General features: G+C 46.7%; 53 protein-coding genes and 1 other annotated feature (1 of these 54 cut by a window edge). Of the genes, 21 read left to right on the forward strand and 32 right to left on the reverse strand.

What is annotated here, in order from left to right:
- Positions 1–269 precede the first annotated feature (269 nt).
- Together JNUCC31_RS01630 and JNUCC31_RS01635 are read left to right on the forward strand one after the other, a co-directional pair.
- Positions 270–941, forward strand: coding sequence for an SOS response-associated peptidase (locus tag JNUCC31_RS01630; RefSeq protein ID WP_192267959.1), 672 nt, complete (start codon positions 270–272; stop codon positions 939–941).
- A 994-nt stretch (positions 942–1,935) separates the two neighbouring features.
- Positions 1,936–2,403, forward strand: a complete 468-nt coding sequence (locus JNUCC31_RS01635) for a hypothetical protein (RefSeq protein WP_192267961.1) — start codon at positions 1,936–1,938, stop codon at positions 2,401–2,403.
- Between the two features lie 420 nt (positions 2,404–2,823).
- Here JNUCC31_RS01635 and glnA read toward each other — a convergent pair whose 3' ends face one another.
- From glnA to JNUCC31_RS01730, 19 genes are all read right to left on the reverse strand, one after another.
- Complete coding sequence (glnA, locus tag JNUCC31_RS01640; RefSeq protein ID WP_192267962.1) at positions 2,824–4,152, reverse strand: type I glutamate--ammonia ligase; 1,329 nt, start codon at positions 4,150–4,152, stop codon at positions 2,824–2,826.
- A 128-nt stretch (positions 4,153–4,280) separates the two neighbouring features.
- Entirely contained in the window at positions 4,281–4,694 is a 414-nt protein-coding gene (locus tag JNUCC31_RS01645; RefSeq protein ID WP_063563200.1) for a MerR family transcriptional regulator, read from the reverse strand.
- Positions 4,695–4,775: 81 nt separating this feature from the next.
- The gene (locus JNUCC31_RS01650; protein ID WP_192267964.1) at positions 4,776–6,029 is read right to left on the reverse strand and encodes a methionine gamma-lyase family protein; all 1,254 of its coding nucleotides are present in this window, start codon (positions 6,027–6,029) and stop codon (positions 4,776–4,778) included.
- Positions 6,030–6,113: 84 nt separating this feature from the next.
- Positions 6,114–7,400: a GTPase HflX gene (gene hflX / locus JNUCC31_RS01655; protein ID WP_192267966.1), complete on the reverse strand. Its 1,287-nt coding sequence runs from the start codon at positions 7,398–7,400 to the stop codon at positions 6,114–6,116.
- A gap of 120 nt (positions 7,401–7,520) precedes the next feature.
- A complete protein-coding gene (locus tag JNUCC31_RS01660) occupies positions 7,521–8,492 on the reverse strand; it encodes an AAA family ATPase (protein ID WP_192267968.1) in 972 nt (323 codons plus the stop codon).
- 112 nt (positions 8,493–8,604) lie between these two features.
- Entirely contained in the window at positions 8,605–9,168 is a 564-nt protein-coding gene (locus JNUCC31_RS01665) for a ribonuclease FAU-1 family protein (protein ID WP_062328169.1), read from the reverse strand.
- A gap of 276 nt (positions 9,169–9,444) precedes the next feature.
- Complete coding sequence (locus JNUCC31_RS01670) at positions 9,445–12,114, reverse strand: penicillin-binding protein 1A (RefSeq protein ID WP_192267970.1); 2,670 nt, start codon at positions 12,112–12,114, stop codon at positions 9,445–9,447.
- A 166-nt stretch (positions 12,115–12,280) separates the two neighbouring features.
- On the reverse strand, positions 12,281–12,523 hold the full coding sequence (gene hfq, locus JNUCC31_RS01675) for an RNA chaperone Hfq (RefSeq protein WP_017687918.1): 243 nt from the start codon (positions 12,521–12,523) through the stop codon (positions 12,281–12,283).
- Between the two features lie 530 nt (positions 12,524–13,053).
- Positions 13,054–14,004, reverse strand: coding sequence for a tRNA (adenosine(37)-N6)-dimethylallyltransferase MiaA (gene miaA / locus JNUCC31_RS01680; protein ID WP_192267972.1), 951 nt, complete (start codon positions 14,002–14,004; stop codon positions 13,054–13,056).
- On the reverse strand, positions 13,985–14,770 hold the full coding sequence (locus tag JNUCC31_RS01685) for a class I SAM-dependent methyltransferase (RefSeq protein WP_192267975.1): 786 nt from the start codon (positions 14,768–14,770) through the stop codon (positions 13,985–13,987). The genes miaA and JNUCC31_RS01685 overlap by 20 nt, the downstream gene beginning before the upstream one ends.
- Positions 14,771–14,787: 17 nt before the next feature.
- Positions 14,788–16,998, reverse strand: coding sequence for a DNA mismatch repair endonuclease MutL (mutL, locus tag JNUCC31_RS01690; RefSeq protein WP_192267977.1), 2,211 nt, complete (start codon positions 16,996–16,998; stop codon positions 14,788–14,790).
- A gap of 21 nt (positions 16,999–17,019) precedes the next feature.
- Positions 17,020–19,821: a DNA mismatch repair protein MutS gene (mutS, locus tag JNUCC31_RS01695; protein WP_192267979.1), complete on the reverse strand. Its 2,802-nt coding sequence runs from the start codon at positions 19,819–19,821 to the stop codon at positions 17,020–17,022.
- Positions 19,822–20,021: 200 nt separating this feature from the next.
- Positions 20,022–21,272 (reverse strand): putative amidoligase domain-containing protein, encoded by a 1,251-nt coding sequence (locus JNUCC31_RS01700; RefSeq protein ID WP_192267981.1) that lies wholly within the window; start codon positions 21,270–21,272, stop codon positions 20,022–20,024.
- A gap of 198 nt (positions 21,273–21,470) precedes the next feature.
- A complete protein-coding gene (locus JNUCC31_RS01705) occupies positions 21,471–22,031 on the reverse strand; it encodes an outer spore coat protein CotE (RefSeq protein ID WP_192267983.1) in 561 nt (186 codons plus the stop codon).
- Between the two features lie 75 nt (positions 22,032–22,106).
- Positions 22,107–23,084: an aromatic acid exporter family protein gene (locus JNUCC31_RS01710; protein ID WP_062328193.1), complete on the reverse strand. Its 978-nt coding sequence runs from the start codon at positions 23,082–23,084 to the stop codon at positions 22,107–22,109.
- Between the two features lie 451 nt (positions 23,085–23,535).
- Positions 23,536–24,327 (reverse strand): ABC transporter permease, encoded by a 792-nt coding sequence (locus tag JNUCC31_RS01715; protein WP_379383089.1) that lies wholly within the window; start codon positions 24,325–24,327, stop codon positions 23,536–23,538.
- A gap of 41 nt (positions 24,328–24,368) precedes the next feature.
- Positions 24,369–25,163, reverse strand: a complete 795-nt coding sequence (locus tag JNUCC31_RS01720) for an ABC transporter ATP-binding protein (protein ID WP_192267985.1) — start codon at positions 25,161–25,163, stop codon at positions 24,369–24,371.
- Between the two features lie 30 nt (positions 25,164–25,193).
- Positions 25,194–26,198 (reverse strand): ABC transporter substrate-binding protein, encoded by a 1,005-nt coding sequence (locus JNUCC31_RS01725; protein WP_192267988.1) that lies wholly within the window; start codon positions 26,196–26,198, stop codon positions 25,194–25,196.
- A gap of 146 nt (positions 26,199–26,344) precedes the next feature.
- Positions 26,345–27,859: a carboxypeptidase M32 gene (locus JNUCC31_RS01730; protein WP_192267990.1), complete on the reverse strand. Its 1,515-nt coding sequence runs from the start codon at positions 27,857–27,859 to the stop codon at positions 26,345–26,347.
- Between the two features lie 228 nt (positions 27,860–28,087).
- Here JNUCC31_RS01730 and JNUCC31_RS01735 point away from each other — a divergent pair, with 228 nt between their 5' ends.
- The 4 genes from JNUCC31_RS01735 to JNUCC31_RS01750 all read left to right on the forward strand — a co-directional run bounded on the left by JNUCC31_RS01735 (position 28,088) and on the right by JNUCC31_RS01750 (position 30,286).
- The gene (locus JNUCC31_RS01735) at positions 28,088–28,663 is read left to right on the forward strand and encodes a beta-class carbonic anhydrase (RefSeq protein ID WP_192267992.1); all 576 of its coding nucleotides are present in this window, start codon (positions 28,088–28,090) and stop codon (positions 28,661–28,663) included.
- Between the two features lie 175 nt (positions 28,664–28,838).
- Positions 28,839–29,405: a PadR family transcriptional regulator gene (locus JNUCC31_RS01740; protein ID WP_192267994.1), complete on the forward strand. Its 567-nt coding sequence runs from the start codon at positions 28,839–28,841 to the stop codon at positions 29,403–29,405.
- A gap of 99 nt (positions 29,406–29,504) precedes the next feature.
- A complete protein-coding gene (locus JNUCC31_RS01745; RefSeq protein ID WP_192267996.1) occupies positions 29,505–30,002 on the forward strand; it encodes a hypothetical protein in 498 nt (165 codons plus the stop codon).
- Positions 30,003–30,007: 5 nt separating this feature from the next.
- On the forward strand, positions 30,008–30,286 hold the full coding sequence (locus JNUCC31_RS01750; RefSeq protein ID WP_024630486.1) for a YxcD family protein: 279 nt from the start codon (positions 30,008–30,010) through the stop codon (positions 30,284–30,286).
- 144 nt (positions 30,287–30,430) lie between these two features.
- Here the strand turns inward: JNUCC31_RS01750 and tyrS are convergent, their stop codons facing one another.
- From tyrS to JNUCC31_RS01770, 4 genes are all read right to left on the reverse strand, one after another.
- Positions 30,431–31,693, reverse strand: a complete 1,263-nt coding sequence (gene tyrS, locus JNUCC31_RS01755) for a tyrosine--tRNA ligase (RefSeq protein ID WP_192267998.1) — start codon at positions 31,691–31,693, stop codon at positions 30,431–30,433.
- Positions 31,694–31,813: 120 nt separating this feature from the next.
- Positions 31,814–32,035, reverse strand: a binding site (T-box leader).
- A gap of 100 nt (positions 32,036–32,135) precedes the next feature.
- Positions 32,136–32,594: a DMP19 family protein gene (locus JNUCC31_RS01760; protein ID WP_192268000.1), complete on the reverse strand. Its 459-nt coding sequence runs from the start codon at positions 32,592–32,594 to the stop codon at positions 32,136–32,138.
- Positions 32,595–32,599: 5 nt separating this feature from the next.
- The gene (locus JNUCC31_RS01765; RefSeq protein WP_192268002.1) at positions 32,600–33,058 is read right to left on the reverse strand and encodes an Imm63 family immunity protein; all 459 of its coding nucleotides are present in this window, start codon (positions 33,056–33,058) and stop codon (positions 32,600–32,602) included.
- Positions 33,059–33,332: 274 nt separating this feature from the next.
- Positions 33,333–34,802 carry a protein adenylyltransferase SelO gene (locus JNUCC31_RS01770; RefSeq protein ID WP_192268004.1) on the reverse strand — a complete coding sequence of 490 codons (1,470 nt, stop codon included), beginning with the start codon at positions 34,800–34,802 and terminating at the stop codon, positions 33,333–33,335.
- 469 nt (positions 34,803–35,271) lie between these two features.
- On the opposite strand from JNUCC31_RS01770, the gene JNUCC31_RS01775 reads away from it, so the two are divergent.
- The 6 genes from JNUCC31_RS01775 (at position 35,272) to JNUCC31_RS01800 (ending at position 42,108) form a co-directional block, all read left to right on the forward strand.
- On the forward strand, positions 35,272–36,165 hold the full coding sequence (locus JNUCC31_RS01775; protein WP_192268006.1) for a carbohydrate ABC transporter permease: 894 nt from the start codon (positions 35,272–35,274) through the stop codon (positions 36,163–36,165).
- Complete coding sequence (locus JNUCC31_RS01780) at positions 36,162–37,046, forward strand: carbohydrate ABC transporter permease (protein WP_192268008.1); 885 nt, start codon at positions 36,162–36,164, stop codon at positions 37,044–37,046. The genes JNUCC31_RS01775 and JNUCC31_RS01780 overlap by 4 nt, the downstream gene beginning before the upstream one ends.
- 53 nt (positions 37,047–37,099) lie before the next feature.
- The gene (locus JNUCC31_RS01785) at positions 37,100–38,491 is read left to right on the forward strand and encodes an ABC transporter substrate-binding protein (protein WP_192268009.1); all 1,392 of its coding nucleotides are present in this window, start codon (positions 37,100–37,102) and stop codon (positions 38,489–38,491) included.
- Positions 38,492–38,622: 131 nt separating this feature from the next.
- Positions 38,623–39,630 (forward strand): LacI family DNA-binding transcriptional regulator, encoded by a 1,008-nt coding sequence (locus JNUCC31_RS01790; protein WP_192268012.1) that lies wholly within the window; start codon positions 38,623–38,625, stop codon positions 39,628–39,630.
- Positions 39,631–39,663: 33 nt separating this feature from the next.
- Positions 39,664–40,656 (forward strand): N-acetylglucosamine kinase, encoded by a 993-nt coding sequence (locus tag JNUCC31_RS01795; RefSeq protein WP_192268014.1) that lies wholly within the window; start codon positions 39,664–39,666, stop codon positions 40,654–40,656.
- A 126-nt stretch (positions 40,657–40,782) separates the two neighbouring features.
- On the forward strand, positions 40,783–42,108 hold the full coding sequence (locus tag JNUCC31_RS01800) for a 6-phospho-beta-glucosidase (RefSeq protein ID WP_192268016.1): 1,326 nt from the start codon (positions 40,783–40,785) through the stop codon (positions 42,106–42,108).
- Here the strand turns inward: JNUCC31_RS01800 and JNUCC31_RS01805 are convergent.
- From JNUCC31_RS01805 to JNUCC31_RS01815, 3 genes are all read right to left on the reverse strand, one after another.
- Positions 42,098–42,262: a hypothetical protein gene (locus tag JNUCC31_RS01805; protein WP_192268018.1), complete on the reverse strand. Its 165-nt coding sequence runs from the start codon at positions 42,260–42,262 to the stop codon at positions 42,098–42,100. The two genes, JNUCC31_RS01800 and JNUCC31_RS01805, sit on opposite strands and share 11 nt — an antisense overlap.
- A 90-nt stretch (positions 42,263–42,352) precedes the next feature.
- On the reverse strand, positions 42,353–43,582 hold the full coding sequence (locus JNUCC31_RS01810; protein ID WP_228469439.1) for a family 8 glycosyl hydrolase: 1,230 nt from the start codon (positions 43,580–43,582) through the stop codon (positions 42,353–42,355).
- A 423-nt stretch (positions 43,583–44,005) separates the two neighbouring features.
- Positions 44,006–45,322, reverse strand: a complete 1,317-nt coding sequence (locus JNUCC31_RS01815) for a nucleobase:cation symporter-2 family protein (protein ID WP_192268020.1) — start codon at positions 45,320–45,322, stop codon at positions 44,006–44,008.
- 290 nt (positions 45,323–45,612) lie between these two features.
- Here JNUCC31_RS01815 and JNUCC31_RS01820 point away from each other — a divergent pair, with 290 nt between their 5' ends.
- On the forward strand, positions 45,613–46,356 hold the full coding sequence (locus JNUCC31_RS01820) for an S-layer homology domain-containing protein (RefSeq protein ID WP_192268022.1): 744 nt from the start codon (positions 45,613–45,615) through the stop codon (positions 46,354–46,356).
- Between the two features lie 153 nt (positions 46,357–46,509).
- On the opposite strand, the gene JNUCC31_RS01825 is transcribed toward JNUCC31_RS01820, so the two are convergent.
- The 3 genes from JNUCC31_RS01825 to JNUCC31_RS01835 form a co-directional block, all read right to left on the reverse strand.
- Positions 46,510–46,821, reverse strand: a complete 312-nt coding sequence (locus JNUCC31_RS01825) for a Dabb family protein (protein ID WP_228469440.1) — start codon at positions 46,819–46,821, stop codon at positions 46,510–46,512.
- 200 nt (positions 46,822–47,021) lie between these two features.
- On the reverse strand, positions 47,022–47,567 hold the full coding sequence (locus JNUCC31_RS01830) for a PadR family transcriptional regulator (protein ID WP_192268024.1): 546 nt from the start codon (positions 47,565–47,567) through the stop codon (positions 47,022–47,024).
- A 71-nt stretch (positions 47,568–47,638) separates the two neighbouring features.
- Entirely contained in the window at positions 47,639–47,893 is a 255-nt protein-coding gene (locus JNUCC31_RS01835) for a hypothetical protein (protein WP_192268026.1), read from the reverse strand.
- Here JNUCC31_RS01835 and JNUCC31_RS01840 point away from each other — a divergent pair.
- Complete coding sequence (locus JNUCC31_RS01840; RefSeq protein WP_192268028.1) at positions 47,874–49,127, forward strand: cytochrome P450; 1,254 nt, start codon at positions 47,874–47,876, stop codon at positions 49,125–49,127. The genes JNUCC31_RS01835 and JNUCC31_RS01840 overlap by 20 nt on opposite strands.
- Positions 49,128–49,293: 166 nt before the next feature.
- Here JNUCC31_RS01840 and JNUCC31_RS01845 read toward each other — a convergent pair whose 3' ends face one another.
- The gene (locus tag JNUCC31_RS01845) at positions 49,294–49,536 is read right to left on the reverse strand and encodes a TetR-like C-terminal domain-containing protein (RefSeq protein WP_192272652.1); all 243 of its coding nucleotides are present in this window, start codon (positions 49,534–49,536) and stop codon (positions 49,294–49,296) included.
- Between the two features lie 153 nt (positions 49,537–49,689).
- On the opposite strand from JNUCC31_RS01845, the gene JNUCC31_RS01850 reads away from it, so the two are divergent.
- Complete coding sequence (locus tag JNUCC31_RS01850) at positions 49,690–50,541, forward strand: helix-turn-helix domain-containing protein (RefSeq protein ID WP_192268030.1); 852 nt, start codon at positions 49,690–49,692, stop codon at positions 50,539–50,541.
- The gene (locus tag JNUCC31_RS01855) at positions 50,538–51,479 is read left to right on the forward strand and encodes a DMT family transporter (RefSeq protein WP_192268032.1); all 942 of its coding nucleotides are present in this window, start codon (positions 50,538–50,540) and stop codon (positions 51,477–51,479) included. Before JNUCC31_RS01850 ends, JNUCC31_RS01855 begins: the two co-directional genes overlap by 4 nt.
- A gap of 67 nt (positions 51,480–51,546) precedes the next feature.
- On the opposite strand, the gene JNUCC31_RS01860 is transcribed toward JNUCC31_RS01855, so the two are convergent.
- The gene (locus JNUCC31_RS01860; RefSeq protein WP_192272654.1) at positions 51,547–52,245 is read right to left on the reverse strand and encodes a pseudouridine synthase; all 699 of its coding nucleotides are present in this window, start codon (positions 52,243–52,245) and stop codon (positions 51,547–51,549) included.
- 125 nt (positions 52,246–52,370) lie between these two features.
- On the opposite strand from JNUCC31_RS01860, the gene JNUCC31_RS01865 reads away from it, so the two are divergent.
- Positions 52,371–53,255: a hypothetical protein gene (locus tag JNUCC31_RS01865; RefSeq protein ID WP_192268034.1), complete on the forward strand. Its 885-nt coding sequence runs from the start codon at positions 52,371–52,373 to the stop codon at positions 53,253–53,255.
- A gap of 38 nt (positions 53,256–53,293) precedes the next feature.
- Here JNUCC31_RS01865 and JNUCC31_RS33750 read toward each other — a convergent pair whose 3' ends face one another.
- The gene (locus JNUCC31_RS33750; protein WP_267132496.1) at positions 53,294–53,422 is read right to left on the reverse strand and encodes a hypothetical protein; all 129 of its coding nucleotides are present in this window, start codon (positions 53,420–53,422) and stop codon (positions 53,294–53,296) included.
- 198 nt (positions 53,423–53,620) lie between these two features.
- On the opposite strand from JNUCC31_RS33750, the gene JNUCC31_RS01870 reads away from it, so the two are divergent.
- The 4 genes from JNUCC31_RS01870 to JNUCC31_RS01885 all read left to right on the forward strand — a co-directional run.
- On the forward strand, positions 53,621–54,829 hold the full coding sequence (locus JNUCC31_RS01870; protein ID WP_192268036.1) for an MFS transporter: 1,209 nt from the start codon (positions 53,621–53,623) through the stop codon (positions 54,827–54,829).
- An 87-nt stretch (positions 54,830–54,916) separates the two neighbouring features.
- The gene (locus tag JNUCC31_RS01875; protein ID WP_192268039.1) at positions 54,917–56,155 is read left to right on the forward strand and encodes an aspartate aminotransferase family protein; all 1,239 of its coding nucleotides are present in this window, start codon (positions 54,917–54,919) and stop codon (positions 56,153–56,155) included.
- Between the two features lie 33 nt (positions 56,156–56,188).
- Positions 56,189–57,238, forward strand: a complete 1,050-nt coding sequence (locus JNUCC31_RS01880; protein WP_192268042.1) for a zinc-dependent alcohol dehydrogenase — start codon at positions 56,189–56,191, stop codon at positions 57,236–57,238.
- Between the two features lie 69 nt (positions 57,239–57,307).
- Positions 57,308–57,671 carry the beginning of an HAD family hydrolase gene (locus tag JNUCC31_RS01885; RefSeq protein ID WP_192268044.1) on the forward strand. The gene runs 374 nt beyond the window's last position, so only the first 364 of its 738 coding nucleotides appear in the window; the start codon lies at positions 57,308–57,310; the stop codon falls past the right edge of the window.

Below are 57,671 nucleotides of genomic sequence, written 5' to 3' on the forward strand. Positions count from 1 at the left end.
AGTTGTTAATTCATAGTAAATATGATCCAAAGATCCCCGCCAATCCAGGTGTTCCCTTTTCTACTGTTATAAGTTGCTTCCCTTCTGGCAATCCCCCACTGTAATCCACTGCTCGTTTACAGATTGGTTAGAAGCTAAGCTGAATACCAACACAACTGCTCCAATTAATAGACTAAGCTTCTGGATGCGTATCTCCACAAATCCCCTGTTTCTATTCTAAGAGATTTGAGTAAAATTACATAGTATAGAGTCTCAAAGGAGGCATTATCATGTGCGGAAGATTTACAATCACTGACCCCATAGACGCTATCACGAACAGGTACTATGCTTCGATTGCAGATGGATTTGAGTACAAGCCGAATTACAACGCTGCACCTATGCAGTACATCCCAACCATTATTGGAAGCAAAGACGGAAATAGATTAGGCTCGCTCCGTTGGGGTCTGGTTCCTACTTGGGCCAAGGACGACAAGATTGGTAATAAGATGATTAACGCTCGTGCTGAAACGCTGTCCGAAAAACCAGCCTTTAAACGCCTGATCAGATCTAAGCGCTGCATTATCCCTGCGAACGGGTTTTACGAGTGGCGTAAAGAAGGATCAGCTAAGCAGCCGCTGCGGATTCTTATGAAAGACGACTCCATTTTTTCACTTGCTGGGTTATATGACACCTGGACAGATCCAGACGGGAATAAACTGAGTACTTGCACCATAATTACTACAGAGCCGAACAGTCTTATGGAAGACATTCATAATCGCATGCCGGTTATTCTACGACCCGAGGATGAAGCAAAATGGCTGGGAAGATATAATGACGATGTTCAGTCGTTGCTCAGCTTGCTCAAGCCATACAAGGCTGCTGAAATGAGAGCGTACAAGGTCCCCAAGGAAGTAGGCAATGTGCGAAATAATAATGAGGAACTACTGAAGGAAGTAAATTAGAAATCTAATCTAAGAGTGAGTGATCCCTAACCGGCAATCACTCTTTTTTGTTTTTTCATCTCAGAAATATATGGAAATATTCTCACAGGTCTGATAGAGTATTTTAGGTTAATTACATAAATGGAGGACTGCAATGATTGAAGACTTAAACAATATATTTGGTAACATATTTAGTGTGGGACGATTATTGGTCTGTTTGTACTTTCAATGCTAGCCTTTAAAGCAATGCTTAGAAATATAAAAAACAAATTTAAACCCTCTAGCAAATTAATGAATTGCGAATCTTGCAGAAGTGTAATATCTAAAGACGCCTTTGTATGTCCACATTGCGGACAACATTACGGGGGCTCAAGCGCTGGTAATTCTATATTTTTCTGTTTTATGGCCGGATGTGGATTGTTGTTTGTTTCATTTTATTGTCTTGAACTCTTCTTTGAAGAAGTAGAATATGAATTTATCCAAAAATACTTTAATTAAACGAATGCCCAGTAATAAAGGAGCCACTATATGGCTCCTATTTTTGTACCCTAAACTCAAATGTATCACGAAAGTATCTCTTCCCCATGATCTTAATGGATACTGGGCTATATTCTTATACTATCCCCCATAGTCAATAATGTGTTCACGATCACCCAGGACATGCCAGACGGATACGCGGACCTGGGTTAATGCTCCTGCAAGGAAATCATATCAGTGGATAATATCTTATATGTATTATTCATCTCATCACCAATCTATCACTTCGACAAAAGATTTGTTTTCCCTGCACAAACAACTAATTTCCATCAATTCTATACACATAACATTCCAGAATAATATTTATACAGCCAATATTTTACAATATTATCATTTACAAATATCCATTTTATATGGTATATTTATCCATGGTTGGCCAACTTAATTATGTGAGAGCTCTTCGATATCTTTAATTTCAAATAATAACTTAAAACAGAATCTTACTTTATTGGTTCTAGTATATTTGGGAGGTTTGAATATGAAAAGATTAAGAAAATTCTCTATTTCTGTTATGGCAACCGCTTGTTTATTGGCATTTGGTTCAAGTTCAGCATCCGCTAAAACTGGTTGGGCAGATACTTTTGAGACCGCGGAAGTAATGTATTCAAGCGTTAACCAATCTTCCGGATTTAGCGCAACACAATATTTAGATAGCATGAGCGACAACGATTATTATGTAATAGACAATACTAACGGTTCATCTGAAATCACATATTCTGTTATAGCCACTCCACCTGCTAACTTCGACATTATTATGGGTGTTATTAAAATGAATGCAAGCGGTGCGATACTGTCTATTCAAATGGACAACTGGAATGGCCGTGGTTATCCTGAAGCAATCAGCTGGAACGCTAAACCAGGTGAAAAAGTATATTTCAGAATTATGGATAACGGAATCAACAATTACAACGAACCTTATACAATTCAATTTACTAAAACTAGCTGATTGATCTTAAAGTCGGTATTCTAAAGGCTCCCCGCTTAATGCAGGAGGAGCCTTTTTCGTTTGTAGTACTTGGTATGTATGGTTCATTAACATTCTCCTACTATTCAAATGATTCAAAATTTTATAGCGAATATTCCCAGGATCTGATAAACTATTCAATTCCAAAAGAAACTAACTAAGATTTCAATTTGAAAAGAATTTTCGCCTTACTTTGTGCTTTAGCAATGTTTGGGATCATCTACATAATTGGTGATGTAAGTGTTAAGATCTCAAATCAGGTGAGATCTCTCCAGCATTCTTGGTTCAGAAAATCAAAATGGGGGACGTTTGGGGGACACTCCTCAATAGAAGTATAATCCCCATTCAAACGTCCCCCATTTAAACCCTCAAAAAAACACATAGTTATAAGGTTTTATTCAATTAGTACAACGTGATATATTGATCGCGTTCCCATTGGTGGACTTGAGTACGATACATGTCCCACTCAATTTCTTTCAGCTCGTAGAAGTGAGCTAGGGCGTGGTCGCCGAGTGCGTCACAGATGACTTCGCTGCGGATCAATTCGTTCAATGCTTCTTTCAGGTCAGCTGGCAAGCTTGGAATACCTTCTTCCACACGCTCTTCTTCTGACATGATGTAGATGTTACGGTCAATTGGAGCTGGTAAGGAAAGCTCACGTTTGATTCCGTCCAGACCTGCTTTCAACAAAACAGCCAAAGCCAAGTAAGGGTTAGCAGCCGGATCCGGGTTACGAACCTCAACACGTGTGCTCAGGCCACGGGAAGCGGGAATACGGATCATTGGGCTACGGTTACTAGCAGACCATGCTACATAACAAGGGGCTTCATAACCTGGTACAAGACGTTTGTATGAGTTCACAGTTGGGTTCGTAATTGCTGCAAACGCACGTGCGTGCTTCAGAGTTCCAGCCATGAAGTGACGTGCAGTTTTGCTCAGACCCAACTCGTCCGACTCGTCAACGAATGCGTTCTCATTGCCTTTGAACAAGGATTGGTTACAGTGCATACCGGATCCGTTCATACCAAACAGCGGTTTAGGCATGAATGTAGCATGTAAACCATGCTGACGTGCAATCGTTTTGACAACGAGTTTGAACGTTTGGATCTGGTCAGCTGCTTTCAGAGCATCAGCATATTTAAAGTCGATCTCATGCTGACCTGGAGCTACCTCATGGTGGGAAGCTTCGATCTCAAAGCCCATTTCTTCAAGTGTGATAACGATGTCACGACGACAGTTTTCACCAAGATCCGTAGGCGCAAGGTCGAAATAACCACCTTGGTCATTCAGTTCGCTAGTCGGGTTTCCTTTTTCGTCTGTTTTGAACAAGAAGAACTCGGGTTCAGGACCGACGTTGAAGGAAGTGAATCCCATATCTTGGGCTTCCTTCAGGTTTCGTTTCAAGATGCCACGTGGATCTCCTGGGAACGGATTACCATCTGGAAGATATACGTCACAAATCAGGCGTGCAACACGGTTCTCTGCAACCCATGGGAAAATGAGCCAAGAATCGAGGTCAGGATAGAGGTACATATCGGATTCTTCGATACGCACATACCCTTCAATGGAAGAACCATCAAACATCATTTTATTGTCCAGAGCCTTTGTAAGCTGGCTCACAGGAATCTCAACGTTTTTGATAGCTCCAAGCAAATCGGTAAATTGCAGTCGAATGAATCGAACATTTTCTTCTTTTGAGATGCGTAGTATGTCTTCTTTAGTAAAACTCACGATACCCTCTCCCTTTCTACTCTGCGTAATGGCTTGCCTGTTATATTTGTACATTAGAAAATTGCACGGGTCAAGGAGTTCTCCTCCCCGAAAACGGGATTTCCCCTGATCTTCGAGGTTATACGAATTTATTTTTTATTAAAAAAACGGGAAAGCTCTCCTTGAATGAGAGATACTTGTCCAGGTCGCTTACCTGACACAAGTTGTTGTTTCAGCAGACGGTGCAACTGAGAATCCGACAGTTCTCTGCGCTTCACTTCCGTATCGGCGGTAATAACTGTCGCCTCTTCGGATTCTTTGGATACAGGATTCATTACTTGCTTAATGCCAGCAATGTTAACCCCTTTTTCAATCAATGCTTTAATCTCCAGCAAGCGTTCTACATCATTAAACGAGAACAAACGCTGATTACCTGACGTTCTCGCAGGAACAATCAAACTGTGCTGCTCGTAATAACGAATCTGACGCGCGGACAGATCCGTAAGTTTCATTACAATACCTATCGGGAATAAGGCCATATTTCTGCGAATTTCGTCACCCATCTTCATCAACCTTCCAGTCATCTATTCTTCCCCTATTGTACATTTAGTTGTTACTAAGTGTCAATGATGTGTTAGATAAACTCACAATAATTTACGCTCTCTCATGGTCTGCAACGCCATCAAAACGCCATATTTAACATGAGAGTATGTTAACCCACCCTGCATGTAGCCAATATAGGGCTCACGGATAGGTGCATCAGCAGACAATTCCAAACTTCCACCCTGTATGAACGTACCTGCCGCCATAATGACAGGGTGTTCATAACCGGGCATGTCCCAAGGTTCAGGAACCACATGACTATCTACTGCAGCTGCCCGCTGTATCCCTTGCACAAAGGCGATTAAATGCTCTGCTGAACGAAATTGAACAGCCTGAATCAAATCGGTACGTGTCTCATTCCATGCCGGTTTGGTCACAAATCCGGATGCTGCAAACATCGCTGCAGCGAATATACTGCCTTTAATGGCCTGTCCGACAATTGTCGGCGCCATGTAAAGTCCTTGGTAGATGCTGCGAGTCGTGCCTAACATTGCCCCAACCTCACCACCGATTCCAGGAGCAGTCAGACGATATGCCGCCAATTGCACATACTTTTCCTTCCCGCATATGTATCCTCCGGTTTCCGCCAGACCTCCACCGGGATTCTTGATCAGTGAACCTGCCATCAGATCTACTCCAACCTCTGTCGGTTCACGTTCCTCCGTAAACTCACCATAACAGTTATCCACAAATACGATGACATCTTCCTTGATTGCCTTTACACGTGCAACCATATCAGCGATTTCTTCAATGCAGAAGGAAGATCTCCAATCATATCCTCTGGAGCGCTGAATACCGATGACTTTGGTTGCTGCATTGATCCTTTTCTCTACGGCTGCCCAATCTACTCCGCCATCTTCCAGCAAAGCCGTCTCTTGATAGCCAATGCCAAAATCACGTAACGACCCTGTACCATCACCAGGCTTGCCAATCACTTTATGCAATGTATCATAGGGCTTACCTGTAATGTACAACAGCTCATCACCTGGGCGAAGCACACCAAACAAAGCTGTAGCGATTGTGTGAGTTCCTGATGCAAAATGAGGACGTACCAATGCCGCCTCTGCACCAAACACATCTGCATACACTTCATCGAGCACTTCACGCCCGCGATCGTTATAAGCGTAACCCGTTGAACCGGCAAAGTGAAAATCGCTGACTTTTCTATGCTGAAAAGCTTCAATTACTTTCCACTGATTACGATCAGTGATAAGGTCTATCTGTTGTAATTGTCCCTCAATCTGGCGTTCAACCTGTTGTTGAAGTTCACTAATTTCTGAATCAAAGCTTGCCATCTTGCTTCATTCCCCTTCATAGCACGTATCTAACGTCAAATATCAATTATCGTGTCAAATTATCATACAAGTATGTCATCAATATTACAGTTGTATAAAATCTTCAAGTAAGTAACCAAATTTTTCATATTCACCTTTTTGCAGTTCCACTTCATAAATGACATCATTCTCTTCAAAAGTGGTCTCCACAACATCCCCTATTTTGTAAAGCACAGGCGTAAGATCTCCACGTTCAGCCGGAATACGGAACCGCTTTGTATCACCAGTTAGTTCCCCCTGGATCAGCTCCCGAATTTTCTGCAAATCCTCTGGATCAAGCGCACTCACTTTGATATGGTCTTTATCCAATGGAAGCATTTCAAGCTGCTCCGGAGTACATGCATCCTTTTTGTTGTACAACACCAACTGCGGCTTGTCTCCTGAACCCAATTGTTGCAAAATCGAGTGTACGGTTTTCATCTGGTCTTCGCGCATAGCGGATGATGCATCCACCACATGCAAAATAAGATCTGCTTCATTCACTTCCTCCAGTGTTGCCCGAAAAGCTGCAATCAGGTCATGGGGTAGATTTTGTATAAATCCTACCGTGTCCGTCAGTACGATTTCTTTGCCGCTTGGCAGTTCCATTGTCCGTGATGTCGGATCAAGGGTAGCAAAAAGCTGGTCTTGAATATACACATCAGCTGCCGTTAATTGTTTAAGCAAGGTTGATTTGCCGGCATTCGTATAACCCACAAGGGCAACCTGTACGATACCCGTTTTTTTGCGACGTTCCCGGTGCAGCTTGCGGTGACGTGTCACTTCCTCCAGATGACGCTTCAAGTCATCGATGCGGCCACGAATGTGCCGGCGATCTGTCTCCAGCTTACTTTCACCCGGTCCCCGTGTTCCAATTCCGCCGCCGAGTCTGGACAGGTTCTTACCGTGACCCGACAAACGCGGGAGCAAGTAGCTCAATTGAGCCAGTTCAACCTGAATAATACCTTCTCTCGTATTGGCGCGCTGTGCAAAAATATCCAAAATAAGCTGGGTACGGTCAATAATTTTGAGATCCAGCGCTTCTTCCAGATTACGAACCTGAGCACCAGACAGTTCCTGGTCAAAAATAGCTGTTGTTGCTCCCATTTCTTCAGCTACAGCTCGGAGCTCCTCCACTTTCCCCTTACCAATAAACCATTTGGTATCCCGTGTTTCCCGGTTCTGAGACAGTACACTCAGCACTTCCACGCCTGCTGTCTCGGCAAGCTTCACCAGCTCCTCCAGAGAGTACTCCGGATTAATACCCGAACGCTTAACTTCATCCGTAATCAGGCTCACCAATATGGCCCGATCCTTTTTTACCATGTCTGTATCATGTGTGCCATTTGTCATCGTGTATATTCACTCCTTCTTTTACGCATCTGCATGTATTTATTGCCACCATGATTCCCATGGCATACTTTAAGCCGAACCGGTTAACCCGGCCGGCTGCTTCAAAAATTATATTATCGCTTACTTTTGCTCAAACTTCAAATCCTCTGTACGAATGGTCATCAGCTCCAGTTTTCCCGGATTCCCCTGAGTATACTGCTCCAATAGTCGAACTGCCTGGTGGCGAATGGAGCGTTCAATGGCATTTCGGACATATCGTGCATTGCTGAACGCATGCAGAGATTCATTTTTTTCCTGGAGTAGATGCTGTTTTAATTTGAGTATGGTCTGCGGCATTAGAATATAATCACGTTCTTTGGCCATAATCTCGGAAATCTGAATTAACTGATCAATACTGTAATCTGGAAATTCAACCTGAATCGGAAAACGGGAAGGCAACCCCGGATTCGTCTGCAGAAAAAAATCGATCTCTTCCGAATACCCTGCGAGGATAAGAATGAATTGATTTTTATTGTCTTCCATGGACTTTACAAGTGTATCGATAGCTTCCTTTCCAAAATCCTTCTCCCCACCGCGAGCCAAACTATATGCCTCGTCAATGAACAAGATTCCCCCTAATGCCTTCTTGACCAAATCTCTCGTTTTTTGCGCCGTATGTCCGATGTATTCTCCAACCAGATCTGCTCGTTCCACTTCAATTAGATGCCCTTTGCTGAGCACACCCATCTTCTGAAACAGCTTTGCCACAATCCTCGCTACTGTTGTTTTACCTGTTCCCGGATTGCCTTTGAAAATCATATGATACACGTGCGCTCCACTTAGCAGTCCTGCTTCGGTACGCATCTGGGCAATCTGTAAGAAAGCGTAAATTTCGAATACCAAATCCTTGATATTTTCAAGCCCAACCAACTGCTCCAATTCACCTTGTATCTCCTGAAAATGCGCATGCTTGGCTAACCCTTTTGCTGCCTGGATTGCCGTCTCTTCTTCTTTGACCAGCATCTGAGGCTCCTGGTTACGCAAAACAACATTAATTTGTCTGGATGGTCTGCCTCCCGGTTGCCCTCCTGCAGCCATGACCCGTCCGTTCATTCGCCATCACCTCTATTTTATCGGGCTGAACTCTCCTGATTATTAATGTATTCTATCAGTTGCTCTAATATTAGAAGGATGACGAAGAATTCTAAGACGCGTTGATCATGAATCAAATATGGATATTTTTTCTGAATTCTCCGTTTTCGAACAAGGTCTTTCGATGCTTCAGCGACAATTGGAAATAAGGAAACACATGGGCATCAATGGCATGCAGCAAGTCCTTGGCTGTCCGATTGGCCAGGTCGTAATCCCCCGTCGTAATATGCTTACGAGAAAGCGCATCTTCAAGTTCATCTTCATCCAGCAAAAATACTTCTCCATCTTTCAGGACGACGACATCGAGATAAAGGTCATCAAACCAAGGAACACCCTGATCGGTAATCCCTTGGCTGCGACATGTATCAATATACCACTCAACAATCCGCTCCTGATCATCAAACATGGCCGTAACCACAAAATGTTCTCCTTTGGGATAATACTGCAACCAGGAATAGCCTTTATCTGCAATGCAGAAGGTGCTTCCTCCATAGGTTTTCCACAATGGCTCTTTTAAATCTTGTATCGTGTACAATGTAATGTAGCCTGTGAAAATTTTGGATTGAACGAACCGGCATGTAAATTGTCGGTTCGTAATCCGGCGCCAGTTCGCGCGGTCCCCGAATTTCCGTTTCATACGAACCCCTCTTTGCCGACCACAGGTCCGTGACCTGCTGATATTGGTGAACAGCGAATAACGTCCGCATTACCGACTCCATCAGTTCCTGGATCCGCTTTGCACAACGTATTACGAATAGTTACAGCTTACCATATTTAAGTTATACACTCAAAATCAAGCTTTGTCCCACTACTCAGCAGATTCCAGTCTATTTACAGATGTCTTTAAAAACAAAAAAGCCTGCTTCGCCGAAATTTCGGGAAGCAGGCTTACAGGTAAAACTATATCTTTCTTTTAACCACCAGTTCCGGTTTGAGCATCTACCGGGGCATCAGTCTCTCCAGCATTACCATTGTTCCCACTATCCGGTGTAACTACCTCACCCGGTGTTGATACGGAACCATCACCCGAATCCTCTCCTGTACCAGGATCTGTTGTTCCCTGTCCTGGCGGAGTGCTTCCGTCTCCCGGTTGACCATTACCTTGACCCGGTCCACCGTTGTTGCCGTTATTCCCATTACCGTTACCGGTATTGCCGTTACCATTGTTACCATTCTCATTCCCATTGCCATTGCCATTGTTACCTTCAGAATTTCCATTGTCCGGCGAACCGTTGTCCGGATTTTCTGTTCCTGGCTGTCCTGTGTCCGGTCCTGTTCCTGGCTCCGTGCCCGGATCTGGCTGTTCCGGTTCCAATTCTTCCGCTTCAATCATCAGCGATATCGTATTGGAAGGATCCGTCTCCTGTCCTGAAGCCAGATCATAGGCCGTCACATAATACTCATATGTGAGACCAGGAAGAGCACTTAGATCCTGCGCACTGGTCGAACCAACCGCATCAATGAGGTGCGTGAACTGTCCTTCAGATGTTTCTTTTCTGTAAATCCGATACTGTGTCGATGAATCCCCTGTTGCAGACCAATTCAACGATACCGTTTGTGTAGATGGATCATAAGCACCATTCAAACCACTCACTGAAAGCGTTGGTTTCTCTGGTTCTTTTTCCGGCGGAGGTGTCTGGGCTCCTGCTGGAGCTTTGAAGTCCTTCACAGGAACGCCTTTCAACGCATCCCCCATAACTTTGGCAAAGAACGCTGCTGACAGCTTACTGCTATTCTTGAGCATATGGGTTGCATCCGGATTGTCATAACCCATCCATACTGCTGCAGTCCATTCTGGCGTGTATCCGACGAACCAAACATCACGGTTGGCACTGTTGCCGGAAATACCACTTTGAACGGTTCCCGTCTTACCAGCGACCGGTCGATCCAGACGTGCTGAACGACCCGTACCGTCATTGACTACGTTTTGCAGCATCTGAGTCAGGGAATACGCATTTTGCTCACTCATCACACGCGTTGTGTCTGATTTGTCATGTTTATAAGTCGTTTTCCCGGAACTATCCTTAATCTCCTTAATGGCATATGCCTTCTGGTACTCACCCAAATTGGCAAAAGCACTGTAGGCTTGCGCCATTTCCAGCGTATTTGTTCCTTTGCTAAGACCTCCCAGCGCAATCGCCAGGTTTTTGTCTTCATCTGTAAGCTGGATACCTACACTTTTTGCAAATTGAACACCTGTGTTCACACCAATTTTGTTTAACAGCCATACTGCCGGAATATTCTCCGATTTCGTAATGGCATCCGTCATGCTAATGGTTGAAGAATACCCATGCAAATTACCCGGACAGTAATTCCCAAAGCATTGCTTTTCATTACTGAGAGCTGAGTTTGCATTGTAATTCCCTGATTCAAGAGCCGGCGCATAAGACACAATCGGTTTAAATGCCGATCCAGGCTGTCTGCGGCTCTGTGTTACCCGGCTATAGCCCTTCGTTTGATAATCCCGTCCGCCCAGCAAAGCAACGAGACTGCCATTTTCATGGTTCATGATTACCATAGATCCTTGAACCTGTTGATCATCTTTGCTTGACTCAAACAGGCTATCATCCGAGAACGCGCTCTCCATCGCGGTTTGAGCTTGAGCATCCATCGTCGTGTAAATTTTGTATCCACCAATATTCAGATCATCTTCCGTTTTACCTGACACACTTTCAGCTTCACGAAGAACATAATCGATAAAGGCTTGGTACTTTTGCTCTTTCTCAGGTGGTGTATATTTATAATCGACTGCTTTGGCTTTATCCATTTCCGCCTTGGTAATGTAGCCTTGTTCGTACATCAGCTGCAATACCACACCACGCCGTGCTTTGGAATCGTTAGGATTACTCAGCGGGTTGTAAGCAGATGGCCCTTTAGGCATGGCTGCCAGGGTTGCAATCTCCCACAATTCAAGCCGGTTCAAATCTTTTTCCCCAAAATAAAATTCAGATGCAGCCTTAATCCCATAACGCTGATGACCGAAGAAAATCCGGTTCAAGTACATCGTAAGAATCTCGTCTTTTGTGTATTTGCGCTCCAATGCCATCGCAATGGAAACTTCCGTAGCTTTACGGAAGAATGTCTTGTCACGAGACAAGAACATATTTTTTGCAAGCTGTTGGGTCAGCGTACTGCCGCCCTCCACCATGGAGCGGGCCATGACATCTTTTACTGCCGCCCGTCCGATGGACCAGATATCCACACCCTGATGCTCGTAGAAACGTTTATCCTCTGTAGCAACAAAAGCTTCCTTGAGCAATTTCGGAATAGCGTCACTCTCTACCGGCTCCAGCTTTTTAATGGATAACTCACCCATTAGCTGTCCATTACGGTCATATACTTTTGAAGTTTCATTGATTGTTGTTTTGTCCAGATTGGCTTTGAGCAGTTTTTCACCACTCACCATAATAAATAAATATCCGCCAAGTGCACAGAATATGGCGATTGCCATGGTAAAAAACAATGTCCATCCAACGCGTTTACCCGTAATTTTTTTCTTTTTAGAAGTCTTTGGCTTCGCTTTTTTGGTTGACTTGTTATTGCTGTTGCGATTGTTAGACCTCGACAACGGATCGTTTGGCATGTTACCTCCTGACTCCCTTTCGGATGCATAATTTCTATTCGTCTGTTGGCGCAAGCTGGTATTTGCTTATTTTGCCCGGAATGAAAAGAACAACCCTTATTAGGTTGCTCTGCTTCAATTCCTATACTTGTAGACGAAATGGTTGATAAAAAGGTTTCGACTTTTTTTAAGCTTCGCCGCTGTTATCTTGCTGCATCAGCGATACGCTGCGTTGCGGCGTGAACGTGGAGATGGCGTGCTTGTAGACCATTTGCTGGCGTCCGTCGCTGTCAATGACGATCGTAAAATTGTCAAATGCCTTGATCGTTCCGCGGATTTGAAAGCCATTGGTCAGATAGACCGTAGCTGGAATGTTTTCTTTCCGCAGTTGGTTCAAGAACGTATCTTGGATGTTGATGGACTTGTTCATTAGCCGTACCCCCATTGGTTCATTTGAATTCATGTTTAAGTAATATTCAATATCGCTGAGTAGCTTTCGTGCTATTATATCATGAACAGTTTCATATAATCCACAAAAACCCCTTGCCTGCTATTTGCAGCTATGTGTGAGCTTCGCTTGCAACTAGAAGACTTATCCATTATACACTGCTTGTCAAAATTGCAAAAGAGGGACAAATTCTTACTTTCCCAAAGCTCTTCTTCTTTTCTTCTTGGTCTCTAACGGTTTTCCCTATTCCTTGATAACGGAATATTTTGCCGTTTTTATTCTATCCTTGAATCAGAATTTTCAAGTAGATATTGGTCTTGAACATTAAATAAATACCCAGATTAGGGCCATTAGACCCGCAATTGCGAAAGTAACTAATATTGTATACGACTCCAGTTATCCCCTCTCTTAATGACATCCTTTTCCTAAAAAAATAAAGAACCTCTACCTTTATTTCAAAAGATAGAGGCTCTAAAGTCCTAAATATTGGTTGCGAAAGGCAATTTCTATATTCAGCCAAACTTGCGTGTAATCATCTCACATACCTGAGTATAATTTCCATTAAAATCTGTGGTATCCGTCATATCCACCCATTCAATGTCCTTCATATGACGGAACCAGGACAATTGCCGCTTGGCAAAACGGCGTGTATCCCTTTTTAGCCACTCTACCGCAGCCTCCCAGCTTACTTCACCCTGAATATAAGCCGCAATTTCCTTATAGCCGAGTCCCTGCATGGAGATATGCCCCCTCGCTACCCCGCGCTCCAGTAAAGACTTGACCTCATCTACCAGACCCTGCTCGATCATCAGATCAATTCGCTCTTCCACTCGGGCATACAGCTTCTGACGATCCATCGTCAAACCCACAATAAGCAGGTCATACGGAGACTCCTTTTTTTGGGAAGCAAGCTGCTCGGACCACTTCTCACCTGTGAGGTGGTAGATTTCCAGTGCTCGAACAATTCGGCGCTGGTCATTCGGATGCAGTCGTTCTGCACTAACCGGATCAATGACCCTCAGCTTATCATGTAACGCCTGCGGGCCATGTTGCTCTGCATAACGGAACTGTTCATTTCGAAACGCTTCATCCGAGCCGCTGTCCGAGAATTGAAAGCCGTAACATACCGATTCAACATACAGACCGGTGCCACCAACAATAAAAGGCAATTTGCCGCGCTCATGGATTTCCTCAATCAGACGTGTGCAGCTCTCCTGAAACTCAGCTACAGAATAGGGGTATTCCGGTTCATGGATGTCAATGAGGTGATGGGGTACACCCTTCATTTCATCACGAGTAATTTTGGCCGTTCCAATATCCATTTCGCGATATACTTGCATCGAATCCCCCGAAATAATTTCACAATTGAAGGCTTGTGCAAGCTCAATACTCATTCTCGTTTTGCCTACAGCTGTCGGTCCGACCAGCACAAGCAGCTTCGGTTTAACTTCCACTTTCAACATTAATCACTCCGTACAGTGTTTTTGCATTGCCCCGGTCGTGCACCTCAAAGCCGAGTCTCGTAAACTCCGTGCTGCCGCGCTTCTCTTTCATAACTACCCGCTTGCGGGCAACCCGTTTCGCTTCAATAATACTCTGTTCATCCAGTGCGCTTGGATTCGCATAATCCCGCAAAGGCTGGATGGCACTTGAATCGAGCATCGGTTCACGGAACATCGGGTCAAAATAGACCGTATCACAGCTTCGATCGGGCATGGAACGCAGCAAATCAAGATGATTTGCGTGACGCAGCTCAATGCGCCGGAAAGCTTCGTTTACCGCAGGCTTAATGCTTTCATATTGAGACATGCCTTCTACTAATAGTGTGTACAGCGGGAGGGAGCTCTCACATGCGATGACCCGACCACTTTCGCCCACCGCCACCGAAAAGACCAACGCATCGGTGCCGAGTCCGGCAGTACAATCGATAATGGTATCTCCTTCAAGCACAGCTCCCGCTTCCAGCATTGGGTCTGCCTCTCCCCTTAACACACGTTTGGCGCGTACAAATCCCATGCTGGGGTGAAACTCAAGCAGCGGTGAATCCGGACGAAACAAACGAACTTTACCCTGAAGCACAACAACAACCTCATCTATCCCATAATGTGCAATCAGTGTAGGTAAAGACATTTTTTTGCGTGGTATATAGGTGCCTCCCGTTGTTTCCGCAAGGTTTCGCGCACGTTCCACAAGGTGGCCTGCTTCCTTTTCACCGGTTGTAATATACATAACTTCCTCCTAAATAGCTACATGACCCGTTTGAACAATTTCTCCAGATCATAGGTTGAAAATGAAACCACAATTGGTCTCCCGTGTGGACAAGTATATGGTTGACGGCATGAACCAAGACGCTGAATCAGCACTTCCGCCTCCTGATCCGTCAGTTTCTGATTGGCTTTGATGGAAGCCTTGCAAGAGCACATAATGGATGCCGCTTCTCGCATCTTGGCAACATCAATACTACGTTCGCTCAGAACCCATTCTGCCATCTCCTCAATAATGTCTTTCTCATCCCCTTTTGGGAACCAGAACGGATGGGAACGCACCCTGAAGGTCTGCCCGCCGAAATGCTCCAAGTACACACCTGCCTGCTCGAACCAAGCCAGTCTGGTTTTAAGCTTTTCGGTCTCGGAAGGAGTGAACTCCAGCGTAATGGGCAGTAACAGTTCCTGTGACGCCTGAGCCGGACTGCCAAACTGCTCGTAGTAATACTCATAATTCACCCGTTCATGCGCGGCATGCTGATCGATCAGATATAGACCATCTTGATTTTGTGCAATCAAATACGTTCCATGGTGCTGCCCAATCAGACTTAGTTCGGGAAACGCAGGCATGGAAACATCCGATTTAACGGCAGATGCCAGCCTAATTGGGTCCGGTAAACGTGGAGCCTTCCAGCTTCGCTCTCCTTTTGTACCTGCCGCAGATGGGTTATAAGATGAACGTCCTTCTCTAACCGGAGAATCCACCGAATTGGAACGATAGTCAGGAGCCGGAGGCTGCGAAGCAGATGGTCTACTATCCACAGTTGAAGGTATGGCATCCTGCGAAACACCATCTGTAGCAGCACCGTTACTTCCACTCCCAGCTGAAGCTGGATCGCTATGGGAACTTTCGTTATCACTATAATTATACTTCAGAACATTAGATCCTGAGTCTCCGCTCAACACCCCGAATGGACTGTAGGTTGGCGGAAGCTCGGGTGGAGGCTCGGGCAAAGGCAGCGTCTGACCCTCCATGTTCCCATCAGTACCTGACTGCACATCAGCCGGAGCATCCAAATCCAGATCATCATCCTCCGGGTTCATGTTACCGGGTTCAGCACGTTTCCCTAAAGGACCCGATTGCCCATAACCTGCGGATTCAGCTTCGTCCTTTAGCGGCCCTCTTGGGAAAAGAAATTGTTCCTGAATAAAGGAGCTATTATCTCCACGTCTGATCTGCTGCTTGGTTACCTGTGGAATGAGTACTTCCTTCCGTAATATTCCACGCAGTGTTGTTTCTATAAACTCGTACAGCTCCGCTTCCTTGCTGAAACGAACCTCCAGCTTCGCCGGATGCACATTCACATCGACCAGGGATGGGTGCATCTCCAATTGCACTACGACAAGTGGAAACCGATTAATAGGCAGCAAGGTATGATACGCCTTCAGAATAGCCTGGTTGAGCCCATAATTCCGAATATATCGTCCGTTTAGAATGGTTGACATGCCGCCACGATTAGCACGAGTCCATTCCGGCAGACTGATTAGCCCGCTCACACGATAGTCCAGACTTTCTCCCTGAATGGGGAGCATGGCTTTGGCAGCACTTGTACCATAGATCGCTGCAACCACTTGCAGCAGATCCCCGTTGCCCAGTGTCTGAAGCAGCGTATTTTCATTATGACGCAGCGTGAACGAGATGTTAGGATGGGACATGGCCATGCGATAGAGAACATCCGAGATATGTCCCAGCTCGGTCTGGATCGTTTTCATATATTTAAGCCTGGCTGGTGTATTGAAAAATAGCTCTTTCACCTCAAAATCCGTGCCTTGGGGTGAGGTTGCATCCTCATGTGAGAGAAGTTTGCCTCCCTCAATCACGATTCGGCGCCCTCGCCCGTCATTGCCGCTGGCCGATAACACTTCCACCTTGGAGACAGCGGCGATACTCGCCAAGGCTTCTCCCCGGAATCCAAGACTTGTGATCTGAAACAGATCGCGACCATGGGCTATTTTACTGGTTGCATGACGATAGAAGGCCTTTTCCATATCCTCAGGTTCGATACCGGAACCATTGTCTTTAACCCGAATACGAAGCAGCCCGCCCTCTTCCACCGTAACATCAATCTTGGAGGCGCCTGCATCCACCGAGTTTTCGAGCAACTCCTTAACGACTGAAGCAGGTCGTTCAACCACCTCACCTGCCGCAATCTGGTTGGCAATATGTTCATCAAGCACATGAATTTTCGCCACAGGTTTTCCCCTCCCCTATACTCAGGATAATTGCTGTGCCTTCAATTTAAGATCATTCAATATCTGCATCGCCTGAAGCGGCGTCATGTTCATCACATCAATATCTTTCATATTGCGAATAAACTCCCGGGCAGGCTTGTCAACTGCAACTACATCCGATTTCGGAGCTATACTAGGCTCGTCATCACCAAAGATGGACAGTTGAACCACATCTGCATGTTTGGAGCCTGTCTGCTTCTTGCTGGCTGGTTTATGGGCTTGTTGCTGGTCTGATGAATCCTCAATTAAAACAGCGAAGTCAACCTTCTCCTCAGTCTCATGTTCCCGTATTAATGAGGAATGGTCTGTAGACTGAAACTCCACGCCATGAACTTGTTCATCCAGTTGTCGCTTGTCATTCCCGGCAAATTCACCTCCAACGGCAACTTGAGCTGCGGCATGCTCAAAACCATGCAGCAATCCATTTGCCCGCTCGATGATGCTATCCGGCAGACCTGCAAGTCGTGCACAATAAATTCCGTAACTGCTGCTGGCAGCCCCGGCAATCAATTTGCGGAGGAAATTAACCTTGTCCCCGCTCTCCTGAACGGCCATGGAGTAGTTCGCCAGCTTGTCCAGACTTTCCTCCAGATGAGCAAGCTCGTGGAAGTGTGTGGATACAAGCGCTTTACAGCCAATGATATCATGCACATATTCAATCACAGACTGCGCAATCGCCATGCCTTCACTGGTGGACGTCCCCCGTCCCAATTCGTCGATAATAATCAGACTGCGCGGTGTTGCCTTATCTGTCATGACCTGAATGTCGGCCATCTCGACCATAAACGTACTCTGTCCGCCGATGAGATCGTCTGCCGCACCAATCCGTGTGAAAATGCGATCCATGATCGGTACCTCAGCTTGTCCAGCTGGCACGAAACAGCCGATCTGCGCCAGAATCGAAATCAGCGCCACTTGCCTCATATAGGTACTTTTCCCGGCCATATTCGGACCGGTAATCAGCAGAATTCGAGCCTCTTCCTTGCGCATGGCTGTATTATTGGCAATAAAAGCTCCGTCTCGCATCACGGCTTCAACCACCGGATGACGACCTTGTTCCACAACCAGATTGTAACCATCGGTTAATGTAGGCCGTACGAAATTACGTTCCGCACTGATAACGGCAAACGATTGATATACATCAATCTCCGCGACCAGTTCAGCCAACTTCTGCAGCCTGGCGATCTCCTGATTAAGCCGTTCCCGCAATTCCGCGAACAAGCCGTATTCAATATCAACCATTTTGTCCTGAGCTTCAAGAATCAGTGTCTCTTTCTCTTTCAGCTCTGGCGTAATATAACGCTCCGCATTGGCAAGTGTTTGCTTCCGCTCATAACGCCCTTCCGGCAGAGAAGCCAGGTTCGACTTGGTAATTTCGATATAGTACCCAAATACTTTGTTGTAACCGATTTTCAACGAGCGGATACCAGTCGCTTCACGCTCTCTGGCTTCCAGTTCTGCAATCCACTGTTTGCCATTCACCGAAGCTTCCCGGAGTTCATCCAGCCGCTCATGATATCCTTCACGGATCAAGCCTCCATCTCTCACGGACACTGGCGGCTCATCAACGATAGCCTCACCGATTGCATCACGCAGATCACTACAATCATCCATAATGCCAGCAATATGCTGTAACGTCGTGGATGGAGAATCTGCACAATACTGACGGAGCCCCGGAATTTTGTCCAATGACATCTTCAGCGCATTCAGATCCCTACCATTGGCGTTACCAAAGGCAATGCGGCCCACCAGGCGTTCCAGATCGTAGATGTCTTTGAGTTCTGCACGCAGATCCTCCCGCAATATAAACTGGTTATACAGCGTATCTACCGCTTCCAGCCGCTCATTGATTTTGCCTTTTTGCAGCAAAGGTTTATCGACCCAACGTCGCAGCATCCGGGCACCCATGGACGTCTCTGTCCGGTCCAACAACCACAGTAACGAACCTTTTTTGGAACGTTCACGGACAGTTTCCACTAGTTCCAGGTTGCGCCGAGTAAACGGGTCGAGAATCATAAAATGATCCGGCTCGTACGTTGAAACCTGTGTCAGCTGTCCAAGGGAGCGTTTCTGTGTCTCACTTAAATAGGAGAAGAGGCGTGCAATGCAAGCTTGACGCTCAGGCTCCAGACGTGCCCATACCGCTTCGCCGAATTGCTGCCGCACTAGATCTTCCTTACTCTTTGTCCACGGCGTATAGACCACAGGACGGCCGATTGGAGATGCCTGGGTAGCAACTGTATCCAGTAACGCCGCATCCCCCACCAGTTCCGAGGGTTCATAGATCCCGATCTCATCCTTTAGCCACTCCTGGGAGTATGGGACAGAGGTCACGTAGAGCTCCCCGGTAGACAAGTCACAGGCAGCTAGTGCAAGTGTGTTCTGGTTCCCCGTCAGGCAAACCATATAATTGTTGGACTTGTCCCCCAATGTCTTGCCTTCCATAACTGTTCCGGGCGTGATGACTCGTACAATTTCGCGTCGTACCATGCCTTTGGTTACGGTTGGATCTTCCATTTGTTCACAAATGGCTACCTTGTATCCTTTTTCAATCAAGCGCTGTATGTAATTGTCAGCCGAATGATAAGGCACGCCACACATCGGGATCTTATCTTCTCCCCCGCCTGCGCGTGCTGTTAATGTAATTTCAAGCTCACGGGCCGCATTGACCGCATCCTCAAAGAACATTTCATAGAAATCACCTAATCTAAAAAAAAGAAAAGCGTCCTGCGCTTCGGCCTTCACTTGCAAATATTGTTGAATCATTGGCGTATACTGAGCCATGAGTATCCTCCATCCGCTCCTATGATGTCAGGAAGAGGCGCTGACCCGGAAGGAGCAATAAGGCGGTCAGGCACTTTATTTGTGCCTCCGCCTCATGTTTCGGCCATCCGCCGCTTCCCTCACAGGTTGCTGTTCCATTTCTCCCATAACGATAATCAAAATTGTCTTAATTCTCATTATACCAAAAAAGTGCCCACTCTTCATGAACCTGCTCGAATATTCCAGAGTTTACGTATATCCCGACTCTCATCCCATGTCCTCCCCTGTCTTAATTGGGTAATTAAAGGAGCCGCATAACGTTCGTAGCGCTCATAATCATCCATTTGTGTCAGGTCATCCAGCAGGGTTGAAATAGGTGCCTGCATTATTTCGCGGTTCCCTTCATAAAAGGCCATATGGATTGCCTCCTTCGCCAATGGACGTTGACGGAGTTTACTATAGCCACCAGCAATCAGACCAGCCAGAGCTACGACACCTTTGGCAACCAGAGGAGATACCAGAAAGCTCGGCAATGTGCGGTATTCGAATCCACCGTAGGATTTCAGCCGAAAATCACCCAGTGCCCCATACCGCGGGCGTCTCCCTGAACCTCGCGGGTCCTGAAGAATGGCAAGCGGCAATGCGAGATAATTGTCCAAGGCACGCAGCAGTTCACCGTTCAGTGTCACGCCACTGAAATGAACATGTCCGCCAAGCGGCAGTCCTCGCTGGGGCATCCCCCCTGCCTGCCAAATCAGCGAATGGTCGCTAATGCTGCGTGAGGCTACCGCAAAGGCCCTCATCAGATGTGCCAGCAGTTCACGCGGCTCGGAGCTGGGCGCTGGGCGTAGTTCCGCTACCGGATATATTCGCCGTCCGCCGATTGTCACGGAATCACAGCCTGCTACACCTGTACGTTCCAGAAATCGGGAAGCCGGTACGATTTTGGATTCAGGCATCTGCACAAGCAGGAACTCGGGGTCCATTCCAAGTGTAGGTGCTGTATTCCGATGCCGCTCTTCATCCAGTTCAGACTGAAGCTGTTTCCAGCCTGCACGGTACATGGCAGAGAGGTCGGTCATGCCCTTCCAAGGTCTCGGATCAATCGAGACGACAGCGCAGCCGCTTTTCCCTGTAGCCTCCAATCTTACAGCTCCGTGATCCAGTCCGACTGTGTACAATGTTTTGACGGCAAGCCGTTCAATGCGTTTGAACAACGTCGAAGCAGCATCCGGGTCCAGCACACTTTCTTGCGCTCCACCCATGCCGCTGGTATCTCTGCGTTTGATTCGGATCGCTTGCAGGCAGCATATCTCCACATCGTAACGTACACGCAGGCCCAACTCTCGGGCACGCCTGCTCTGCGAGGACATCACTTCAATGCCGGATCGCTTCAGGCGATCGGTCCGTTCCCTAGGGAGCATGCGTTCATATCGGCGCACCGCTTCCTCAGCCTCTTCTGTCACATTCATCTTGTCCCTCCTTCCCCATCGCCCCAAAACGAAAACAACTCCACAAGGTGGAGCCTTCCTTCGAGAGGTATTTCAACGTACATCCAGGAGCCTCGTAGATCCTATAAATAATAATTATGAAAAAAGAGGGCTTGCGCCCTCTTCGTTGCCGCTTCCGGCGCATATAATACCCTAACTAATCGTTCTAGTGCGATGAAATTACAGTTCATCGTCCAGCAGGTCGGGATCGAGATCGTCATAATCTCCATCACCACTGCCAAAGTCATAATCCTTGTCTTCGTAATCTCCACAACCATCCGTGCACACTTTCACACAAACTTTAGTCTCGGCGACCAGCTCTACAGCGAATTCCCGTTCCACCCGGATAATTACGCTGCCTCCACCTGCCGACACCGTGGCTTCCACACAGCTCGGTTCCTGCGTTGCATCCGCAGATACCTCTACTGTGGCAGTCCGGTGTTTCGGGTCCAGATAGGACAAAGGCACATGTTCTACATACGACACTGTTTCTTTGGCTACATCCGTCTGCGAATTTTTGTCATAGGAATACCAGATGTTGATATCGTAAGTACCAATAACTTCAATTCCGTCCCCCGCTGATACAGCTTCATATTGGTGGTTGATAATCCAAGCCCCCAAAATACTGGTCGGACCATTAGGCGGAGTCACGGTATGTGTTACGGTAGAGAACTTACGACCTTTGCCGCAGATCGCCTTCGTGATGATCTCTCTACATTGATGTTTATGACTCAATGACATCTTTAAACCTCCTCCATACAATCATTCACTACAAGTGTATGCAGGGCATCCGTCTAGGGTGACAACTATTTTCTATTATTCGTTTGTAGATTGGGACCGGTCCGTAATTGGGGACGGCGCTTTGTCCTTCTTCGCGATTTTCAGATACAGCGCGAGTTCCCGGCACAGCTGGAGAATCGCGGAGCGAATCTCAAATTCTTCCCTTGTATCCGGCAGATCCATTCGCCTGAATTCTTCCTGCACATCTGCGAGAAGTTTTTCGGTTCGTCCCGTGTAAGATTCGGTCAACACATCCTGGCTAAGCTGATCAAACAGCTCTGACACCATCTCCGCATGCGGCATCTTCTGATAGATCTGGGAGACCAGATGCATCATATGCTGGATGGAATCCAGCTGCGTTTTGCGCATATAAAAGTAAACACTCCAGCCCTCATTCGGGTGGATGACCTGATTCTCCAATGAACGTTTGGCTGCTTCAATGCCGCCAAGGACAGCCTTGTCGGCTTCAATCAGTTCTTTTCCTGCCCAGACTTCGTTGGGATTTCGCAACGTGGCTGCAAATTCCTTGAAGATGACGGAGAATAATTCATCGATCCTTTTGCGGATACGCAGCATCTGCGGATCAGCAGCCGGCATGTAGGCCAGATTGACCACCATCGCGGAACCAAGGCCAACTAACAGCAATCCAATTTGTACCAGAACGACATGTACGTCCATTTCTCCGCCGCCAAATACCCGAAACACTACGACAGACCCCGTCACAATACCTTCCTTGAACCCTGCCCGGACAATAACCGGAAACGCAATCAGTATGTAGACCGCCAGCACCCAGTAATGGAAGCCGAGAAAGTGAAAAAGTACACTTGCAAATAAAAGCCCCACTACGGAAGCGAAGAATCGGGCAGAAATGGTACGAATACTTCTTTTTCGAGTTACGTCCACGCCCAGAATGGCGAGCAAACCCGCCGATGTTGGTCCAGGCAAGCCGCACCAGTCCGCAATCAGCACGGCCATCAGCGCGGCTATTGCGGTTTTTATTACCCTAAAACCCATCTAACATTCCTCTCCTCTAAGCTGCAAAAATGTCAAAGCAAGCGAGTCACACCTCTCCACATGATCGCTTGTCCAATACCAGTAGAACGACTTTCGCATATCATTCCCTAGTATTACTCATCCTGCCACAAACCATTTCATCTCCACTAAAAAAAGAATGTAGCGAAAGAATTGCATATCATTTTGGACACAATGCCCAGTAAACGGCATCAACCGACATGCGCATGCATGCCGGTCACAATAACACGCCCCGGATGAGGGACGCTGGCAATTTGATTGATGCGACGGAAGCCTCTAGGCCCTCTTCTCCAATCGTCGCATTCATTCCGGACTGCGCGGAATATTCGTATTAGTATGGTACTTGATTTTACGGGTTCGGGCAACGTGACACCTCTTGTGAAATTGTATACATATCGTAAAGCACTCTTTTACACATGCATACTTTGCAAGATTACCTGCGTCCTGCCAGCAGCTTGCGTTCTACATAAACAACGAGTTGATACATCGCTGTCGCTACCGCTGCAATAATCAATAAACTTGACAAAACCAGAGTGAAATTAAACACTTGGAATCCATAGATGATCAGATACCCCAGCCCCTGCTTGGCGACCAGAAATTCACCCACGATCACCCCAACCCAGGCCATACCCACGTTTACTTTTAGGGTAGAGACAATGGCGGGAAAGGAAGCGGGCAATACCACTTTGGTAAAAATTTCGGAGCGATCGCCACCAAACGTGCGGATGACTTTAATATAATTCTGATCCACTTCATTGAAGCTGTTATACACAACAAGTGTTGTTATAATCACCGTAATTGACAAGGTCGTCATAACAATCGCCGTAAAACCGGCACCAAACATGACAATAAAAATCGGACCCAGCGCTACCTTCGGCATACTGTTAAATACAACCATGTAAGGATCAAGCACCTTGGACAAAAAAGGAGACCACCAGATCAGGACCGCAAGCAGCGTTCCGACGAGTGTCCCCAGCAAAAAACCAACTGCCGTTTCCCCAACGGTTACACCGACATGCGCCCATAACTCCCCGCTGGCAATGTCCTTGCCAATCTGATTGAAAATTTTGCTTGGATAACTGAACAAGAGCACGTCGATCCAGCGCAGTCGTCCCGCCAGTTCCCACAACAAAAACATACATACCAGCATGGACAGCTGCACAGCCAGCACTTTATGACGCCATCTGGCGACCTGCTGAATATGACTTTGGTGCAGCTGTTTCATCCAGTCATCACGCATTTCCTGCTTCTTCTGATTCGCATGATTCACCCGTTCTTCTCACCTCCTCCGGACTGTTCCAGTTCGCTCCATAACGCCTGAAACAGCTCATTGAAACCTTGCTGCTCCCGCGCGTAAAAAGGTTGCACGTCCCGCAGCTCCTCAGGGATGATGAACTCCCGCCGAATGCGGCCCGGATTGCGATCAAGCACGATAACGCGATCACTGACAGCGATAGCTTCCGACAGGTCATGAGTGACAAGCACCGAAGTTTTACCGGACGCCTTCAATGTGTCTGATACCAGATCCTCCAATTGCAGCTTAGTTTGATAATCAAGCGCAGAGAAGGGTTCATCAAGCAAGAGTATTCCCGGGTCTGTAGCCAGTGTGCGTACCAGCGCCACGCGTTGCCGCATACCCCCGGATAGCTCGGAAGGATACTGGTCTTCGGTGCCAGCGAGACCCATGCCTGCCAACAGCTCCCTCGCACGTTCACGGCTCCGTTCATCGAGCGTACCTGTCAGTTCAAGTCCGATCAGGACATTGTCCAGAATGGTCCGCCATGGAAACAGATAATCCTGTTGCAGCATATAACCGATCTGGGCAGAAGGACCCTCGATGCGTTTACCTTTAACTTGGACCTCGCCTGCGGTTGGGGTGAGCAGCCCGGCGATGATCGACAGCAACGTGGTTTTTCCACATCCGCTGGGGCCAACAAGACTGACGAACTCTCCTTGCTTGACCTGAAGACTCAGATTTTCAATAACCAGTGAAGCTTCACGCTCACTGACATAAACTTGCGAAATCCCTTCCAGTTTGATCACCGTTTCGGATTCAGGCATATGTGCTCACTTCCTTTCCTGAATACCTGGTTACTTATTCGATGCCGCTTGTTCTGCATAGGAGTTATCGACGATTGTTGCAGACTCCACCCGCTGTTTTAATTCTCCTGCCGCAGTCATGACGTCGAGCAAGTTATTCCATTCTTCTTCATCAATGATTGGATCCGTTGCATATGTTCCCTGTTCCTTATAGCGATTCACACTGCTTACCAGGATGGCTGGGTCGATATCTTTGAAATAGGGTTTGATGACCTCAGCAATCTCTTCAGCCGTATGGGAATCTACCCACGTTTGCGCTTTGTGCAGACCGTTCGTAAACTTCTGAACCACGTCTTTGTTGTCGTTCATGTAGCTTTGTTTGGTCATGAACACCGTATAAGGCAGATGACCGCTTTCCGTTCCAAACGAGGCTACAACCTTCCCGCGACCCTCTTTTTCAAAGATGGATGCCTGGGGCTCAAACAACTGCACATAATCACCTGTACCAGAGGCAAAAGCGGAAGCGATGTTGGCAAAATCCACATTTTGAATCAGCTCCAGATCATTCTGCGGATGAATGCCATGTTTGTTCAGCGTGAATTCGCCTGCCATCTGAGGCATGCCGCCTTTTCTTTGTCCAAGGAAAGTACTCTGTTTCAATTGATTCCAATCGAAACTTCCTTCGGGATTGCGGGCAAACAGAAATGTTCCGTCTGTCTGTGTAAGCTGGGCAAAGTTAATGACCGGGTCTTCCGCTCCCTGCTGATAAACATAGATCGATGTCTCTGCCCCAACCAGCGCGATGTCAACAGAACCTGCGAGCAATGCCGCCATCGTTTTATCACCGCCAGCTGTCGTCTGAATGTCCACTTCAAGCCCCTGTTCCTCAAAAAAACCTTGGGCCACCGCCACATACTCCGGTGCGTAAAATACAGAACGCGTGACCTCACCAATCGTAATTTTGCCTGCATTTTTCTCTTGATTGCAGCTCGTGAGCGCCACAATGATAATGAGCAAAATGACAATGGCCCGGATGAACCAGGGCGTGTATTTCATGGTATTTCCCTCCCTCACTGGTTTCAGCTGTTCTCTCTACTATGGATATGCCGCTGCCTAACAAAAGGTTAAGAATTGCATGCAAAAGAAGAGCCGGGCCAATGCGCCCCGCTCTTCAACCATTGGATAATGATGTTATCGCTGTCCTACAGCTTGTAAATCTCGGCATATTTCGCTTCCAGATAATCGGCCAGATAATCCGGGTTCAACTCTTCACCCGTTACGGCCAGAATCAACTCGGACGGTGTGCGGCTTTTGCCATAACGATAAATCTTGTCCGTTAACCATTCCTTGATTGGAATCAGGTTACCTTCGGCAATAAAGGCATCAAACGCCGGCATTTCCTTACGCAAGGTATGTAGAATCTGGGCAGCATACATGTTGCCAAGCGAGTACGACGCAAAATAACCGAAGTCGCCACCGGACCAATGTACATCCTGCAGCACACCCAACCCATCATTTGGTGGCACGATGCCCAGATATTCTTTGTATTTGGCATTCCAGGTCTCAGGCAGGTCTTTGACTTCCAAACCTTCGTTGAACAGCATTTTCTCAATTTCATAGCGAATGATGATATGCAGATTGTACGTCAGTTCATCCGCTTCAATTCGAATCAAAGAGCTCTCCACCCGATTAATTGCCCGGTAGAAGTCTTCCAGTTCAACCTCGCTCAACTGTGGGAAATGCTGCTGCAAATCGCTGTAATAACGCGTCCAGAATGGACGGCTGCGGCCAATCATATTTTCCCAAAGTCGTGACTGGGATTCGTGGATGCCCATAGACGTGCCTTCGGCAAGAAGGGTACCGGCCAGACTGTCGTCAATATTTTGCTCATACAGGGCATGTCCGCCTTCGTGTAGTGAACTGAAGACCGCACTTGTCACATCATCCTGCAAATAATTCGTCGTGATCCGCACATCACCTGGATTCAGACCCGTTGCGAACGGGTGAACACTCTCATCGAGTCTTCCGGCTTCAAAGTCATAACCCATTTGTCCCAGAATAAACAAGCTGAATTTTTCCTGTTGATCCTTGTCAAACAGCTGGTTCAGGAACTCCGTATTCGGCTTGTTCGCCGATGCATTGATCTTCTCTTGCAAGGGCACCAAACGGGCTTTGAGACGGGCAAATACGGCATCTACCTTTTCTACCGTGAGTTCCGGTTCATACATGTCCAAAAGGGTATCGTAACGCGTATCTTTCACGCCCCAGTAGTCAATAAACTCCTGTTTGAGCTTCACAATGTCCGTAAGATAGGGCGAAAATCCAGCGAAATCACTGTTATGTTTGGCATCTTCCCATGCTGTCTCTGATTTGGCTGTGAGCACGGTATATGCTTGCACTTTCTCGGGTGGTACCGACTGACTGCGATCATACTCTTTTTTGCAGTCTTCCACCTGACGGCGGTCTGTATCTTCCAGTTGTTCCAGTACCGCTGGAGTTGTTAAGGTATCCAGGTAGGATTTCATCTCCACTGAAGTCTGCAGTTTGAATGCTTCGGTAGATAACAATCCAAGCGTTTCCGAACGTGTCGGAACGCCTTTTTTCGGCGCGCCTGTGCGCAGATCCCAGTGAAGCAAACCAATGGCTTCATGATAACTCTTGATTTTACGGGCCAGATTACGGAAGGATTCCAGCTGTTGCTGTGCGTGTTTATCCATTGTTAACGTTCACCTCTCCAAAAAAAAGTTTATATACCCTATTGATGATACTTTTTGCAATGCGTATAATCAACTTTTAACAGATGCAATTTGTATTACTCTACTATAGAGCAAAATATTGCGAGTTGCAGACCGTGGTAAAAAAGAATAAAAATATAGGGCGTAGGACAAGCTGCACTTGATGCAAGTGGCCGTGCTCATCGTATTGGATAACAGGAGGCAATGGACATGAACAACATTCAAGAGATTCTGGCTTACAACAAAACATTTGTCGAGACAAAAGAATACGAAAAGTATACGGCTGGCAAGTTTCCAACCAAAAAGATGGTCATCATTACTTGTATGGATACGCGTTTGGTGGAAATGCTGCCCAAGGCCATGAACCTGAAAAATGGCGATGTGAAAATTATTAAAAACGCTGGCGCGATTATCTCTCAGCCTTTTGGGTCAGTCATGCGTAGTGTACTCGTCGCGATCTATGAGCTTGGTGCCGATGAAGTACTGGTTGTTGGACATACGGAATGCGGCATGGCTTCCCTGCACGCCGAAACGATGATCGGACATATGGTTGAACGGGGAGTATCGGCAGAAGTCATGAGCACGCTGGAGAACTCCGGCATTCGTTTGCAAAAGTGGTTACGCGGGTTTGACAGCGTTGAAGAAGGGGTAAAACATACTGTGGAAGTGATCAAGAAACATCCATTGCTTCCGCCCAATGTACCCGTCCACGGCATGGTCATCGACTCCTACACAGGTGAACTTGATCTTGTCGCTGAGGGGTATGGGCAACAGACATCTCTCTAAATGGTTTTGGGTGCGGACCTCAGGGTCCGCACTCTTTTTTTGTCTAAATTGAGGCAGTTGTTCTGCCAGGTTGTCAAACCATACAGTTTCAGTGTACACTTTTATGAAAGCGGTCAATGAGAACCATTTTGTATTGTTTTCGCTGACCCAGCCCTAATATTAAGGAGACATGTGCATGAACATACTTTCCTACGGATTGCTCGGGCTTCTTACCCGCGAGGAGTCATCAGGTTATGATCTAATGTTGAAAATCCAGCCACATTGGCAGGCCAAACACAGTCAGATCTATCCCCTCCTCTCCAAAATGGAAAACGATGAGCTTTTAGCCTCCCGCTGGGTGCAACAGTCTGACAAACCGGACAAAAAAATGTATGCAGTCACGGAAAAAGGTATTGAAAAACTGCTGGGATGGATGATCACTCCCGTTACCGCTCCGGTTACTCGTGACGAGTTCAATCTGCGTATTTTATGTGTCGGCATTGCGGAAGACGGAAGCATGAGACGTATTCTGAATGAACGACAGAACTGGTTTATGGAACGCATCCGTTATTTCGAGGGACTGAAATCCCGTATACCTCAGGATAATTTGAAAGTAGGCAGCCGGGAGTTCGGAAGTTACATTCTGGTACAAAAAGGGTTGATGAACGCACAAACAGGCCTCGAATGGTGCAACTGGGTTATCCAGCTTCTCGATGGTCAGGCAGCCATTCAGGACCCTTGTCCAAGTATTTCAGAAAATTAAACAAAATTTGAAACGATCCTGCAAGTTGACCGTATTAACTGAGTAAGGTCCATTTTTGGGCGAATCAAACAAATTAATCGGGGGGTTACGATCTTTACAATGAAGAACAAATTCGGAATTAAACATCTCATGATGGTTTTCATGGCCTTTACATTGTTGTTCGCAACAGTCGGAGTCGCAAATCCGGATTCTGCTGATGCTAGACGTGGTGGCGGTTTCAAATCGGGTACGAAAAGTTACACCAATACACCTAAGAAATCCGATTCCAACGTGAGCAAATCAAACACAAATAACAACTCCAGCAATGGAGCAGCAACGAACCGTGGCGGATTCTTCGGCGGTGGCGGTGGATTTATGAAAGGCATGATGCTGGGTGGTCTGGCAGGTATGATGTTCGGCGGATTGTTCGGCGGCATGGGAGCTTTGGGTAACATTCTTGGATTGCTCGTAAACGTGGCTGCAATTATGTTGATCGTGATGCTCGCGATGGCCCTGTTCAGAGCCATTACGAATCGTCGTAAACCGGCAGCGGATGGTCGTTATGACCGCCGTAATGATCGTGATGATGATGACCGTAACAGAAACGGACGGTACTAATCTCTATGGTTCTGAGCATGGATGAAATTGTCAACGCGATCTGTATTCACATGGCTGAACGCAAGGGTGTGCGCCCAACCGATGTCAATGTGGAACTGAGCTGGGAAGAAGATACGGGATATTCCGCTGAAGTCTGGATTCAAGGACGCAGTCAATACCTGGTCGAATCCAATATGATCGAAGCAATCCTGCGCTACCTGCACAGTGAATACGACATTCGGGCTTACCGTGAGAATGTAAGACTTGATCTGGATGAAGAGATCACAGCGATTGTAAATCAATAAACCATAAACCATTTGCAGATGGAATGTAAAAAGAACCGTCTCCATGATGTCATTGACATGTATGGAGGCGGTTCTTTTGTGTCTTGGGAAGATAAGATTAACTTCTTCGCAAAATTCTCCCAAGATTCATCCGATGACTACAGATTACGACTTCAATTTCACCAGACTGTAGTTTTTCTTGCCTTTGCGGATAATAATGAATCTGCCACCAATTGCGTGCTCTGCAGAGACCGTGAATTCCAGCTCCGTAATCTTCTCACCGTTCATGGAGATTGCTCCTTTGGTGACATCCTCACGTGCCTGACGCTTGGATGGCTCCAAGCCCAGATCCACGAGCCAGTCCACAATATTTTTCGCTTCACCATCGGTTTCGAAGGTTGGCATTTCCTTGAAACCCTGCTCGATTTCGTCCGCAGTAAGAGAACGAATATCTCCGCTGAACAGTGCGGCGGTAATGCGTTTTGCCTGCTCCAGCATGTCATCACCGTGCACAAACTTCGTCATTTCTTCCGCAAGTGCCTTTTGTGCTTCACGCTTGTGCGGCTCGGCTGCTACCTTGTCCGCCAAAGCTTCAATTTCTTCTTTGCTCAGGAACGTGAAGTATTTCAGGTATTTAATGACATCGCGGTCATCCGTGTTCGCCCAGAACTGATAGAATTCAAATGGAGTCGTTTTATTCGGATCAAGCCAGATGGACCCGCCTGCGGATTTACCGAACTTGGTACCGTCTGCTTTGAGCATAAGCGGAATCGTCAGACCAAAAGCTTTGGCTTCAGACCCTTCTTTTTTCCGAATCAGATCTAGGCCGCTTGTGATGTTACCCCATTGATCGGAACCGCCAATTTGCAGCTGTACATTCTCATGTTGGAACAGGTGCAGGTAATCGAGCGATTGGAGAATCTGGTAGGAGAACTCGGTAAACGAAATGCCGTCTTCCAGTCTGCTCGCAACTACGTCTTTGGCCAGCATCGTGTTCAGATTAAAGTTCTTACCGTAGTCACGCAAAAATTCAATTACATTGATTTTATGTGTCCAGTCGTAGTTGTTGACCAAGCGAACCTGATTGTCGCCATCCGTTATGAAGAGCTTTTTCATTTGTGCAGTCAGCGCATCCACATTCGCCTGAACCTCTTCCAACGTTTGCAGTGAACGTTCCGATTGACGACCACTCGGATCACCAATGGTACCTGTTGCGCCACCAATCAGAATGACCGGACGATGGCCGGCGTTTTGAAAACGTTTCAGCATCATGAATGGAATCAAATGTCCAATATGCATGCTGTCACCGGTAGGGTCAACCCCACAGTATAAGGATACCGACGTAGTCTCGGTCAGCTCACGCAGACCCTCCGCATCTGTTTGTTGGTTAATGGCGTCGCGCCATTCCAGTTCATCAATAATATTCAAAACGAACAACCCCTTCTCTATGCATTGGTAATAGGCCATGATTTACGCGAATTCATCAAGAGTTAAGCAGGGTGGGACTTTTTTTGGACACAAAAAAATCGCCGCCTTGTCTTCAATAGACACAGGGACGATTATGATAACCGTGGTACCACCCAACTTGCACAGACAACAGCTTACACGCTGTCCATACCGCTTTCGGCAAAATATCGTTTGCCATTCCGCTTGGCATTACCCAAGTACTCCAGAGTGTAATTCGCAGCCCTTGTATGTATCAGGTTCCATCAACCCCTGACTTTCTGTAACAGGGACAAAGCCGCTACTGCGCTCTATCAACGTAATTCATGTATTTAATTTATAGCCAGTATAGCTGAACGTTAACATCATTGCAAGGCCAAGTATACAATCTTTGGATAGAACAACAGATAAGTGCCTGTACCAAAATTTATAAAGACATCATGTTCAACTTCCCATGATAATATTCATATGCCTTTTGCGGGATCTGATCCTCATTGTTCCAAAATTGCTGATCCAACGCATCCAGCAGCTGCTCCTGTTCCGTTGTTAGAAATTGAGGTATATCCCACAGCTGAGTAAGCCGTTCATCCTCTTCCAAATGCTCAATGCAGCCATATGCTGACTTGATTATATCCGACACTTGAGCAGCACCAATGACTTGTAATGCCCGCAACGCGTAAAGGTATGCCTCTTCACCCCAGTTGCAAAAAAACTGCAAAAAGCCACCGTTAAAGGCATCCGTCTCTAACAGCCATAATGCTGCAATTTCCTGTTCATTTGGTGTTAACGCCGCCCAACCCTGGGCAGATTCATTCTTTTTCCCAACAAAAGATACCGCATATTCATACCATACATCATGGACATCATGGACATCCTGTTCACTCACATCAATCACCTCTCTTTTCTTGGTTTCGGCCTCTCAAGCTCCTGACGTTTGCCTGTCTGATGCCAGTGTAAAAATGGATCACCAATCTGGTGAAAAGCCTCCTCAACACTTCGACCCAATTCTTGGTTCACTTCGTTCGTATAGTTCAAATGTGTCCGTTTATTATCAGCACCATGTCGTTCCAGCAATTCTACATGCGCCGCCGTAAAAATGATATCCTCCAGCAACCAGTAGATCACTTCATCTGTCTGCTTCAACCGTTTTTCCAACATGACGATACCCCGTTCGTATATACGAACAATGTACGCATCGCTACCAATCTCTACATATGGGACGCCCTCCCATTTAAAGGTCTCGAACAAGCGGTTAACATAGTTCTCCATCTGTCTTCTGCCGAAGGACGTCGGTTCAAGCAACTGTATAAGAATTTCTGCAATTTCTTGTTTGCTTCGTAGGATGGACATGAAATCACCCACTTCAAAAAGTAAAAAATTCCATTTATTAGTGGAACTATATTTCTCTGAATTCAGTAAGAACCCCGTTGGAATCTTTTCTTAACATGATAACAAAAAGGGCTACCTCAAATAACCCCCCTCATAAATCTGGCCTCCAATGACCGTCCCAATCATTCTTGCTAATGCCTGAATAGGGTAGATTTAATAATCTACTATTGATTTTTCTTGAAAAAGATATGAAAAAGCTGCCATCGGCAGCCTCTTCATCATCTCTGTTCTTCAATCAGGTTCCACAGAACGTCTGGTACGAAGTATCGCATTGTGCAGGCAGTTCGGCGTATTCAGCTTGTTCAGGGGAATGCGCGTACGGGTTTGCCAGAACAGCAAGAAGCTTTTCCATCGCACCAAGGTCTCCATAATTCTCCGCTCGTTCAAGCGCTTCTTCTACCCGATGATTCCGTGGAATCACGGCCGGGTTGCTATCTCGCATCAATTGATGCGATACTTCCTTCGTTTCCGTCTGCCTGCCTAATCTCATCTGCCACCGTTCGTTCCATCCAGCAAACTCTGAAGTTTTAAACCAGGACGTATCCTCCAACGCATTAAAGGTCAATGCCAGGAAAGTATTCGTGTAGTCTGCATTATGCTCCTCCATGAGTTCAAGAAGATCTCTGATGAGCGATTCATCCTCAGCCTCTTCATTCAACAAGCCCAATTTGGAACGCATACCGGAGAGCCAGTCATGATGATACAGCTCAGAGAACTGTGCAATGGCATCCTGGGCGATCTGCACAGCCTGTTCTTCATCTTCATGCAAAAGTGGCAGCAGCGTTTCGGCAAATCGCGCCAGATTCCAGCCACCAATATACGGTTGATTTCCATAGGCGTATCGTCCTTGCGTGTCAATGGAGCTAAATACCGTGGCCGGATTGTAGGCATCCATGAACGCACATGGCCCATAATCAATCGTCTCACCACTAATAGCCATATTATCCGTGTTCATCACACCATGGATGAACCCAATTTGTTGCCATTTGGCAATGAGAGATGCCTGACGTTTAATCACTTCCTGAAGCAATAGAAGATAGCGATTCTCCGCTTCAGCGATATCAGGAAAATGACGCTGCAACGTATAATCAGCCAATGCTCGAAGATCCTCGATGGATCCCCATCTTGCTGCATATTGAAAGGTCGCTACGCGCAAATGACTGGAAGCAACGCGCGTTAATATTGCACCAGGCCGTTCTGTTTCACGTATAATATTTTCTCCCGTCGATACCACTGCCAGACTTCGTGTAGTTGGAACACCTAGTGCATACATCGCTTCACTAATAATGTATTCACGCAGCATGGGTCCAACAGCAGCACGTCCATCACCTGCGCGGGAATAGGGCGTTCTCCCTGAACCTTTCAACTGGATATCCACCCGCTCGCCCTGTGGCGTAATTTGTTCACCCAGCAGTAAAGCCCGCCCATCACCAAGCATATTAAAATTACCGAACTGATGTCCTGCGTAAGCCTGAGCCAGAGGCTCAGCCCCTTTCGGGATCAGGTTCCCTGCAAAAATGTTTGCCCCTTCATCACTATTAAGAGTCTCAGCATTCAGCCCCAAGCTGGCAGCAAGCAAAGTATTGAAGATAATCATCTTCGGTGATTCGACAGGTTCAGCTTCCTGCCTTGTAAAATAGGTTTGCGGCAGACGCGCATAACTGTTGTCAAAATGCCATCCTTTGTTCAGCGTTTCTTGTTGCATGTGATCACAACTCCTTTTCTGTAACCAAGGGATATCCCCTGATTTTAGTATAGCCTTGTGCACCAATGCTCATTTATGTAGTCGCATGGAAATTCAACTGAAAGAACATATAACTTGTTCATGATGAAACTTTAGCATATTTATATCCCTTTTGCGAAACTCCTCCAAAGAAATTTCGTTAATTTCCGAAAGCTTGAAAATCCACCGCAAACCTTTCTGAATCAGCCATTGTCAGGCGTCCTGAAAGAACTTCGGTACTCTCAAATAAGATAGCGCTTTCACCCTTCCAAAAAAAGGGTTGATAATTGAGAAATCATCCACTATGATAATGTCATCAGTTCGGATAATAAAGTTAAAGCACTTTAACTTTCGATTAACTAACATCATATGAAACCTATACCTATGGAAAACTTCACTCCGAAAGTTAAAGCGTTATAATTTTATATCCCATAGAAAGGTTGGTGTTTCCTTGACCCATCGCGAAAGCCGGCGGCAGACATTTTACCTGTACCTCTTCATCTCTCCATGGCTTATCGGTTTTCTCGTGTTTGCCTTGTATCCGATTCTGTCGTCCCTTTATTACAGCTTCACGGACTATGACATTATCCACCCGCCGAAATATGTCGGACTCGCGAATTACAACGAAATGTTTCACAATGACCTGTTTTGGAAATCAGTTGTCGTAACGGTGCGCTATACATTTATCAGTGTACCGATCCAACTGCTGCTGGCACTCGGATTTGCTCTCCTGCTCAATACAAAAATACCGTTCCGCGGATTTTTTCGAACCGCCATGTATTTTCCGAGCATGGTATCCGGTGTGGCGATGTCCCTGCTGTGGTACTGGATTTTCAACCCATCGATCGGTCTGTTCAATTACGTGCTGTCCTGGTTCGGCATTAGCGGCCCATCTTGGCTCATGAGTCCCGATTATGCACTTTACGCTTTGATGATTATGTCCTTCTGGACGGTGGGTTCAGGCATGATTCTATTCCTTGCAGGACTTCAGGGCGTTCCTGCCAGTCTTGTGGAAGCCGCCAAGCTTGACGGAGCGGGACGCTTCCGGATTTTCCTGAACGTAACGCTGCCCATGATTTCACCGGTACTTTTGTTCCAGCTGATTATGGGCGTCATCGATTCCTTCCAGGTATTCACTCAGGCGTACGTAATGACCCAAGGCGGTCCAAACTACTCGACCTGGTTCTACGTTTACAACCTGTACACCAGTGCCTTCAAGGAATACAGGGCAGGATACTCATCCGCACTCGCGTGGGTGCTGCTGATCGTCGTTATGGCGTTTACGGCAATCATTATTAAACTCTCGAACCGCTATGTTCACTATGAAGGGGGCGGACGTAAATGAGTACAATTCCGACTGCCGGCCCAGAGGCTTCACCTTCTGTGAATAAACGCCGGCGCAAAATCGATGCGGTCAGCATTGCCAGTTTCATTGCCCTGCTGGTCACCACCTTTCTCATGCTCCTGCCTTTGTTTTTCATGGTCTCGACCTCACTGAAATCGAAGAAGGAACTGTTAAAGTTTCCTCCGTCCTTTCTGCCGGAAACTTGGCAGTGGAGCAACTACAGAGAAATTTTCGACACGCTGAATTTCAGTCAAATGTATATGAACAGTCTTTTTATCGGCATTTTGACCGTTGTCGGCACCCTGCTTTCGTCAGCCCTTGCTGGCTATGGCTTCGCCAGATACCGGGGCAAGGGCAGCAACCTGTGGTTCATGCTCATGCTCAGTACGATGATGCTTCCCTATCCGGCGATTATGATTCCACAGTTCATTCTTTTTTCCAAGCTGAACTGGATCGATACCTTTCTGCCGCTGATCGTCCCTGCGTTTTTCGGTTCGGCATACAACATCTTTTTGCTGCGCCAGTTCTTTTCCACACTGCCGGATGAGCTGTTTGACGCCGGACGCATCGATGGCTGCAGCGAGTTCCGTATGTGGCGGCAAATCGCTTTGCCTCTGTCTGGTCCGGCGCTTGCTACGGTTGCAATCTTTGCCTTCATCTACAGCTGGAACGACCTTTTGACACCTGTTCTCTATTTAAGCTCATCGGATAAGTTCACACTTCCGGTCGGTATGTCTTCCTTTACATCTTCGCGTTTTCGAATTCCGCCATGGCATCTGCTTATGGTTGCCTCCGTGCTCGCCATGCTGCCAATCGTGGCCCTGTTTGCGATAGCCCAGAAGCGGTTTGTGGAAGGAATTGTTCTTACAGGCATCAAGTAAAGACCCCGCCGTAGGGGCGGCAAAAAAACTTGAATATATGGGGGACGTAGTTCATGAAAAGGATAAGGAACAAAAAGACTTTTGCACTTTTGCTTGCGACCAGCATGCTCGTTGTTTTGGCACTGTCCGGCTGCAGCGGTGGCAAATCAGCGGGAGATGTAGCGCCCGGTAACAACGGCGATAGCGCTAAATCCAGCTCCTCAGGCGAGCAAGTAACCATAACGCACTATACCATTGATTCCGAGGACCGCACGTTTATTGAAAAACTGATTCCGGACTTTGAAGCCAAACATCCGAACATTAAGGTGAAAGTAGAAAAAGCTCCTTACGAGCAGTTCGACAGTAAGCTCCAAACGCTAATTGCCGGCGGCAAATCTCCTGACGTCACAAGCCATTATGGCTACGGCGGTTTTGCGGAGTATTACAACAAAGACATGCTGCTCGACATGAACGACATTATTCAGGAAGATGGATTTAAAGCATCCGACTATAACATCCCGGATGACCTTATGAAAATCTATACCGTCAAAGATCATGTCTACGGTATTCCGGTCAATATGTATGTCACTCTGATGCTCTACAACAAAGATATGTTCGATGCTGCCAACGTTCCTTATCCTCCAAGCGACTACGAGGACAAGAGCTGGACGTTTGACAAAATGATCGAAGACGCCAGGCAAATGACGCATGTGTCCAGCGATATTGCCAAAACCCAATATGGCGTTGACTTCACATGGTCCGAGCGCGATATGCGCCCGCTCTATTTTGGAGCTGAACCGTACTCCCCGGATACCTGGACCAACGGCGGCGTACCATCCGAGACTCATTTCGATTCGCCGGAAGTCATCGCAGCCTATAACAAGCTGTTTAACCTGATCTTAAAAGATAAAGTGTCCCCGACAACAGAATGGAGCAAGAGCGTAGCGGGACAAAACGGCGATGCATTCGTAACCGGCAAAGTGGGTATGACCGTCAGCGGCTCCTGGAGCCTTGCCGGCTCGAATGACTTCCCATTCAAGGTTGGTGTAGCTGCCGTGCCTGCCGGCGGCAATGACAAGGTCCGCAGTGTGCTGTTCGTCGATCCGCTCTTGATTCTGAAGGGCTCCAAACATCCGAAGGAAGCCTTTGAATGGATCAAATATCTGGTCAGCGACGAGGTGCAGGAAAAATCCATCGACCTGAGCGGCGGCAACCCTCCTGTAAATACGAAGGCTGCCGAAACCTATTACAAGCATTTTGATGGCATTGATCCGGCAGATGTGAAGAAGGTGTACGAAGGCGCTGTGAAATACGGATTTGAATCCTATAACCACCTGATCACCCACTATTCTCAGATCAACGACATGTTCATCAACGAGATGCAGCCGATCGATACCGGACACAAAACCGTTGAACAAGTGATGCCGACGATTCAGAAAAAGGTCATGGAAATTATCAAACGTTAACGCTATACGTTGTGCCGTCCCGCAAGGGGCGGTGCATCTCTTAAAATAGCTTCGCGGCCAGGGCTCCGTACATGTATACTAGTGTTAAGTCAATGTAAAGTACGGAAAATCTGCCGCAAGGAGAATAAACAATGAAGGTTAGTATATTTGATGTAGCAAAAAAATCAGGGCTGTCCGTTGTGACAGTCTCACGCGTCTTAAACGGTGCCGAATCCGTGCGAGAGAAAAATAGGCAAAAGGTTCTGGAGGCGATCAAGGAGCTTGATTACCGTCCTAACGCTGCCGCGCGGAGTTTAGCCCGCGGCAAGACAGGAATCGTCGGTTTGATCATGACCACTCTTCAGGACTCCTTCTTTGACGCCGTCGTTAAGGAGTTGAACGAAGTGCTTTCACTTCACGGCTATTTTCTTGCCGTTTCGGTCTCTACCGGCATTGGCTCCGATGAAACCCATTACCTGATCCAGGAGGACCGGGTGGACGGTCTTATTCTGCTCTCGCCTATAGAAGAGGATAACTACATCGTGGAACTGAAGCGGCGCAATATTCCTTATGTCCTAATCGACAATCAGAAGCCGGAGAATGATGCTTTCTCTGTAACAATCGACAACTACAAGGGCGGTTATGCCGCTACGAAGCATCTGCTTGATCTCGGTCATACCTCCATCGCGCACTTAAGCGGAGACGACATGTTCCGCAGTACGAAAGAGCGCCGCAGCGGTTTCCTGCAGGCACTCAAGGAACAAGACCTGGCTCCATTCGATATGATCACAGGCGATTTCGAAATCGATTTTGGTTATGACACCTGCCGCCACTGGCTGCGGGAGGGACGCCTTCCTTCCGCGGTGTTCGCTGGCGATGACCATATCGCGCTTGGGGTCGTGAACGCCCTCATGGAAGAAGGCATCAAGGTACCTGAACAGGTAGCTATCGTCGGCTATGACGATCAGTATATTTCATCCAAACTGCACCCCTATCTGACAACGGTCCGGCAGCCTGCCGACCGCATTGGGGTTGCCGCTGCGGATATGCTGCTGAAACGCATGGACGGTACGATGAAACGCGGGGCTAATGTGCGGATCGACCCTGAACTCATCGTGCGAGAGTCAACTGGATCACCAACAGAAGGTAAATCCGATTAAAAAAATTATTCTTATATATAGGAGTGACGACCTTTGACTTACTACTTGGGAATCGATGGGGGAGGAACAAAAACATATGCCCTGCTGACCGATGACTGCGGCAATGTGCTTGGCAAAGGCGTGGGCGGCAACGGTAATCACCAGATTGACCATGCATTGGCCGCGCAAAGCATACGTAAAGCTGCAGAAGGCGCTCTGAACGAGGCAGGATTGCGGATTCATGAAATCTCGCATACCTTTTTCGGACTTGCAGGCGCAGATCGGGAGGCAGATTACCGAATCCTGCATCCTCTGGTTCAGGATATCGGATTCACCCGGAATTACTCGATTGACTGTGACACGATGATCGGCCTGCGCGCAGGCACGAACCGACCTTACGGGGTCGCACTGATCTGTGGCACAGGCACCAACGCCGCAGGCCGCAATCAGGCAGGACAACATGTACAGGTCGGCGGCTTTAATTATATGTACGGAGATTTTGGCGGCGGCGGTTCCCTCAATATTGAGGTGTTCCGGTCCGTCATCCGTTCTTGGGACGGCCGTGAGCAGACAACGCTCCTTACTCCGCTGCTGCTGAACTTCCTTGGATATGACAGTGTCAGCGATATGTTCGATGACTTCCAGGATCATGGCAAGCATGTGCCTGTGCATGCAGCCAAACTGCTGTTTGAGGCTGCCGCAGAAGACGATGCTGTTGCTCTGGAAATTCTGAACCGTCAGGGTGTCGAGCTTGGCAAGTCAGCGTCTGCGGTTATCCATAAGCTTGGAATGGAAGAGGATAGATTTGACGTGGTATTGGCAGGGAGTCTGCTAACAAGGGGAGATCGCGGATGGATTCGCAATATGGTTGAACAGACCGTGGCTACCGTCGCTCCGAAGGCTACCATCGTCACTTTGGCCACTGAGCCAGTCGTCGGTGCCCTATGGTCTGCTATGGATGCGGACGGACATGCGGTAAGTCAGGATGTATATGACAAAATGCGGGTCTTCTGCGACTTCGAACATATTAAGCTAACAACAAGATAAACCTCTATAAACACTGTCATCATCAAATGGCTTACCTGCATACTGATCCTTTGGCTCCTCCTTATTCAAAACCTCTTGCGGGTTCATAAACCAATTACAATTCTCAAAAGAATGGAGTGCGGAAAAATGGCAAATGAAACAGGATTGAAAATAGCGGTAATCGGCGGTGGATCTTCTTATACTCCCGAACTCGTTGAGGGGTTTATCCTTCACCATGCCGAGCTTCCGGTACGTGAACTGTGGCTGGTCGATATTGAGCCGGGACAGCGCAAATTGAATATTGTCGGCAACTTGGCTAAGCGCATGGTGGAGAAGTCCGGACTTCCGATCGAAGTTCATTTGACACTCGACCGCCGCGAAGCAATCCAAGGCGCAGACTTCGTCAGCACGCAAATGCGTGTCGGCATGCTCGAAGCCCGCAGCCTCGATGAATCCATCCCCCTGAAATACGGCGTGATCGGCCAGGAAACTACCGGTCCCGGAGGCATGATGAAGGCGCTGCGGACGATTCCGGTCCTGCTTGACATCTGCCGTGATATCGAAGAACTCGCACCCGATGCTTGGCTGCTGAACTTTACGAATCCGGCGGGTATGGTCACAGAAGCCATTCTGAAGTATTCCAACGTAAAAAGCATTGGTCTCTGTAATGCGCCGATCGGCCTAATCAAGCAGACTTCGGCCAAATACGGCGTAGAAGCGAACCGCATCTATGCCGAGTTCGTCGGCCTGAACCATCTGCACTGGATTACGCGCATTGATGTGAACGGAGAAGACAAACTGGATGAGATGCTGGCCGATACGGCCGGTTACAGCGCGAAGAACGTGCCTGCACGGGAATGGAACCCTGAATTTTTGCAATCCCTGCATGCTCTGCCTTCCTACTATCTGAAGTACTTTTATATGACCGATGAAATGCTCGAAGAGCAGCTCGAATCCTTACAAAAAGGCAGCAACCGTGCGGAAGTGGTTAAACGCGTCGAAGAAGAACTGTTTGAGCTTTATAATGATCTGGAGCTAAAGGATAAACCGAAGCAGCTGGAACAACGCGGAGGCGCCTTTTATTCCGAAGCAGCCGTGAACCTAATGCGCTCACTCTACAACGGAACAAATGACATTCAGACGCTGAACGTTGCCAATCAAGGCATCATTGACTTCCTGCCCGGCGATGCCAGCATTGAAGTCAATTGCGTGGTCACCCAAACCGGCCCACTGCCGCTGCCGCTGACCAAGATTCCTCCGATGGCCGTCGGACTGATCCATACGGTTAAGACCTATGAGCGACTCGCCATCGATGCTGCCGTGACTGGCGATCGCGGATTGGCCATACAGGCACTGGTCCATCACCCCTTGGTTCCTTCCGTCGATGTGGCGATCCAGATGCTGGATGAAATGCTCGAAGCCAACAAGGACTATTTGCCACAATTTTTTACTGAATCTGCAGCTAATGCATGACTCGGCTATGATTCACTCTGCCTGATGTCGTAATAAAAACATGTATCGACGTACTTTCCAGAAAACAAACTGCCATGTCCCAGGACTCCTGAGATATGGCAGTTTGTCGTTTATAGGCACTTGCCATCTGTATCGCCTTGCTCAAATCAATCATCTGGTACTCCCCTAGCTCCATCCAAAAAAAGCAGGCAGGGATCCAATCCCCCTGCCTGCTTGCAAATGAGCAATCAGATTCCAAGATTGCTTAGTATGTCCACCAGTTGCCGGACATTACAATCATGGAGAAAAGCTTGATGCTGTCTTCATAGTAGCCTTCATTGGAGCTGCCAGCCGTTTTGGTCCAGACGGAATTCAGCCAGCTTTGGTTCGTGGACGAGGTCATGGCGCTGACACCAAACGGTGCATAGAACGCGCCGCTGCCGCCGGAACCTGTAACAGTGCCGTTGAGTTTATACCCATCCTTGATGCTGCTAGGGTTGCCATTGACTTTGGCCGAGATCCAACTGTTCATTTGATTGAGCTGATTGAGCGCCCGGTTGTCGCCGGTCATCAGGTAATCCGTTGCGATCCGCCAAGGTGTTCGACACGAGTTGTAACCGTAGTTTCCGTCGTTTGCCCCTTCCAGAAAATCGGCTGAAGCCGGCTTGTACGTCGAACCCGACAAAACGACGAAGTCTGGAAGCAATCCGGTTGATGAGCTGTAGCCGCTGTATAAGGAGTTGATGATGGTATAGGTTTTGTCGATCACATTTGTCCACCTGGTATCACCGGTTGCCTTCTGGAACGCCTTCAAATGATTCAGCATAAAGTCCGATGGACGGGTAGCATTTTTGAACGTGTTGTCCGTTGCCCAGTCGCCAAGACGCAGCGTCCATTGGGACTGATTCACGTCACTTTGCATAATGGCATTGATCATGTCCTTGCCTGCCTGAAGGTAGTTGATACTGCCGCTGCTACCCCACTGCTTGTCCGCAAGCAGAAGGGAATAAGCAATGTCCATATCTCCATCCGTAGCCGAGTTGGCGCCTTCAATGTTCTGGAAGCTGCTGTTTTGTTTCCAAGCCATCAATTTCGAATTGATTTCGCTCGGATGAGCCTTATAATATTGATAAAGTCCGTCGAAATAGGTTTGCGCATTGCTGTCATAACCAGCCATTAGAACCGTTGCCATCATTCCGTATCCATGTGCCTCAGACACAGTATTCCCGTTGGGCTGATACTTCACATAATACTTGCCTGTGCCAGCTGTTTTCAGATAAGCCGATTTCCAGCTGTTCCATTTCGATTGAACAGAGCTGTCCATCGCGCTTTGGGAAACATTGCTCGGCTTGATCGAGCCGCTGGTATATGTCGTGTGCTGCGGAAATGGCTTATTCGGAGAGGCGAAAGCGAATCCCGCCGGAATCAGAAGAAAAGCGAGACAACACATCGTAACAGCTTTGCTGCTAAACGAAAATCTCTTATTTTTTCTCATAAACTTACGCTCCTTTTAGATCGAAATGGGTCTTGTCCATGACATAACCTTTAAGCCGATAATCCAGTACAGCATCCTGATGGTGAAACATTGTTTCGATATTCGCGAGACATGCTCACCTCCCTAGTATAAGTTAAAGCGCTTTAACTTTAAAACGCTTACATATAGTTTAGTCTCTCCACCAATATTTGTAAATAGATTTTATTGAGATTGAATCTAAAGTCCTGATTTGACATTCCCCATTTTTTATATGTGTGTTCTCCTGTTATATGCAGTAGTCGGATCACTCCGAAGTGTACGTCATCATAAAAAAACAAGAGGTTGCTATGTGAGCCGGATTGTTCCCCTTCATTCCGTCTCAATAGAAACCACCTTGGGTCGGTTTGTTTTTTTCAAATCTCATGCGTGTTTATGAAGAAGGGATTACGTATGTGCTTCTTGTGCCTGTGTGGGCTGTAGGGGCAGACTCTCCTTTTTAAATCCGAGGTTAAAGAAGACATTGAGCAGGATGGCGCACAAACTGCCTGTGATAATACCGTCGCTAACAATAATACGAATACTTTGGGGCAGTTGGGCAAACAGATCGGGCACAGCCGTGACGCCAAGACCAAGTGAAACCGAACAAGCAACGATCAATAGATTGGATTGCTTGCTGAAATCCACATTTTGCAGCATTTTAATCCCGGATGAGACCACCATGCCGAACAGAACAACCGTCGCCCCTCCAAGGACTACGCTTGGAATAATCGTTGCAAACGCGGCAACTTTGGGAATAAGTCCGAGAAAGATCAGGATGCCTCCAGCCGCGACAACCACATTGGTTGTTTTCACCTTGGAGAGCTGAACCAAACCAACATTCTGGGCAAATGTGTTGTAAGGAAAAGCATTGAATATGCCGCCAAGGACAAACGCCAGACCTTCTGCGCGATATCCCCGTGCCAGATCCTTTTCGTTGATCGGTTGATCACAGATTTTGCTAAGGGCCATAAATACACCTGTGGATTCGATAATAACAACTGTACCTACAATAATCATAGTAATGATTGGGCCAATTTCGAAGGTAGGCCATCCAAAGTAGAATGGCTGTGGCAAGTGGAACCAGGAGGCTTCCTGTACGGAATTGAAATTCACTTTTCCCATGAGGGCAGCGACAAGGGTACCTACAATAATGCCGAGGAGAACGGCGAGAGATTTGACAAAACCACGAGCGTATCGATTCAGGATCAAAATGAAGAGTAACACCCCGAATGAGAGTGCTAAATTGTCCAGACTTCCGAAATTCTCGCTGTTAGCTCCACCTGCCATGTTTTTGATACCCGTTGGGATCAGTGCCAGACCAATAATAGTTACGACTGTACCAATCACAACGGGAGGGAACAATTTGACGATTTTGCTAAAGAAGACCGAACATATGACGATAAATACCCCAGCCGCTATAATGGAACCATAAATGGCTGGAATCCCATACTGTGATCCAATCGCAATCATCGGTGTAACTGCAACAAATGAGCTTCCAAGTACCGCCGGCAAGCCTATTCCCAAATACTTACCTTTTCGGGCCTGAAGCCATGTTGCGATACCACAGGTTAACAAGTCGATGGATACCAGATACGCCAACTGTTCTGCAGTCAGGTTCAGTGCCCTTCCCACAAGTAGCGGAACTAGGATCGCTCCGGCATACATCGCCAATACATGTTGAATTCCCAGCGAAAGAATCTTTATTCTCTTGGTTTCTCTCATTCTAATCTGCCCCCTGTAAATTGGAATCAACCTATCGCCGCAGAATCATGTTATGTTGATTCACATTATATAAACTATTGAGGGAAGTTCCATGATTCATGATGTAGAATTGTTTCAATACATAAATAGATTCAGTCTTTTTAGGCGCATTGTACAAAATAAACACATAACTCCATTCATTCAATGTCAATTAAAGTGACAACAAAAGTTGAATAACGTTGCACATTTCCATACTTCTTCGCTAAGAATAATTACACGTCACCATTTAGTAGTAAAGATTTCCTAATGATGTGAACGCAGGCAAATGGTATGCCGATGCGGTCCGGATCGCTAGTTCACTTGGCGTAGTTGGAGGCATATCCAGTACTGAGTTTGGCCCAGATCTCCCTATCACTCGCGGAGATATTGCCGTTATGGTTGTACGGACTTTCTCCAGCTCCATCCAATTTGAAGGCTCTGCCAAAACCTTTAAGGATGTCCCCAACTATTACGCAGCCTCGGCCATTGCAAAAGCAAGCCAAACAGGGATCGTTTCGGGTATGACGACCACCACGTTTCAACCATTTGCGAAAGCCACTCGCGCCCAATCGGTTGTCATGCTAGAGCGGGCTTTACGTTTGGAACAAACCCAGCTCCCTGATACAACTGAACTGATTACTCTGGCTCTCAGCGCAACCGAACAGGAGATCAAGGCGATGTCTGAGCACAGCTACGATCAAGTGTCTGATACCTACGCTACATATTACACCGGTTATCAGCTCTCCTTTAATCTCACTTCACTTGAAGATCTGACATCCGCTCTAGATGAGCAAACCCAGATGGATATTGAATGGATCTCCAAACCTGTTTTCTCCATTGTGGAGCGTTCCAATCAATATGCCATATTAGAAGCGAATGGCGGCAAGATTAAAACGAGCATCAATGCAGGTAAGGATATAAGTGAAGAAACTATTTCATTAGACGGATTGTATAAACTCAAGAAAATGAATGATAACACCTGGAAAATCTACGCGGTTTTACCTTATGAGGGATAACCATTAGAAACACAGATAAATAACAAAAAGCACTGAACTGAGTTCAGTGCTTTTTGTTATTTCGAATTTTAGTGGATTACAAATGAAATTCCTTAATACATCACTCTTTTGACGTTTTCTTTGCCCAATACAACTTTAGGTATAACTAACCCCTCATCTTGAGGGGATCGGATAATCAGACACAATGACATTCTCCACCCAGCCATTCAGTGAAGCCACAAAAGCCTGATGAGCCGGATGCGGACCATAATTACGCAAAGCTTCCTGATCTTCAAACGTCACTCTCAAACCAATTGTAAACCCCTGAATACGGTCCGTTTCTTCCGTTGTGTTGACGCCTGCAGTCAGATCAACAATTCCCGGAACTTGTTCCTGTAATGCAAGCAATTGATCCACAAACTCCTGTTGTTTGTCTGACGTGATTTTATCGTTAAATTTGAATACGACCAAATGTTCAAACATCATTGCAATCCAACTCCTCGTTTAATCTTCCTGTGATAATACCTCAGATTGTAATGTAATTTTTCAAATGTTTCAATCCGCATACCATCGAGCCGTATAATAAAATAACAAAAAGGCACGTCCTAAGCCTGGCCATGGCTTGTAAAACGTACCTCTTTGACACCTCTACTCCTAAACAAACCTCTTTGGGTTTAAATAAATACTTACCCTTTTAACACTCTACTCTGAACATGATTCAGCAGCTTCTGAAGCCAGAGAATATCGCTCTGAATCGAGTGGTAGGCATGATCTCTCATTAACAACAGTGCATCTTTCAGATCCTCTTGCATTTCAATCTCCTGAGGCGTATGAAGATCGATATATTCCAGCTTCTTCTTCATCTTCTCAATAATATCCTCAATCAAATAAGCAATCTTCTGATTATCCACCTTATCCAGATGGACCAATGCAGCGTATAGGGACTGCACGTTGGTAAACTTCTGGAACACCTTGTATATGCTCTCTTCCAGGGACTGACGGCCCTTTTCGGTGATTCCATATGTCGTTTTGTCCGGTCGATTTTCAGTCTGGATCGTTTCTACCTTCTCGATCAGGCCCTTCTTCAGCAACACTTCAAAATTATAATATATGGTGCCCTCGGTAATCTTGGCATCCGTGTGATCCAGATGTTTACCAATTCGTTTTTTAATATCATAGGGATAATAATTCCCTTCACTTAGTGCACCGAGTATAAATATTTGAATCGACATGTGACTGCCCCCATTCTGCTAATCCAAGGGTATAGCTTCTTTCTAATCGCCTACCCTCATATCTTTCTATTTTATATCATAACGGGCTGTTGTACAGGTTCCTGTACAGTATCGATCTGCTTGGCTTTTCTGAAATGATGGATGGTTATATTGAACACAAAAGCTCCTGCCCCAACCAATGCAAGTCCAACTGCATATTGAACCGTCTTCCCGCCGCCAAAGAGAATATTATAATTCATATTACTTGAATTAAAGTACTCTTCTTTGTTATATTTGTCAATGAGACCAACCAAGGAGGCGAAACGAATGACGAAGAGCTCTATCATTTCTCTGTCTGAAATCACGAATTTCCAATCGAAAGAAGAAGAATTCAGTCCCTATCGTTGGTATCGCAACATGTTGAATCAGGAACCCGTCATCTACAATGAAGAAAGCGATTCCTGGCATGTATTCAGGTATGATCTTGTTAAAACCGTGCTTAATGATCACGAGCATTTCTCCAGTGTGAGAAAAAGATCCATTGTTAACGTAGGATATTCAAGTGAAGAAAAAGGCGCGGATCACGATCATCACATGCCGGACAAGCTGGATATTCACAACGTAGATCCGCCGGAACATCGCAAGCGGAGATCATTGCTGGCAAGTGCATTTACACCCAGAAGTCTCAAGCTCTGGGAACCGAGAATAGAAGCTGTGGCCGAAGAGCTGATCAGAGAATTTGAACATCAGTCGGAAGTGGACATTGTTGAAGCCTATACGAGCATGTTTCCTGTCATTATCATGGCGGATCTGCTTGGCATTCCTTCCAATGATCGTCTTTTGTTTAAAAAATGGGTGGACACCATGTTTATGCCCACAACGGATGCTACTTTTGATCAAATTAACCAATTGAAAAAGGTTGCCGGGGAGGAGTACTTTAAGTACTTATATCCTTTCGTCGTGTCCAAAAGATCCAATCTGGGAGAAGATATCATATCAGACCTGATTCAGGTTGAATTGGATGGCGAGCACTTTACAGATGAAGAGATTGTGCGAACCACCATGTTTATTCTGGGAGCGGGCATCGAAACAACCAGCAATCTGCTGGCTAACTCGTTCTATGCCCTTTTGTATGACCAACCGGAATTGTATTCCGAACTCAGGGATAACCTTGAGCTTGTTCCAGCCGCAGTAGAAGAAATGCTGAGATATCGCTTTCACATCAGCAAAATGGACCGCATGGTCAAAAAAGATAACGATCTGCTTGGGGTTAAGCTGAAAAAGGGAGATGCCATTGTGGCATGGATGAGTGCAGCCAATATGGATGAGAATATATTCGAAGACCCTTTCACACTGAATATTCATCGCTCGAACAACAATAAACAGCTTGCATTTGGTTTTGGTACTCACTTCTGTCTGGGTGCACCTCTCGCGCGTCTGGAGGGCAAAATCGTACTGACTTCATTTTTAAAAGCCTTCACCCGAATTGAACCTGTGGAGGGATTCAATCTGGAAGAAAACCTTACCCCTTCTGCGGCAGGACAATCTTTAACAAGCCTTCCTATGAAGCTGTTTACGTAATTACGATTCGCATATTTGCCTTCTATGGATAATAAGTTTCACTACAGTTTAATAAATAAAATCAAACCAAAAAGAGCAGATCTTATCTGCTCTTTTTCTCAACCTTTTACCCTCTACAATTTACCTTCTACCCTCCGTTATGGCCCTTCCTTCCATGCCTCCGTCGCTATCTCAACAAACCTGCTCCATTCATGATAAACGGTACCACTCGCTCCGCCAAATCTGAAGGAGATTCCTGCCTGCCCTCCTGATTCCAGCGATAGGTCAACCCATAGATGGACCAGCTTAACATCGTAGATATATATTCCAGCGACTGTCGCTCCATTGAATCCGAATCTCGTGTAATAATCTGAAAGATAAGCTGCTCCAGTTCTGAATCGCTCGCTACGTTGCTATAATGAGCTATAATTGAACCAAAGTACTCGTTATCCTTTTAGTGGAGCAGCGGGTATTTTGGTTTTTTACATGTTTGAACCAAAAAAGAGCGAGCAATATCGTCCAAGAATGTACCCTTCTTTTCATATTATACTGACATTAACTTACCAGAAAGAAGGTGCAGCAGGTGACTCGCGAAGTACGAACCGTCGTATTCGATGCCGATTTACAGCTTGAAGCCTACCAATTCGAAGGCATTATGCAGAAATTCCCGAATCATTTTCATGACTATTACGTCATTGGATTTATTGAACAGGGCAAGCGCCATCTCGTATGTAATAACGAAGAATATATCCTGAACACTGGAGACATGATTATCTTTAATCCGCATGATCCCCATGCCTGCGAGCAGGTGGACGGAAGAACCCTCGATTATCGCTGTATCAATATTCAGCCCGAGGTCATGTGCCAGTATGTACAGGAAATTACCGGACGGGATTACTTGCCCCGGTTTACTTCCCCTGTTCTATACCAAAGCGAACATGTTGCTTCCTTGCATGAACTGCATCAGATGATTTTGGAGGAGCAATCCGATTTCCACAGAGAAGAATTGTTGCTCTTCCTGTTGGAACAGCTGCTAAGAGAATATGCGGATGCTGAACCGCCCGTTTCTGCTCAGGACGTCACGATTGAGATCAGACGCATATGCGAGTACATAGAGTCTCATTATATGGAGTGCATTACGCTAAACCAATTGGCCGAGTTGACAGGCATGAGCAAATACCATCTGCTGCGTGTATTCACCCGCCAAAAAGGAATCTCCCCGTACCGCTACCTGGAAACGATTCGTATCAATCAGGCCAAAAAGCTGTTGGAGCAAGGGGAACTCCCGATCGAGGTAGCTGCGCAGACTGGTTTCAGTGACCAGAGTCACTTTACGAACTTTTTCAAAAAACTGATCGGCTTGACGCCAAAACAGTACCGACGCATTTTCAACCATGAAGCGGTTTCAAAGCGTGCAGCAGATCACATGTCATGACAAGTCAGAACAAAACCTCCACTGGGCATTTGCTGGCCTTACTTACGATTTTGATCTGGGGAACGACGTTTATTTCCACCAAAGTACTGCTAATTGACTTCACCCCGGTAGAAATTCTCTTTTTCCGCTTCCTGATTGGCTATGTGGTCCTCTTCCTGATCTATCCGCGTTCATTGCGGGTTACTTCGTTCAGAGAAGAAATGCTGTTTATTGCAGCAGGGTTGTGTGGAGTCACATTATATTTTCTCATTGAAAATATGGCACTGGTATACACCCTCGCTTCCAATGCAGGCGTCATTGTCTCGATTGCTCCCTTCTTCACTGCCGTACTTGCGCATTTCTTTCTGGATGGAGAGAGATTACACAAGAGGTTTATCGTTGGCTTCGGCATTGCCTTGACGGGTATCATCCTGATCGGACTGAACGGCAGTTTCATTCTGCGACTGAATCCGTTGGGAGATCTTCTCGCATGTGTAGCACCTGCCGTATGGGCTATTTATTCGGTACTCATGCGCAAAATAGGCGAGCTTTCCTATCACACCATTGGAGCTACACGCAAAGTGTTTTTCTATGGTCTGATGTTCATGCTGCCAGCCTTATTCCTGTTCGAATTCCACCTCGATCTCGGGCGCTTCTCCAACCTGGCAAATCTCTCGAACTTTCTGTTCCTCGGACTGGGCGCCTCTGCCTTATGTTTTGTAACCTGGAACCGGGCAGTCAGTATTCTCGGAGCCGTCAAAACAAGTGTCTACATTTATCTGGTGCCTGTTATTACCGTCATTGCTTCTGCACTGATTCTACAGGAACAGATTACCTGGATAACACTACTCGGAGCTTGGTTAACGTTGGTTGGATCATTTATCTCAGAACGAAAAGTGCAAAGCAGAGCCTCCAGCAGCATATTGCTCATTAATCCTTTCAACAAAAAGAGGCATTAATCCATAACGGATTAGCGCCTCTCTTCATTCTTCATTTTGCCCGTCGGATACCTCCATTGGATTCCAATTATTCCTCGTTCAACATGGACAGAAGGTCCTCCAGTTCCTGATTCTCCAGATGTCTCCACTCCCCACGTTCCAGGCGATCCAACGTAATATTCATAATCCGAATACGCTCCAGCTTCAGCACTCTGTATCCCAAGGCTTTGCACATTCTGCGGATTTGCAGATTCAAACCCTGAGTCAGAATAATACGGAATACCTCTTCGCTTTGCTTGAAAACCTCACAGGGCTTGGTCACCACGTCCAGAATTTCAACGCCTTGTGACATGGCCTGCATGAATTTGTCTGTCACAGGTTTGTCCACGGTGACCACATATTCCTTCTCATGGTTGTGCTCCGAACGCATCATCTTGTTCACAATGTCTCCATCGTTGGTAAGCAAAATCAAACCTTCGGACGCTTTATCCAACCTGCCGATCGCAAAAATACGTGAGGGATAATTCACATACTGAATGATGTTGCCCTTCACCTGTTCCGCTGCCGTACAGACGATACCAATTGGTTTATTCAGGGCAAGGTAAACAGGCTCGCTATCATTCAGAGGAATTTCCTCACCATCAATGAGCACGATATCCCCTGGTTCAACATCCGCTCCTTTTTCACACACTTGCCCATTGATCGTAATACGCCCGGTTGCAATTAAACGGTTCGTTTCCCGGCGTGAGCAAAATCCCGTTTCACTTATGTATTTGTTAATACGCATGTTCCACCACTTCTCATCTACTGATTTCCATTCCATATGATCTCATTTATACTGAAACGAAGCAACGAGTCGTTAGGGGAAGGTACATAGGTAAGCCAATATGCACTCTGAAAGGAGCTATATCCATGGACAAAAACAGCATGAGAGTCCTGAAAAAGTTATATATGCATACGAATGGTATTTATGATAGAGAACGTGAAGTTATGATCTATCAAACAGATACACTCACTCCTGCTGAACAGGATGTATTGATCACAAACAGCTGGGCAGCTAACGATCTGGAAATGATCCGTCATAATGATATTATTCAACAACTCATTACGTTGCAGCAGCATTCGCGTCTTTCCTGGTCGACGGTTACCCAAGCATTTATTGCAGGTGTCGGCGGCAGTTATCCACGAGGCATCTCTACGCTCGCAAGCTACCATCTGATGATTCACTTGCAGCCGCACGCTTACGAAGAGGCAGATCGGTTCCTTGCTTGCAAAGTTTGCGGTTTCAGTCATAGCGATGAGAGCTGGAAAAACCTATCCAATATTCGATATGCTCTCCACCAGGGTTATGATTATAGCGGGACAAGCGTAGGTGCCTACGCCGATTTAACGGAGTTAATTGTGCTACTTGAACAAGGACCCGTTACTCCAACGGATGAGGATATCACCACATTCAATCAACTGCTTCACATGCTGGATCAGGCTGGGGACGAAGAGTCTCCGGGGAAATTTGAAAAACGACTCACTGCGGAGAAATTGGTGAAAGGACACGCCGGAATTCGCCGCAGTATCCTTCAGGCGCTGTCCAGGACAGGTGTTCTGCCCAATCAGGTTCTCTCATTGAGTCCGGATCATTGGACAAACAATGAGGACATTCTAAATGGTGAACTACTGCTTAATAACACCAAAGGCCGTTCCGATATGGAGATGCCTTGGGCGGGCTGGCAAGGTAAACTTGGCGTCAATTGGGACATAACGCGCAAGCTGTTTGGCGACGTGATTCAATTCAAAGGTTAAATAGGCAGCCCCCTCACCCATCCGATAAGCCCCTTGCGTTAAGTTATAATTGCAAAAACACCTGAATAATTCAAAATGTTTCCCGTCTGTTCGACAGGAAACATTTTTTGTTTTTTCTCAGCCGAGTCCTCTATAAACTCTCCACCTTTAGTTCCTGTCTCCATCATTTTAATCTCCTATTTATAGATTCGACACGAAACCGTTTTAGAATGGACATTGTGAGAGAAAGATAATTCATTCGTCAAATCTTTACAGTATTTTACAATAAAAAGCATGTACAATTGCATAATTATGGTATAAGTTATATAAAGGGGAAACATTTTTTACATAATATAAAATTTATATCCATCTCAGGAGGGTAACAGATGAGAAGAATTTTCGCTTTAAGCTGTGGTTTTTATCTATTAATCGGTATAACCAGCGTGGTCATGGGGGCACTTTTACCCGTCTTGTTGACACACTATGAGCGCGGTTACAGTGATGGCGGGTTTTTGCTTTTTTTGCAGTTCCTCGGTTTTCTTGTCGGGGTGCTTGTCGCTCCTTCCATGACTGCCCGCATTGGCAGAAAATCCATGCTCTTGATTGCATTAATCTGCATTGTGGCTGCTTATGCCGTTCTGGGATTTTTGCCATCTTGGACTGTGGTTCTTCTACTAACGATCCTCGTAGGCTTCGGGTCAGGCATCATTGAACCCTCTGTAGGTGCGTTTACGATAGAATTCACCGAGAACCAAAAAGCGGTTGCGATGTCCAAACTTGATGTGTTCTTTGCCCTAGGCGCTCTTCTCATTCCGGCAGTCGCTGCCTTATTCATCTGGCTTGATCTGTGGTATCTCACCTTTTATACCGTATCCCTTATATCGATTGTTCTTATGTTACTGTGGGTCACCATGCCTGAATCTGCAGCAACTTATCTCAAACAAGCTGGTGAAAATACAGCTGCACATCCAACTGGCCGAGCCCAGTATTCCAAAAAACATCTCGGATTACTAACTATTTTTGTTATCTTTTTTTTCATCTACATGGGACTGGAACTTGGACTGATGAACTTCTTGCCTTCTATCCTCGTCGAACGCTTGCAACTTCAGGAATCCGTCGCCTCTCTCAGTGTATCGATCTTATGGGTGGCGATGATAATCGGTCGTCTTTTCTCTGGAAAAATTGCAGAAGCTGTCAACTATATGCCTTTCCTGATCTGGAGTACGGTAGGTACACTTCTATTCGCTGTTGCCATGGTATTCGTGACAGGCCAATGGGCCACGTACCTGTTGATCTTTGGAACCGGACTGTTCATGTCAGGTCTGTTCTGTATCGCCCTGGTCTATGCAAATATTCTGATTCCCGGCATGACTGAACGAACAACGAGCATTCTGATTGCATCCGGCGGTATTGGCGGTGCTGTCTTGCAGTACGTAACCGGATGGAGCATGAGCACTTGGCCTGTTGTCAACACGATCTGGATTTTGGCCGGATTTTGCCTGATTCTACTCTTCACGCTTATACTCTCTCATCTCTGGAATGTAAGGAATAGTACCGTAAACAGAACTCTCGCACACCAAGGTAAAGAGATTTAAACGCTGCTTTTGAGAGGGGTGATGCCTGCGTAATCCGGATTATTGAGCTTTGTTGAGGCTAGTACATTACATTATGGAGGGAATCGTATGCAAACTTTAACCAAAAACCGTTTCAGAACCGGAAAAGGGATTAAGTTGATTGACGATTCAGGCGTTGAATATCTGGATGGTGTATCCGGAACGTTCAATCTGTCACTGGGCTACAATCACCCGCATGTCGTAAGCAAAATTCAGGAACAAGTCGGCAATCTGACGCATATGTCTTCCTCCTTCACTGAACCTTATGTGGATGAAGTACTCGATCATCTGATTGAATACGCACCAAACGATATCAACGCCGGATGGATGCGGGATATCACAGGTTCAACTGCAAACGAATGTGCGACTAAAATTGCTCAGAAATATACCCAGTCCACAGACATTATTAGCCTGTACCTTTCCCACCATGGTCAGACCCAGTTTGCGACCGGTATTTCGGGAAATGCCTTCCGGCGGAAACGGTTTCCAAATTCGGCGGTTGCCAATTCTGTTCATGTACCTGCACCATACTGCTATCGGTGCCCATTCAAATCTTCAAGCGGAGACTGCGGATATCAATGTGTTGAAGCAATCTCCGATGCTATAGAATATGCAAGCTCTGGCTCAGTCGCCTGCATGATCATTGAACCGATCCTCGGCAATGGCGGCAATATCATTCCTCCTGCTGGATATTTCAAACGCCTGCGTAAACTGTGTGATGAATACAACATGATTCTGATTGCCGACGAAGTACAGACGGGAATAGGACGTACCGGGTACATGTTCGCCAGCGAACTGTTCGATATCCAGCCTGACATGATTACCCTGGCCAAAGGTCTCGGCGGAATCGGCGTGCCTGTTGCTGCGGTATTGATGCAATCCCGGCTGAACGTACTGGAAAAGCATGAACACTCTTTCACTTCTGGAAGCAATCTGATCTCTGTTACGGCTGCCAAATCAACCTTGGAGGTTGTATCCGAACCCGGATTTCTGGATGACGTAAAACGTAAAGGCGAAATTCTCGGCGGGTTGCTGAACGATCTCGCAATGAAGTACCCGAGTATTGGCGAGGCTCGCGGAGTCGGTCTGATGTGGGGATTGGAAATGGTTGGAGACAACAATGAACCGGATACAGATAAAACCAATGCCATTATCGACCGTGCCTTTACGGATGAGCACCTGATTTTAAGAGGTTCACGTTATGGCTTCGGCAATGTGGTCAAAGTCAGACCTTCCCTCACCACAACCGAAGATGAACTCGTTGAGATTGTAGAACGGTTGGACTCCGTGCTTGCCAGCATTCATTAATCATACTTCAACCTATTATAAGGAGGTTATATCATGCTTGCACTAGTATACAAATCAGCTTGGGATGTATCATTAGAGGAGCGGCCTGTCCCGGAGATCACTAGAGATAATCAGGTGCTGGTTCGTATTCGGGCAACAGGCGTATGCGGTACCGACCTCGGTATCGTCAGCGGCAAATATCATGCGGTTCCTTCCGTCATTCTCGGTCATGAGTCTGCCGGGGAAGTCATTGCGGTGGGCTCTGCTGTAACAACACTGCAACCAGGTGACCGGGTTGTCATTGATCCTACCTACTACTGCGGACAATGTGACATGTGCAGAACAGGCAGACAAAATCACTGCAAACATAAGTCGGTTACGGAGACAGGTGTAAGTGCTGATGGAACATTCACAGATTATTATGTGACCGAGGATCGCTTTTTGTATAAATTGAAGGACCACGTGAGCTATGAGGAAGCGACCCTCACAGAACCGCTCAGCTGCATGCTTACAGGTATTAATCAGATCCATCTGCTGCCGAATTTCAGAACGATAATCCTCGGCGCAGGCCCGATTGGCATACTGTACAGTTATGCGCTCGCCTCCAAAGGCGTTACAGGCTGTCTGGTCGATATCTCCGAAGAACGCTTGGCCATTGCAGGTTCCATTGCACCCGATCGTTGGGACGTTCATTCCTCCTTCGAAAATGCAATAGAGTCGCTGGCACCTGAAACTAATCAAGTCGATATGATTGTGGATACGACGGGCGTCGTAGGTACCCAAGTACTTTCCCAACTCGCGAGCGGCGGATATCTGATGCTGGTGGGTCTGAGAGATGGAAACACATCTTTCAATCCAAAAGAAGTTGTGGACCGCAGTCTGAAGATTATTGGTTCCATCGATTCTCTGGGAACTTTCGCAACAGCACATTACATGATTGAACAGCAGATTATTCCGGCGAAAAAAATCATTACCCACTCCTTTCCGTTGGAGGACTATGAAGAGGCATTCCGCACGCTTGGCTGCGATATTCAGGGACGCACACTTCAGGCTTCCTCCCATGCTATTAAAGTCGTGCTGCAATCCAGCGGTTCCAGTTTCTAAAATGGAGTATTGCACAAAAATAAGATAGATTAGAGATAGCTTTACAGAATCCTGGAGGAGGAATACAACATGGTAGCAAACAAGGAGTTTGGAAGGCTGGGAGCGGCTAATGATGACCTCATTCAAGCGGTCATATTTGACATGGATGGCGTACTGATTGACAGCGAACCGATTTATTTCGAGATTGAGCGCAGCTCTTTTGCCCATTTTGGCGCAGTGATGACGGAAGCGGAACATCACACCTATGTTGGAGTTACGCTGGAATCCATGTGGCGGCAAGTGTTGGACAAGCACCAATTAACGGCTACCATAGAAGAAGCTCTCGCCTACCATCAGCATAATGTGATGCAGACGATGCTGGCTCACCCGAACCTGACAGCCATGCCTTCCGTGGAACGCTGGTTAAGCTGGCTGCAAGAGCAGCACATTCCAA

Origin of the sequence: Paenibacillus sp. JNUCC-31 (assembly GCF_014844075.1) — a bacterium.
Taxonomy (GTDB): domain Bacteria; phylum Bacillota; class Bacilli; order Paenibacillales; family Paenibacillaceae; genus Paenibacillus.

Bases quoted from the DNA above. Each gene is read 5' to 3' on its own strand.
- JNUCC31_RS01630 (WP_192267959.1), top strand. From the start codon at position 270: ATGTGCGGAAGATTTACAATCACTGACCCCATAGACGCTATCACGAAC.
- JNUCC31_RS01635 (WP_192267961.1), top strand. From the start codon at position 1,936: ATGAAAAGATTAAGAAAATTCTCTATTTCTGTTATGGCAACCGCTTGT.
- JNUCC31_RS01645 (WP_063563200.1), bottom strand. From the start codon at position 4,694: ATGGGTGACGAAATTCGCAGAAATATGGCCTTATTCCCGATAGGTATT.
- JNUCC31_RS01650 (WP_192267964.1), bottom strand. From the start codon at position 6,029: ATGGCAAGCTTTGATTCAGAAATTAGTGAACTTCAACAACAGGTTGAA.
- hflX (WP_192267966.1), bottom strand. From the start codon at position 7,400: ATGACAAATGGCACACATGATACAGACATGGTAAAAAAGGATCGGGCC.
- JNUCC31_RS01660 (WP_192267968.1), bottom strand. From the start codon at position 8,492: ATGAACGGACGGGTCATGGCTGCAGGAGGGCAACCGGGAGGCAGACCA.
- JNUCC31_RS01665 (WP_062328169.1), bottom strand. From the start codon at position 9,168: ATGAAACGGAAATTCGGGGACCGCGCGAACTGGCGCCGGATTACGAAC.
- JNUCC31_RS01670 (WP_192267970.1), bottom strand. From the start codon at position 12,114: ATGCCAAACGATCCGTTGTCGAGGTCTAACAATCGCAACAGCAATAAC.
- hfq (WP_017687918.1), bottom strand. From the start codon at position 12,523: ATGAACAAGTCCATCAACATCCAAGATACGTTCTTGAACCAACTGCGG.
- miaA (WP_192267972.1), bottom strand. From the start codon at position 14,004: ATGTTGAAAGTGGAAGTTAAACCGAAGCTGCTTGTGCTGGTCGGACCG.
- JNUCC31_RS01685 (WP_192267975.1), bottom strand. From the start codon at position 14,770: ATGTATATTACAACCGGTGAAAAGGAAGCAGGCCACCTTGTGGAACGT.
- mutS (WP_192267979.1), bottom strand. From the start codon at position 19,821: ATGGCTCAGTATACGCCAATGATTCAACAATATTTGCAAGTGAAGGCC.
- JNUCC31_RS01700 (WP_192267981.1), bottom strand. From the start codon at position 21,272: ATGAATGTGACAGAAGAGGCTGAGGAAGCGGTGCGCCGATATGAACGC.
- JNUCC31_RS01705 (WP_192267983.1), bottom strand. From the start codon at position 22,031: ATGTCATTGAGTCATAAACATCAATGTAGAGAGATCATCACGAAGGCG.
- JNUCC31_RS01710 (WP_062328193.1), bottom strand. From the start codon at position 23,084: ATGGGTTTTAGGGTAATAAAAACCGCAATAGCCGCGCTGATGGCCGTG.
- JNUCC31_RS01715 (WP_379383089.1), bottom strand. From the start codon at position 24,327: ATGAAACAGCTGCACCAAAGTCATATTCAGCAGGTCGCCAGATGGCGT.
- JNUCC31_RS01720 (WP_192267985.1), bottom strand. From the start codon at position 25,163: ATGCCTGAATCCGAAACGGTGATCAAACTGGAAGGGATTTCGCAAGTT.
- JNUCC31_RS01725 (WP_192267988.1), bottom strand. From the start codon at position 26,198: ATGAAATACACGCCCTGGTTCATCCGGGCCATTGTCATTTTGCTCATT.
- JNUCC31_RS01730 (WP_192267990.1), bottom strand. From the start codon at position 27,859: ATGGATAAACACGCACAGCAACAGCTGGAATCCTTCCGTAATCTGGCC.
- JNUCC31_RS01735 (WP_192267992.1), top strand. From the start codon at position 28,088: ATGAACAACATTCAAGAGATTCTGGCTTACAACAAAACATTTGTCGAG.
- JNUCC31_RS01740 (WP_192267994.1), top strand. From the start codon at position 28,839: ATGAACATACTTTCCTACGGATTGCTCGGGCTTCTTACCCGCGAGGAG.
- JNUCC31_RS01745 (WP_192267996.1), top strand. From the start codon at position 29,505: ATGAAGAACAAATTCGGAATTAAACATCTCATGATGGTTTTCATGGCC.
- JNUCC31_RS01750 (WP_024630486.1), top strand. From the start codon at position 30,008: ATGGTTCTGAGCATGGATGAAATTGTCAACGCGATCTGTATTCACATG.
- JNUCC31_RS01765 (WP_192268002.1), bottom strand. From the start codon at position 33,058: ATGTCCATCCTACGAAGCAAACAAGAAATTGCAGAAATTCTTATACAG.
- JNUCC31_RS01770 (WP_192268004.1), bottom strand. From the start codon at position 34,802: ATGCAACAAGAAACGCTGAACAAAGGATGGCATTTTGACAACAGTTAT.
- JNUCC31_RS01780 (WP_192268008.1), top strand. From the start codon at position 36,162: ATGAGTACAATTCCGACTGCCGGCCCAGAGGCTTCACCTTCTGTGAAT.
- JNUCC31_RS01785 (WP_192268009.1), top strand. From the start codon at position 37,100: ATGAAAAGGATAAGGAACAAAAAGACTTTTGCACTTTTGCTTGCGACC.
- JNUCC31_RS01790 (WP_192268012.1), top strand. From the start codon at position 38,623: ATGAAGGTTAGTATATTTGATGTAGCAAAAAAATCAGGGCTGTCCGTT.
- JNUCC31_RS01800 (WP_192268016.1), top strand. From the start codon at position 40,783: ATGGCAAATGAAACAGGATTGAAAATAGCGGTAATCGGCGGTGGATCT.
- JNUCC31_RS01805 (WP_192268018.1), bottom strand. From the start codon at position 42,262: ATGATTGATTTGAGCAAGGCGATACAGATGGCAAGTGCCTATAAACGA.
- JNUCC31_RS01810 (WP_228469439.1), bottom strand. From the start codon at position 43,582: ATGAGAAAAAATAAGAGATTTTCGTTTAGCAGCAAAGCTGTTACGATG.
- JNUCC31_RS01815 (WP_192268020.1), bottom strand. From the start codon at position 45,322: ATGAGAGAAACCAAGAGAATAAAGATTCTTTCGCTGGGAATTCAACAT.
- JNUCC31_RS01825 (WP_228469440.1), bottom strand. From the start codon at position 46,821: ATGATGTTTGAACATTTGGTCGTATTCAAATTTAACGATAAAATCACG.
- JNUCC31_RS01830 (WP_192268024.1), bottom strand. From the start codon at position 47,567: ATGTCGATTCAAATATTTATACTCGGTGCACTAAGTGAAGGGAATTAT.
- JNUCC31_RS01840 (WP_192268028.1), top strand. From the start codon at position 47,874: ATGACGAAGAGCTCTATCATTTCTCTGTCTGAAATCACGAATTTCCAA.
- JNUCC31_RS01835 (WP_192268026.1), bottom strand. From the start codon at position 47,893: ATGATAGAGCTCTTCGTCATTCGTTTCGCCTCCTTGGTTGGTCTCATT.
- JNUCC31_RS01855 (WP_192268032.1), top strand. From the start codon at position 50,538: ATGACAAGTCAGAACAAAACCTCCACTGGGCATTTGCTGGCCTTACTT.
- JNUCC31_RS01860 (WP_192272654.1), bottom strand. From the start codon at position 52,245: ATGCGTATTAACAAATACATAAGTGAAACGGGATTTTGCTCACGCCGG.
- JNUCC31_RS01865 (WP_192268034.1), top strand. From the start codon at position 52,371: ATGGACAAAAACAGCATGAGAGTCCTGAAAAAGTTATATATGCATACG.
- JNUCC31_RS33750 (WP_267132496.1), bottom strand. From the start codon at position 53,422: ATGATGGAGACAGGAACTAAAGGTGGAGAGTTTATAGAGGACTCGGCT.
- JNUCC31_RS01870 (WP_192268036.1), top strand. From the start codon at position 53,621: ATGAGAAGAATTTTCGCTTTAAGCTGTGGTTTTTATCTATTAATCGGT.
- JNUCC31_RS01875 (WP_192268039.1), top strand. From the start codon at position 54,917: ATGCAAACTTTAACCAAAAACCGTTTCAGAACCGGAAAAGGGATTAAG.
- JNUCC31_RS01880 (WP_192268042.1), top strand. From the start codon at position 56,189: ATGCTTGCACTAGTATACAAATCAGCTTGGGATGTATCATTAGAGGAG.